Annotated in this window: 53 protein-coding genes, 2 pseudogenes and 1 riboswitch (1 of these 56 running past the window's edge); of the genes and pseudogenes, 31 read left to right on the top strand and 24 right to left on the bottom strand. The window is 62.6% G+C overall.

The genetic code is table 11. The features are described 5' to 3' along the window. Together AO692_RS03310 and AO692_RS03305 are read right to left on the bottom strand one after the other, a co-directional pair. Nucleotides 1-932, bottom strand: the 5' portion of a protein-coding gene (locus AO692_RS03310) for an HlyD family efflux transporter periplasmic adaptor subunit (RefSeq protein ID WP_161808036.1). Its footprint begins 271 nt before the window's first position; 932 of the gene's 1,203 nt are visible here — the first part of the coding sequence; the start codon lies at nt 930-932; the stop codon falls past the left edge of the window. A 47-nt stretch (nt 933-979) separates the two neighbouring features. After that, nucleotides 980-1,750, bottom strand: a complete 771-nt coding sequence (locus AO692_RS03305; protein ID WP_152979698.1) for a hypothetical protein — start codon at nt 1,748-1,750, stop codon at nt 980-982. A 379-nt stretch (nt 1,751-2,129) separates the two neighbouring features. On the opposite strand from AO692_RS03305, the gene AO692_RS03300 reads away from it, so the two are divergent. The 6 genes from AO692_RS03300 (at nt 2,130) to AO692_RS03275 (ending at nt 11,046) form a co-directional block, all read left to right on the top strand. Beyond that, a complete protein-coding gene (locus AO692_RS03300) occupies nt 2,130-2,732 on the top strand; it encodes an ANTAR domain-containing response regulator (RefSeq protein WP_054308615.1) in 603 nt (200 codons plus the stop codon). Continuing rightward, nucleotides 2,729-3,967, top strand: a complete 1,239-nt coding sequence (locus AO692_RS03295; protein WP_054308614.1) for a CmpA/NrtA family ABC transporter substrate-binding protein — start codon at nt 2,729-2,731, stop codon at nt 3,965-3,967. Before AO692_RS03300 ends, AO692_RS03295 begins: the two co-directional genes overlap by 4 nt. Before the next feature lie 332 nt (nt 3,968-4,299). Next, a complete protein-coding gene (locus AO692_RS03290; RefSeq protein ID WP_054308613.1) occupies nt 4,300-5,595 on the top strand; it encodes a nitrate/nitrite transporter in 1,296 nt (431 codons plus the stop codon). A 14-nt stretch (nt 5,596-5,609) separates the two neighbouring features. After that, entirely contained in the window at nt 5,610-8,060 is a 2,451-nt protein-coding gene (nirB, locus tag AO692_RS03285; protein ID WP_054308612.1) for a nitrite reductase large subunit NirB, read from the top strand. Nucleotides 8,061-8,065: 5 nt separating this feature from the next. Then, nucleotides 8,066-8,395 (top strand): nitrite reductase small subunit NirD, encoded by a 330-nt coding sequence (gene nirD / locus AO692_RS03280; protein ID WP_054308611.1) that lies wholly within the window; start codon nt 8,066-8,068, stop codon nt 8,393-8,395. A gap of 8 nt (nt 8,396-8,403) precedes the next feature. After that, nucleotides 8,404-11,046, top strand: coding sequence for a nitrate reductase (locus tag AO692_RS03275; protein WP_054308610.1), 2,643 nt, complete (start codon nt 8,404-8,406; stop codon nt 11,044-11,046). A 65-nt stretch (nt 11,047-11,111) separates the two neighbouring features. Here the strand turns inward: AO692_RS03275 and AO692_RS03270 are convergent, their stop codons facing one another. After that, nucleotides 11,112-11,315, bottom strand: a complete 204-nt coding sequence (locus AO692_RS03270) for a hypothetical protein (RefSeq protein ID WP_152979697.1) — start codon at nt 11,313-11,315, stop codon at nt 11,112-11,114. A gap of 227 nt (nt 11,316-11,542) precedes the next feature. After that, nucleotides 11,543-11,959, bottom strand: coding sequence for a hypothetical protein (locus AO692_RS03265; RefSeq protein ID WP_054308608.1), 417 nt, complete (start codon nt 11,957-11,959; stop codon nt 11,543-11,545). Nucleotides 11,960-12,215: 256 nt separating this feature from the next. On the opposite strand from AO692_RS03265, the gene AO692_RS03260 reads away from it, so the two are divergent. Further along, the gene (locus AO692_RS03260) at nt 12,216-12,662 is read left to right on the top strand and encodes a DMT family transporter (protein WP_054308607.1); all 447 of its coding nucleotides are present in this window, start codon (nt 12,216-12,218) and stop codon (nt 12,660-12,662) included. Nucleotides 12,663-12,715: 53 nt separating this feature from the next. On the opposite strand, the gene AO692_RS03255 is transcribed toward AO692_RS03260, so the two are convergent. Then, nucleotides 12,716-13,447, bottom strand: a complete 732-nt coding sequence (locus AO692_RS03255) for an alpha/beta fold hydrolase (RefSeq protein WP_054308606.1) — start codon at nt 13,445-13,447, stop codon at nt 12,716-12,718. Between the two features lie 97 nt (nt 13,448-13,544). Between AO692_RS03255 and AO692_RS03250 the strand changes: the two genes are divergently transcribed. Beyond that, nucleotides 13,545-13,757 (top strand): hypothetical protein, encoded by a 213-nt coding sequence (locus AO692_RS03250; protein ID WP_054308605.1) that lies wholly within the window; start codon nt 13,545-13,547, stop codon nt 13,755-13,757. 21 nt (nt 13,758-13,778) lie between these two features. Further along, nucleotides 13,779-15,110, top strand: coding sequence for a sorbosone dehydrogenase family protein (locus AO692_RS03245; RefSeq protein ID WP_054308604.1), 1,332 nt, complete (start codon nt 13,779-13,781; stop codon nt 15,108-15,110). Between the two features lie 15 nt (nt 15,111-15,125). On the opposite strand, the gene AO692_RS03240 is transcribed toward AO692_RS03245, so the two are convergent. From AO692_RS03240 to AO692_RS03225, 4 genes are all read right to left on the bottom strand, one after another. Further along, nucleotides 15,126-17,219 (bottom strand): ATP-dependent helicase, encoded by a 2,094-nt coding sequence (locus tag AO692_RS03240; protein WP_244483242.1) that lies wholly within the window; start codon nt 17,217-17,219, stop codon nt 15,126-15,128. Between the two features lie 62 nt (nt 17,220-17,281). Next, nucleotides 17,282-18,136, bottom strand: a complete 855-nt coding sequence (locus AO692_RS03235; RefSeq protein WP_054308602.1) for a LysR family transcriptional regulator — start codon at nt 18,134-18,136, stop codon at nt 17,282-17,284. Nucleotides 18,137-18,353: 217 nt separating this feature from the next. Beyond that, a complete protein-coding gene (locus tag AO692_RS03230) occupies nt 18,354-19,178 on the bottom strand; it encodes an ABC transporter permease (protein ID WP_054308696.1) in 825 nt (274 codons plus the stop codon). A gap of 120 nt (nt 19,179-19,298) precedes the next feature. Continuing rightward, complete coding sequence (locus AO692_RS03225) at nt 19,299-20,249, bottom strand: ABC transporter permease (RefSeq protein WP_054308601.1); 951 nt, start codon at nt 20,247-20,249, stop codon at nt 19,299-19,301. Nucleotides 20,250-20,450: 201 nt separating this feature from the next. On the opposite strand from AO692_RS03225, the gene AO692_RS03220 reads away from it, so the two are divergent. The 10 genes from AO692_RS03220 (at nt 20,451) to fhuB (ending at nt 33,495) form a co-directional block, all read left to right on the top strand. Beyond that, on the top strand, nt 20,451-21,428 hold the full coding sequence (locus AO692_RS03220; RefSeq protein ID WP_161808035.1) for an ABC transporter ATP-binding protein: 978 nt from the start codon (nt 20,451-20,453) through the stop codon (nt 21,426-21,428). Further along, a complete protein-coding gene (locus AO692_RS03215; protein WP_054308599.1) occupies nt 21,425-22,405 on the top strand; it encodes an oligopeptide/dipeptide ABC transporter ATP-binding protein in 981 nt (326 codons plus the stop codon). The genes AO692_RS03220 and AO692_RS03215 overlap by 4 nt, the downstream gene beginning before the upstream one ends. Next, nucleotides 22,402-23,952: an ABC transporter substrate-binding protein gene (locus tag AO692_RS03210; RefSeq protein ID WP_054308598.1), complete on the top strand. Its 1,551-nt coding sequence runs from the start codon at nt 22,402-22,404 to the stop codon at nt 23,950-23,952. The genes AO692_RS03215 and AO692_RS03210 overlap by 4 nt, the downstream gene beginning before the upstream one ends. A gap of 147 nt (nt 23,953-24,099) precedes the next feature. Continuing rightward, nucleotides 24,100-25,266, top strand: coding sequence for a mandelate racemase/muconate lactonizing enzyme family protein (locus AO692_RS03205; protein WP_054308597.1), 1,167 nt, complete (start codon nt 24,100-24,102; stop codon nt 25,264-25,266). Nucleotides 25,267-25,289: 23 nt separating this feature from the next. Next, a complete protein-coding gene (locus tag AO692_RS03200) occupies nt 25,290-26,375 on the top strand; it encodes a mandelate racemase/muconate lactonizing enzyme family protein (RefSeq protein ID WP_054308596.1) in 1,086 nt (361 codons plus the stop codon). A 187-nt stretch (nt 26,376-26,562) separates the two neighbouring features. Continuing rightward, nucleotides 26,563-27,447, top strand: coding sequence for an AraC family transcriptional regulator (locus tag AO692_RS03195; protein ID WP_244483241.1), 885 nt, complete (start codon nt 26,563-26,565; stop codon nt 27,445-27,447). A 149-nt stretch (nt 27,448-27,596) separates the two neighbouring features. Beyond that, on the top strand, nt 27,597-29,771 hold the full coding sequence (locus tag AO692_RS03190) for a TonB-dependent siderophore receptor (protein WP_054308595.1): 2,175 nt from the start codon (nt 27,597-27,599) through the stop codon (nt 29,769-29,771). A gap of 35 nt (nt 29,772-29,806) precedes the next feature. After that, nucleotides 29,807-30,604, top strand: a complete 798-nt coding sequence (locus tag AO692_RS03185; RefSeq protein ID WP_054308594.1) for an ATP-binding cassette domain-containing protein — start codon at nt 29,807-29,809, stop codon at nt 30,602-30,604. Between the two features lie 46 nt (nt 30,605-30,650). After that, nucleotides 30,651-31,526, top strand: coding sequence for an ABC transporter substrate-binding protein (locus AO692_RS03180; RefSeq protein WP_244483240.1), 876 nt, complete (start codon nt 30,651-30,653; stop codon nt 31,524-31,526). After that, entirely contained in the window at nt 31,519-33,495 is a 1,977-nt protein-coding gene (gene fhuB, locus AO692_RS03175) for a Fe(3+)-hydroxamate ABC transporter permease FhuB (protein ID WP_054308592.1), read from the top strand. Before AO692_RS03180 ends, fhuB begins: the two co-directional genes overlap by 8 nt. Nucleotides 33,496-33,513: 18 nt before the next feature. On the opposite strand, the pseudogene AO692_RS33610 reads toward fhuB, so the two are convergent. The 3 genes and pseudogenes from AO692_RS33610 to metH form a co-directional block, all read right to left on the bottom strand. After that, nucleotides 33,514-33,644: pseudogene (locus tag AO692_RS33610) on the bottom strand (hybrid-cluster NAD(P)-dependent oxidoreductase); the annotation flags it as partial. Between the two features lie 20 nt (nt 33,645-33,664). Further along, nucleotides 33,665-34,054, bottom strand: a complete 390-nt coding sequence (locus AO692_RS03170; protein WP_054308591.1) for a glyoxalase superfamily protein — start codon at nt 34,052-34,054, stop codon at nt 33,665-33,667. After that, on the bottom strand, nt 34,051-37,833 hold the full coding sequence (gene metH, locus AO692_RS03165) for a methionine synthase (protein ID WP_054308590.1): 3,783 nt from the start codon (nt 37,831-37,833) through the stop codon (nt 34,051-34,053). The genes AO692_RS03170 and metH overlap by 4 nt, the downstream gene beginning before the upstream one ends. Before the next feature lie 225 nt (nt 37,834-38,058). Here metH and AO692_RS03160 point away from each other — a divergent pair, with 225 nt between their 5' ends. Then, nucleotides 38,059-38,484 carry a Fur family transcriptional regulator gene (locus AO692_RS03160; protein ID WP_054308589.1) on the top strand — a complete coding sequence of 142 codons (426 nt, stop codon included), beginning with the start codon at nt 38,059-38,061 and terminating at the stop codon, nt 38,482-38,484. Nucleotides 38,485-38,505: 21 nt separating this feature from the next. Here the strand turns inward: AO692_RS03160 and AO692_RS03155 are convergent, their stop codons facing one another. From AO692_RS03155 to AO692_RS32640, 8 genes and pseudogenes are all read right to left on the bottom strand, one after another. After that, nucleotides 38,506-39,348: a metal ABC transporter permease gene (locus tag AO692_RS03155; protein WP_054308588.1), complete on the bottom strand. Its 843-nt coding sequence runs from the start codon at nt 39,346-39,348 to the stop codon at nt 38,506-38,508. Between the two features lies 1 nt (nt 39,349). After that, nucleotides 39,350-40,210: an iron/manganese ABC transporter permease subunit SitC gene (sitC, locus tag AO692_RS03150; protein ID WP_054308587.1), complete on the bottom strand. Its 861-nt coding sequence runs from the start codon at nt 40,208-40,210 to the stop codon at nt 39,350-39,352. Continuing rightward, nucleotides 40,207-41,106 (bottom strand): manganese/iron ABC transporter ATP-binding protein, encoded by a 900-nt coding sequence (locus tag AO692_RS03145; protein ID WP_054308586.1) that lies wholly within the window; start codon nt 41,104-41,106, stop codon nt 40,207-40,209. Before AO692_RS03145 ends, sitC begins: the two co-directional genes overlap by 4 nt. Beyond that, nucleotides 41,103-42,023 (bottom strand): metal ABC transporter substrate-binding protein, encoded by a 921-nt coding sequence (locus AO692_RS03140; RefSeq protein ID WP_054308585.1) that lies wholly within the window; start codon nt 42,021-42,023, stop codon nt 41,103-41,105. The genes AO692_RS03145 and AO692_RS03140 overlap by 4 nt, the downstream gene beginning before the upstream one ends. Before the next feature lie 120 nt (nt 42,024-42,143). After that, the gene (locus AO692_RS03135) at nt 42,144-42,545 is read right to left on the bottom strand and encodes a VOC family protein (protein ID WP_054308584.1); all 402 of its coding nucleotides are present in this window, start codon (nt 42,543-42,545) and stop codon (nt 42,144-42,146) included. 44 nt (nt 42,546-42,589) lie between these two features. Continuing rightward, nucleotides 42,590-43,333, bottom strand: coding sequence for an SAM-dependent methyltransferase (locus AO692_RS03130; RefSeq protein WP_280138572.1), 744 nt, complete (start codon nt 43,331-43,333; stop codon nt 42,590-42,592). A gap of 19 nt (nt 43,334-43,352) precedes the next feature. Further along, the gene (locus AO692_RS33605) at nt 43,353-43,595 is read right to left on the bottom strand and encodes a hypothetical protein (RefSeq protein ID WP_244483238.1); all 243 of its coding nucleotides are present in this window, start codon (nt 43,593-43,595) and stop codon (nt 43,353-43,355) included. After that, nucleotides 43,586-43,762: pseudogene (locus AO692_RS32640) on the bottom strand (ribonucleotide-diphosphate reductase subunit beta); the annotation flags it as partial. The gene AO692_RS33605 and the pseudogene AO692_RS32640, both read right to left, overlap by 10 nt. 223 nt (nt 43,763-43,985) lie before the next feature. Further along, nucleotides 43,986-44,186, bottom strand: a riboswitch (cobalamin riboswitch). Between the two features lie 129 nt (nt 44,187-44,315). Between AO692_RS32640 and AO692_RS03120 the strand changes: the two are divergent. Genes AO692_RS03120 through AO692_RS03110 form a run of 3 tightly spaced genes read left to right on the top strand, consistent with a single transcriptional unit; the run spans nt 44,316 to nt 46,047 of the window. Continuing rightward, complete coding sequence (locus AO692_RS03120) at nt 44,316-44,957, top strand: hypothetical protein (RefSeq protein ID WP_054308582.1); 642 nt, start codon at nt 44,316-44,318, stop codon at nt 44,955-44,957. Then, nucleotides 44,954-45,502, top strand: a complete 549-nt coding sequence (locus AO692_RS03115) for a hypothetical protein (protein ID WP_054308581.1) — start codon at nt 44,954-44,956, stop codon at nt 45,500-45,502. Before AO692_RS03120 ends, AO692_RS03115 begins: the two co-directional genes overlap by 4 nt. After that, on the top strand, nt 45,499-46,047 hold the full coding sequence (locus tag AO692_RS03110; protein ID WP_152979695.1) for a hypothetical protein: 549 nt from the start codon (nt 45,499-45,501) through the stop codon (nt 46,045-46,047). The genes AO692_RS03115 and AO692_RS03110 overlap by 4 nt, the downstream gene beginning before the upstream one ends. A gap of 8 nt (nt 46,048-46,055) precedes the next feature. Here AO692_RS03110 and AO692_RS03105 read toward each other — a convergent pair whose 3' ends face one another. Further along, on the bottom strand, nt 46,056-47,354 hold the full coding sequence (locus tag AO692_RS03105) for a hypothetical protein (protein WP_054308579.1): 1,299 nt from the start codon (nt 47,352-47,354) through the stop codon (nt 46,056-46,058). Between the two features lie 459 nt (nt 47,355-47,813). Between AO692_RS03105 and minC the strand changes: the two genes are divergently transcribed. The 4 genes from minC (at nt 47,814) to AO692_RS03085 (ending at nt 50,000) form a co-directional block, all read left to right on the top strand. After that, complete coding sequence (gene minC, locus AO692_RS03100) at nt 47,814-48,563, top strand: septum site-determining protein MinC (protein WP_054308694.1); 750 nt, start codon at nt 47,814-47,816, stop codon at nt 48,561-48,563. A gap of 29 nt (nt 48,564-48,592) precedes the next feature. Further along, on the top strand, nt 48,593-49,408 hold the full coding sequence (gene minD, locus AO692_RS03095; protein WP_054308578.1) for a septum site-determining protein MinD: 816 nt from the start codon (nt 48,593-48,595) through the stop codon (nt 49,406-49,408). After that, the gene (gene minE, locus AO692_RS03090) at nt 49,405-49,686 is read left to right on the top strand and encodes a cell division topological specificity factor MinE (RefSeq protein ID WP_054308577.1); all 282 of its coding nucleotides are present in this window, start codon (nt 49,405-49,407) and stop codon (nt 49,684-49,686) included. Before minD ends, minE begins: the two co-directional genes overlap by 4 nt. 131 nt (nt 49,687-49,817) lie before the next feature. Further along, nucleotides 49,818-50,000 (top strand): hypothetical protein, encoded by a 183-nt coding sequence (locus AO692_RS03085; protein ID WP_054308576.1) that lies wholly within the window; start codon nt 49,818-49,820, stop codon nt 49,998-50,000. 162 nt (nt 50,001-50,162) lie between these two features. Here AO692_RS03085 and AO692_RS03080 read toward each other — a convergent pair whose 3' ends face one another. After that, entirely contained in the window at nt 50,163-51,146 is a 984-nt protein-coding gene (locus tag AO692_RS03080; protein ID WP_054308575.1) for an ornithine cyclodeaminase family protein, read from the bottom strand. 143 nt (nt 51,147-51,289) lie between these two features. Here AO692_RS03080 and AO692_RS03075 point away from each other — a divergent pair, with 143 nt between their 5' ends. Further along, entirely contained in the window at nt 51,290-51,751 is a 462-nt protein-coding gene (locus tag AO692_RS03075) for an Lrp/AsnC ligand binding domain-containing protein (protein ID WP_054308574.1), read from the top strand. Nucleotides 51,752-51,942: 191 nt separating this feature from the next. Here the strand turns inward: AO692_RS03075 and AO692_RS03070 are convergent, their stop codons facing one another. Together AO692_RS03070 and AO692_RS03065 are read right to left on the bottom strand one after the other, a co-directional pair. Beyond that, a complete protein-coding gene (locus AO692_RS03070; RefSeq protein ID WP_054308573.1) occupies nt 51,943-52,923 on the bottom strand; it encodes a PDR/VanB family oxidoreductase in 981 nt (326 codons plus the stop codon). A gap of 74 nt (nt 52,924-52,997) precedes the next feature. Beyond that, nucleotides 52,998-53,681, bottom strand: a complete 684-nt coding sequence (locus AO692_RS03065) for a hypothetical protein (RefSeq protein WP_244483244.1) — start codon at nt 53,679-53,681, stop codon at nt 52,998-53,000. Between the two features lie 261 nt (nt 53,682-53,942). On the opposite strand from AO692_RS03065, the gene AO692_RS03060 reads away from it, so the two are divergent. From AO692_RS03060 to AO692_RS03050, 3 genes are all read left to right on the top strand, one after another. Then, nucleotides 53,943-54,911 (top strand): LysR family transcriptional regulator, encoded by a 969-nt coding sequence (locus AO692_RS03060; protein ID WP_152979705.1) that lies wholly within the window; start codon nt 53,943-53,945, stop codon nt 54,909-54,911. A 224-nt stretch (nt 54,912-55,135) separates the two neighbouring features. After that, entirely contained in the window at nt 55,136-56,482 is a 1,347-nt protein-coding gene (locus tag AO692_RS03055; protein WP_054308571.1) for an MFS transporter, read from the top strand. Nucleotides 56,483-56,577: 95 nt separating this feature from the next. Beyond that, nucleotides 56,578-57,671 (top strand): S-(hydroxymethyl)glutathione dehydrogenase/class III alcohol dehydrogenase (locus tag AO692_RS03050; RefSeq protein WP_054308570.1); only part of this gene is annotated, 1,094 nt, incomplete at its 3' end.

Raw genomic sequence — 57,671 nt, 5'->3', positions numbered from 1 at the left:
TAAGCTGTGACCTCTATCTTGGCGGAAAGCCCTTCTTTCAACTCGCCGATCTGGGGCGCGGGCACGTCGACTTCGAAGAGGTAGTCCTCCTTCTCGTCGGTGATGTCGAACAGAAGATCTCCGCTCTTGACGGTCTGGCCCGCCGCAAACCCGCGCGGCAGTATCGTTCCCGCCTTGGGCATCACCACATCGATGGTCTGCAGTTCGGGTTCGGCTGTCTGCGCCGATTTGATCTCCGAGAGCTGGTTTTCCAGGGCGAGCCTGTCGCGCTCGTAGGCGTCGGCGCGTTCGCCGCGCTTGACGCGCAATTCGGAAAGCTGGGTGATGATGCTGGCTTCTCTCAGCCGCGTTTCACGCGCCTGGATCGTGCGCTCGGTCAGCAGGTTCTGGATGACATCGATCTGCTCCTTGCGCACCAGCCCCTGGTCCATCAGGCGCCGCTTCTGGTCGAGTTCGGATGTCAGGCGCTTCAGGTCCTGGTCATAGACGGGCTGGAGTTCGTTCAAGCCGTTCGAAAGCGCTTGGAGGCTCTTCTCCATCTGCACGCTTTCCGCCGCCTGGGCGGCAAAGCTGCCGCGAAGATTTTCCAGGCTCGCTTCCGCGCGTTTTCGCCGCTCGGCCAGATCCGCCAGGCTGTATTGCAAATTCGGAGCGCGGCGCATTGTCACGAGATCGAGATTCCGGATGCTCGCTATGGTCTGCCCCGCGCTGGCGACGACCGGCTTCCGTTCCGAAGCCACGAAAGTGAGGACGCCGGCTCTTTCCGCCACGATCGGCGTGCTGGCCCCGGCCGGACGCAGGATTCCCTTGGCCGAGACCCCCAGGGAGATCTGGAAAAAACAGACGCAGACAAGAAGAGCCGAGAGAAAAACAGCCAGATAGACAGCCCGGTTTGGCCGCTGCAGGCGAGGGTCCTGTGTCGCCTGGGACATGGTTGTCTCCAGGGACTGCATGGCCTCGCTTCGGAAGATCGGCTTGTTCATTGTCGACCGTACTTGTCCAGGTGCTCCCACATGAACCAGTAGCCCGGGTTCTCGTGGACAAGGATTTCCAGGCTTCGGCTCAGCGCGCGCATGCACTCGCCGACAAAATGCTCCTGTGTCGAAGAGTTCCTCGGGTCTATGACATCGAGAATGAGGATATCCGGCCGCTGCAACGAGGCGGGACCGACGCTGACCACCACTGATTGGGCAAGGTAACACAGCTTTGCCCAGCCGATTGTGACGTGCAGTTCCGCGTCATAGAAACGGATCGGAGCAGTTTCTCCGTATTTCCTGAACAGATCAAAGAGCACGAACAGATGTGTGCCGTTGCGCATCTCCTTGACGATGCTTGCAAGGATGCGCCTTTGATCGGTGTGATAGATGGATACCTCCCTTCGGCTCAGCTGGTTCAGGTATTTCCAGAACAGCCCCTCGCTTTCTCCCCAGTCGTCCCCGCGAAATGCGATGAACCTGGATTCGTCGGGAAGCTGAAACGCGATGGACGTGAATGTCGCGACATAGTTCCCCCAGTGCGGGCAGACGAAGGTTGCGGAGCGTCCCGTGGCGGACAGAGGTTTCAGCGCTGCAACCAGCCGCCCCGTTTCGCTGCTTCGCCCGAGATCTCCAAGCGTCAATCGTGGGTTGCGAACGGTTTCATCGTTGGCCGCCAACTGCCGTTCCATGTCGCGCCTCGACCCGCCCAGGGTCAGGTTCGAGTTGGTCACGGAGCGGAGGTAATCCTGAAGACGTTTTTGGATCGCTTCCATCGAAGTCTGGAACAACCCCCCTGGATCTCGCGCTGGCAAGCGACAATAATCACGCTATGCTTTTTCGCGATTTTCTCGGGCCTGGCATAGTCACATATTTTCTCAGCCGGTAAGCGATGGCGAGTGGTGGCTATCGGGATTGATGAAAACCGTGCTGTCATGGCAGAGGGCAGGTTCGCCCGACTGATCGCGACTGAGTATTGATCGGCAGCAAGGATAATCGCTCCGCGCCGGCTCATGACTTGCAATTCGCGGTTGTTTTCGGCAGGCGACCCATGGTTGGGTTGGCCTGTGCCGGATGGCGTGAATCGCCAAAGCGCCTGTGAGCGCCTTCTTCTATTTTTGTTGCATTGCAGCAAATGCGCGGCAAAAGTGGCGCATGCTCGCCAGCGCGCTCCGCATCCTTGTCATCGATGAGAACCGCATCCGCGCGGCGATCATCGAGGCCGGGCTGCGCGAGGCCGGCCATGCCGAGGTCACGCTTGTCGACGACGTCACCGGCATCGCCGCCCGCATCGCGGCGCTTCAGCCGGACGTCATCGTCATCGATATCGAGAATCCCAACCGCGACATGCTGGAGAACATGTTCCAGCTGTCGCGCGCGGTGAAGCGGCCCATCGCCATGTTCGTCGATCGTTCCGACACCGCCTCGATCGAGGCGGCGGTGGATGCCGGCGTGTCCGCCTATGTCGTCGACGGGCTGAAGAAGGAGAGGGTGAAGCCGATCCTCGACATGGCGATCAGCCGCTTCAATGCGTTTTCGCGGATGGAACGCGAACTCGAGGAAGCGCGCACCGAACTGGAGAGCCGCAAGACCGTCGAGCGCGCCAAGGGCATCCTCATGAAATCGCGCGGGCTCTCCGAGCAGGAAGCCTACGCCCTGCTGCGAAAGACCGCGATGAACCAGAACCGCAAGATCGGTGACGTGGCGCAGAGCCTTGTCACCGCCGCGGGCCTGCTGGGCGCTGGAGACGATCAATGAGCCGGAGCCATCAGATATCCGCGGGTTTCCTGCCGCTGCTCGACAGCGCCGTGCTGGTTGTCGCACGCGAACTGGGCTTCGCGGCCGACGAAGGCATCGATCTTCATCTCACCCGGGAGAATTCCTGGGCAAGCATCCGCGACCGCCTGGCCGTCGGCCATTTCAACGTCGCGCATATGCTGGCGCCGATGCCGATCGCCTGCAATCTCGGCCTGACACCGCTCGCTGCGCGCACCATCGCGCCGATGGCGCTGGGCCTCGGCGGCAATGCGGTCACCGTCTCGCGTGCGCTCTGGGACGAGATGCTGGCCCAGGACGCTGCGTCGGATTTGGATCCCCGCTCCACCGGGGCATCGCTGGCTGCCGTCGTCGCGCGCCGAAAGGCCACCGACGGGGCGCCGCTGCGCTTCGGCGTCGTGCATCCGCATTCCGGCCATAACTACGAATTGCGTTACTGGTTTGCCGCCTGCGGCGTCGATCCCGAGCGCGATATCGAGATCGTCATCGTGCCGCCGTCCTTCATGGCCGATGCGCTCGGCGCCCGGCGCATTGACGGCTATTGCGTCGGCGAACCCTGGAACACGGCGGCGGTCGCCAAAGGCGTTGGCCGCATCGTCACCACCAAGGCCGGGATCTGGCGCTCCAGTCCGGAAAAGGTGCTGGGTGTTGCGGCTGAGTGGGCCGAGGAACAGCCCGAGGCATTGTCGGCGTTGTTACGGGCGCTCTACCGTGCCGCCGCCTGGTGTGGCGACAGCGGCAACCATGGCGAACTCGCGGAACTGATGGCGAGGCCGGCCTTTGTCGACTGCCCCGCCGAATGGCTGAAGCCGGCGCTCACCGGGCTGATCCGCACCGGCGACGGCGGCGAGGTCGCGACGCAGGATTTCTTCCTGCCGCACGCCAAGGCCGCCACCTTTCCGTGGAAGAGCCATGCGCTCTGGTTCTACAGCCAGATGGTCCGCTGGGGCCAGGTCGAGGCGGCCCCTGCCAACGAAGCCGCCGCGCGCGAATCCTATCGCCCTGATCTCTATCGGCAGGCCCTGCGTGATCTCGGCGTGGCGCTGCCTGGAGCCAATGCCAAGGTCGAAGGCGCGCTCGTGACGGAAACGCCTGTCGGTTCGGCAGGCGCCAGCCTGGTGCTCGGGCCTGATGGTTTCTTCGACGGACAGGTGTTCGATCCCGATCGCGTCGAGGCCTATATCCGCAGTCAGCTTCCTGTCGGGTTGAAAACGTAGGCAGTCTTTCGCGCTGCATCATTTTTGTGCATTGCGAGATGCCGTCTGCCGGAAGTTTTGCCAGTGCTGACAGATGATCATTTTGGCTGAAGCACGGATCGACATTGATTTTGTTGCATAAAACGCTGTCATCTGAAACTGGCACGCATCCTGCTTCGTAACAAGTGAGGCCCAGGGCTGGGCCACGAATTCTGCGTCCAATGACGGGCGCACCAGGCAAGGCTGCCGTTCAGGTCACCACGCGCTCCCGGATGTACGGACGCGGGCGGCCTGTTCGGCAGCCTTTTTTGTTTTCAACCGCACGGCGGCGATTGCCGAATACGGAGCGAAGAATGAGCGTATCTTTCCGACAGGGCCGGGACCCGGCAGCCACGCATGCACTGACCCTATCCACGCTGTCGTTCACGGTGTGCTTTGCCGTGTGGACGATCTTTTCCATCATCGGCATCCGCATCAAGCAGGAGCTCGGGCTTTCCGAGACCGAATTCGGCCTTCTCGTCGGCACGCCGATCCTCTCCGGTTCGCTTGTCCGGATCGTGCTTGGCGTGTGGACCGATCGTTTCGGCGGCCGCCTGGTCTATACGGCCACCATGCTGGCGGCCGCACTCGCAACGTTCCTGCTGGCTTTCGCCCAGACCTATCCGCAGATGCTGGTCGCGGCCCTCGGCGTTGGCCTGGCGGGCGGTTCCTTCGCCGTCGGCGTCGCCTATGTCTCGCGCTTCTTCCCGCCCGAGAGGCAGGGCACGGCGCTCGGCATCTTCGGCGTCGGCAATGTCGGTGCCGCGGTCACGAAGTTCCTGGCGCCCTTCGTCATGCTGGCGCTTGGCTGGCAGGACGTGGCGATCATCTGGGCCTGCATGCTCGGCTTCATGGCATGCATCTTCTGGTTCGCGACCGAGGATGATCCGGTGATCCGCCAGCGCCGCATCACCGGCGCCGGCCAGCCACGCAGCTTCCTTTCCGAATTCCAGCCGTTGAAGGATGTCCGTGTCTGGCGCTTCGCGCTCTATTATTTCTTCGTCTTCGGCGGTTTCGTCGCGCTGGCGCTCTGGCTGCCGCGCTACCTGATCGGCGTCTACGGCTTCGACATCGCCACGGCCGGCATGGTCGGCGCGGCCTACTCGATCCCGGCTTCGATCTTCCGCGCCTATGGCGGCGTGCTGTCGGACAGGATCGGCGCGCGTATGGTGCTCTACTGGACCTTTGTCGTCTCGGCGGTGTGCTGCGCGGTGCTGGCTTTGCCTGCGGCCGATTTCACGGTGCGTGGCATCAGCGATCCGGTTTCCTTCCATTTCGAGATCGGCTGGGTCGCCTTCATCGCCGTGGCCTTCGTGCTCGGCTTCTTCATGGCCGTCGGCAAGGCAGCGGTCTACAAGCACATCCCAGTCTACTATCCCGGCAATGTCGGCGCCGTCGGCGGCCTCGTCGGTATGATCGGCGGGCTCGGCGGCTTTTTCCTGCCCATTGCCTTCGGCGCGCTCAACGACCTGACCGATGTCTGGTCGAGCTGCTTCATGCTGCTTTTCGTCATCGTGGCCGCCTGCCTTGCATGGATGCACCTCGCCATCCTGCGCATGGAGCAGGCCCGCGCGCTGGCCGAACAGGCCGCCGTCTCGCCAGCCGAATAGCGGAGCCAGAAACCATGACAGAGAAACTCGTCATAATCGGCAACGGCATGGCCCCGGGACGCATGCTGGAACACCTGCTCGAAGCCGCACCCGATCGCTACCGGATCACCATCTTCAACGCCGAACCGCGCGTGAATTACGACCGCATCATGCTGTCGCCGGTCCTGTCGGGCGAGAAGGCGTACGAGGAGATCGTCATCCACGGCGACGGCTGGTACATCAAGCACGGCATAATGCTCTACAAGGGCCACAGGATCGTCGCCATCGATCGGGAAGCCCGGACCGTCACCTCCGACAAGGGTGTGACCGAGCCCTACGACAAACTTGTCATCGCCACCGGCTCCGTGCCTTTCATCATTCCGGTGCCCGGCAAGGATCTGCCCGGCGTGCTCTCCTACCGCGACCTCGACGATGTCGGCGCCATGCTTTTGGCCGCCCAGTCGCGCGACAAAGCGGTGGTGATCGGCGGCGGCCTGCTCGGGCTGGAAGCGGCGGCCGGCCTGAAGGAACGCGGCATGGATGTCACCGTGCTGCACGTCATGCCCACTTTGATGGAGCGCCAGCTCGACCCGGCCGCCGGCTATCTGCTGCAGAAGCAGCTGGAGGCGCGCGGCATCACGGTCAGGACCAAGGCGAACACCAGGCAGATCGTCGGCGACGGCAAGGTGCAGGGTGTCGAGCTCGACACCGGCGAGATCATCCCGGCCACGCTGGTGGTGATGGCCGTCGGCATAAGGCCGAATGTCGGCCTCGCCAGGGAAGCCGGGCTCGAGGTCAATCGCGGCATCGTCACCGACGACTGCATGCGGACCTCCGACCCGGACATCTTCGCGCTCGGTGAGTGCGTCGAGGTCGATGGCCGTGTCTACGGCCTTGTGGCGCCGCTCTACGAAATGGCCAAGGTCATGGCGGCCAAGCTTGCCGGTGCCGACCACCGGCGTTTCGTGCATTCCGACACGCCGACCAAGCTCAAGGTCACCGGCATCGACCTCTATTCGATCGGCGATTTCGCCGATGGCGAGGACCGCGAGGAGATCATCCTGCGCGATGCCGCGGCCGGCATCTACAAGCGCGTGATCCTGCAGGACAACAGGATCATCGGCACGGTGCTGTTCGGCGAGACCGCCGACGGCGCCTGGTTCAACGACCTCAAGAAGAAGGAAGTCGACATCTCCGAGATGCGCGACACGCTGATCTTCGGACAGGCCTTCCAGGGGGACGCTTCCGCGGACCCTTTGGCGGCCGTTGCGGCTCTGGCGGATGATGCGGAAATCTGCGGCTGCAACGGCGTCTGCAAGGGAAAGATCGTTTCCACGATCACCGAAAAGGGTCTGACGTCGCTGGACGACGTGCGTGCCCATACCAAGGCCTCGGCCTCGTGCGGGTCGTGCACGGGCCTGGTCGAGAAGGTCATGGCGCTGACGCTGGGCGATTCCTACAACCCGGCCGCCGTGCAGCCGATGTGCACCTGCACCGAGCTCGGCCATGACGAGGTGCGCCGGCTGATCAAGGCCAAGCGCCTGAAGACCATTCCGGCGGTGATGCAGGAGCTGGAGTGGAAGACCTCCTGCGGCTGCGCCAAATGCCGGCCGGCGCTCAACTACTATCTCGTCGCTGACTGGCCGGGCGACTATGCCGACGATTACCAGTCGCGCTTCATCAACGAGCGCGTCCACGCCAACATCCAGAAGGACGGCACCTATTCGGTGGTGCCGCGCATGTGGGGCGGTGTCACGTCGGCGGCGGAGCTGCGCGCCATCGCCGACGTCGTCGACAAGTTCGCGATTCCGACGGTGAAGGTCACAGGCGGCCAGCGCATCGACATGCTGGGCATCAGGAAGGAAGACCTGCCTGCGGTATGGGCCGATCTCGGTCAGGCCGGCTTCGTCTCCGGTCATGCCTATGCCAAGGGACTGCGCACGGTGAAGACCTGTGTCGGCACCGACTGGTGCCGTTTCGGCACGCAGGATTCGACCGGCCTCGGTATCCGCATCGAAAAGTTCATGTGGGGTTCGTGGACGCCGGCCAAGGTCAAGATGGCGGTCTCCGGCTGCCCGCGCAACTGCGCGGAGGCGACCTGCAAGGATGTCGGCGTGATCTGCGTCGACTCCGGCTACGAGATCCATTTCGCCGGTGCCGCCGGCCTCGACATCAAGGGCACGGAAGTGCTCGGCCTGGTTCGCACCGAGGATGAGGCGATGGAGGCAATCGTCGCGCTTGTACAGATGTATCGCGAACAGGCGCGGTATCTCGAACGCATCTACAAATGGGCAAAACGCATCGGCCTCGACGAGATCCGCCGCCAGATCATGGCCGATCCCGACAGGCGCAAGGCATATTTCGAACGCTTCGTCTTCAGCCAGAAATTCGCGCAGGTCGATCCGTGGTCGGAGCGTGTCTCGGGCAAGGACAAGCATGAGTTTCGGCCGATGGCAGAGACCGATTTCCAGCAGGCGGCGGAGTGAGCGGGATGAGCTGGCTGGACATCGGCACCATCGACGATATCCCGTTGCGCGGCGCGCGCTGCGTGAAGACGCCGAACGGCAGGATCGGTGTCTTCCGCACCCATGACGATCGCGTCTTCGCCATCGAGGATCACTGCCCGCACAAGGGCGGACCGCTCAGTCAGGGCATCGTGCACGGCGCCGCCGTGACGTGTCCGCTGCACAACTGGGTGTTTTCGCTCGAAACCGGCAAGGCGCTCGGCGCGGACGAGGGGGCGGTGAAGATCATCCCGGTGCGGGTCGAGGATGGGCGCATTTCGATCGCGCTCGGCGCAATGCTGCAGGCGGCGGAGTGACCATAGGTATGGGCGCTGAGGTGAACACGACCTGTCCCTATTGCGGGGTGGGTTGCGGCGTGCTGGCCAAGGCTGGCGAAACTTCCGTTCGCGGTGATCCCGACCATCCTGCCAATCGTGGCAAGCTGTGCTCTAAGGGTTCGGCGCTTGGTGAAACCATCGGTCTGGACGGACGGCTGCTTCATCCGGAAATCGCCGGCAGGCGGACAGATTGGGATATGGCACTCGACCGCGTCGCTCGGCAGTTCCAGGACACAATCGCCGAGCATGGGCCGGATTCGGTTGCCTTCTACATTTCCGGGCAATTGCTGACCGAGGACTATTACGTCGCCAATAAGCTGATGAAGGGTTTCATCGGTTCTGCCAACATCGACACCAACTCCCGGCTGTGCATGGCTTCGTCGGTCGCCGGCCACCGCCGCGCCTTCGGCGAGGACATCGTGCCCGGGATCTATGAGGATTTCGACGAAGCCGACCTAGTCGTGCTCACCGGGTCGAATACCGCCTGGTGCCACCCGATCCTCTACCAGCGCCTGTTGGCCGCGCGAAAAGTCCGCGGCACGCGTATCGTGGTGATCGATCCGCGACGTACCGCCACGGCCGATGAATGCGACCTGCATCTGGCGCTCGATCCCGGCACCGACGTGCTTCTGTTCAATGGGCTGCTCGCGCATCTGGCGCACGTCGGCGCACTGGACAGGGACTATATCGCCGCGAGCACGACAGGATTCGATCAGGCCGTGGCGTTGGCCGCCGCCGATGCACCCAGCGTGGAGCATGTGGCGAGGGGCTGCGGCCTGGCGCCGGCCGATGTCCGCTTTTTCTACGAGCTTTTCTCGGTCACGGAGCGGGTGGTCACCGTCTACAGCCAGGGCGTCAACCAGTCGGCGCATGGCACCGACAAGGTCAATGTCATCATCAATTGCCATCTGGCGACCGGGCGGATCGGCAGGCCCGGCGTGGGGCCTTTCTCCGTGACCGGCCAGCCGAACGCGATGGGTGGGCGCGAGGTGGGAGGCCTCGCCAACCAGCTTGCCGCCCACATGAATTTCGACAATGGGGCCGACGTCGACCGTGTCGCGCGCTTCTGGAATGCGCCGGAGATAGCGACCAGGCCCGGGCTGAAGGCGGTCGATATGTTCCGCGCGGTTGGGGATGGCCGGGTCAAGGCGCTCTGGATCATGGGCACCAACCCGGCTGTCTCCATGCCGGATGCCGGCCGCGTGCGCGCTGCGCTGAAGGCCTGCGATTTTGTCGTCGTCTCCGATGTGGCACGCACCGACACCACCCGCTTCGCCGACGTGCTTTTGCCTGCCGCCGCCTGGGGCGAGAAAGACGGCATGGTCACCAATTCCGAAAGGAGGCTTTCGCGTCAGCGGCCATTCCTGGCCATGCCGGGCGAGGCGCGGCCCGACTGGCGCATCGTCTGCGACATCGCTTCTCGCATGGGCTTCGGCGCAGCCTTCGATTTCGCCAATCCCGCCGCGATCTTCCGCGAGCACGCCGCACTTTCCGCTTTCGAGAACCAAGGCGAGCGGCTGTTCGACCTTGGCGCGCTGGCCGATATTGCCGACGCGGACTACGAGACGTTCGAGCCGCGTCACTGGCCGGTTGCGGGAAAGCCGGCCGGCCGGTTGCTGGCCGGCGGCCGGTTTCCGACCCCTGACGGACGCGCTCGTTTCGTCGCTGTGCGGCAGGAAGGCGTGGCGCTTGCCGTCACTGCCGAGCGTCCGCTCGCGCTCAATACCGGCCGGCTGCGTGACCAGTGGCACACCATGACGCGAACCGGCGCAGTGCCGCGCCTGATGGCGAACACGCCGGAGCCGATGCTCGACCTCAACCCGCGCGACGCGACAGCCAACGGGCTCGCCGATGGCGATCTCGCGCATCTGTCGACGCGTTATGGCTTTGCCCGTGCCAAGGTTCGCGTGACCGAGGCGCAGCGTCCGGGCCAGGCTTTCCTGCCCATGCACTGGAGCGGCCATTTCGCGGCCAATTCAGGGGCAGGGGCGCTGGCGACGCCGATCACCGATCCGCATTCCGGACAGCCGGAATTGAAGAACGTGCCGGTGCGCATCATGCGTGAAGAGGTCGCCTGGGCGGGCGCGCTGATGACGCGCCGCGACCTGAAGCCGACCGGTTTCGTGCACTGGAGCCGGCAGGCCGTTGCGGGCGGCTGGGTCTACGAACTCGGCGGCACCGAGACCCCGGACCAGGGCATTCTGCTGGCGCGCGGGCTGCTGGTCAGCCCCGACCATCTGGTCGAATACCGCGACCGCAAGGGCCTGACCTATCGGGCGGCGGCCGTCGATGAAAACGGCGCGATGGCCGAGGCGCTGCTGGTCGCCCCGAAGGGACAGTTGCCGGCGCGTGACTGGCTGGTTTCGCTGCTCGGCAGCCGGGCGCAACTCACCCTGGCCGACCGCCATGCGCTGCTGTCCGGTCGTTCGCCCGCCGCCACGCCGTCGGCTGGCCGCATCGTCTGCTCCTGCTTCAATGTCGGCGTGAACCAGTTGGCCAATGCCGTGGCCTCCGGCTGTCACAGCCTGGAGGCCGTCGGCAGGGAACTCGGCGCCGGAACCAGCTGCGGCTCCTGCCGTTCCGAGATCAGGGCGATCATCGATGCAGGTCGGATTCAGGCAGCCGAGTGATCCTCCGCTTTGCGCATTAGTTCACTGGGATTTGCTGGAAAGCAACTCGGGGAATTGCATCACGGTCAGAGCGAATTGGCCTCTTTCCTGATCAGCCCTGCAACGACCTGTTCGGCTTCCTGCAGGAGCGAGCGCAATTGGAATGGGCTGACAGTTTCGACCTGGTCCTGCATATCCAGGATGTTCAGATACAGTTCGACGGTACGCTCGTAGAGATGTGGAACGGCGTTCAACGGCCGCGCTTTGCTCACCAAGGTCAAATCAGACATTTCGATCATCCAGCCTTTGCTGCTGGCTCCAACGACGCAACTCTTTCGATACGTCCGATCGCCGAGCAAACGGCGTTAACTCATCCAAGATGGGAGAATCGGACCTGCCCAGGATAACCAAGGCAAACTGACATCATTCTGTCAGGAGGGTGCCGCCGTCGGTCCGGTCCATGACAAGAACAGCCCGCCCGATCATCGGGCGGGCTGTATCCCGAAGACCATCTGGATCAGCGGTTGGGGAAGTTCGAATCGTATCCCGCCGGATAGTAGCCGCCGTCACCGCCGCCACCGATGCGCCAGCCTTGCCCGGTGGCGACGCGCAGGCTCTGCGAAACGTCGCTCAACCTTGCCAGCAGTTCCCGCGAGCCGTCGCCGCGTGCAGCCTGGCCGCGGATGGAGCGGGCCTCGGAAGCCAGCGAGCCCGCCTTGGCCGCGTCGATCAGGTTGAGCTGGGCGGCATAGCGTATGCCCTGTTCCACGCCTTCGGCCTGGTTGAAGATCGCCCGGGCCATGCTGTTGTCGGGCAAGGCAATCGCATGGGCCGCTTTGCGCGCATGGCGTTCAGCGGCCAGTGCACCGTCGGCAACCGGAACCAGCGCGACAACGGAGGCAAGAATAAGTAGCCTGGAAGAAATGTGAGACATCTTTGTTCCTCGACAGATTTTGAACAAGCAACGTCCACTCCGCAGCCCGTTCAGCTGCAGGATCGTCTGGTTCCTCCTGTCGCGATTTTCCCTCCTCGCCGAAAGTTCCCGATCCACGGAAGGAATGCGGCTAAAAAGTGCGGGTTCCCCGCTACACGGAAATGTTACTGCCCGGTAACACAAGGCAGGAACCGGGTGGTCAGCCCCGCAGGATTTTTACAAAGTGATCGTGATTGCCCGACGATGGGAGAGCGACGTGACCCTTTTTTATCTGATTGCCGCATTCGGTCTGGGGGCATTGATCTCGATGCAGCCGCCGATCAACGCCCAGGCTGCCGCCATATTGGGAAGCCCTTTGCTGGCCGCCATCTGCTCGATCACGATCAGCCTGGTGCTCGTCTGCGTTGCCAGGGTCCTCCTGGATCAGACTTCGATCAGCTGGTCGCGCTTTGCAGAGCTACCCTGGTGGGTGCTGATCGGCGGGGCTGTCGGAGCGCTGTTCGTGATCGGCGCGCTTATGGTCGCGCCGAAGGTCGGTGTTGCGGCATTCTTTGTCTTTGTCGTGCTCGGCCAATTGACCGGGGCGGCCATCATCGACCAGGTCGCCGGCTTCGGCGTTCCGTCCAACCCGATCACCTGGCAGAGGGCGGCAGGCATCCTGCTTGTCTTCGCGGGAGCTGCCATGACGCAACTGCGCTTCTGATAGCGGCGCGGTGGCTGTTGTGAACCGCCTACCAGCCGCTTTTGCAGCGGTGGTTATTTCGGAGCGCTCTCCAGCCGCTGTTTCAGGAGCCAATCCCACAGCCCGGTATCGTTCAGCGCGGCTGCCTCGATGCCGGAATGATCCACGCCTTCGAGCACGCTCAATCGCACGTTGCGCTTGAGACCCTTGAGCCGTTCATAGAGCACAACGGAATCGGATAGCGGAATGACATCGTCATCCGTGCCGTGGAATACCCAGAAGGCGGCCTTTTCGTTCGTCCGGTTCAAATAATGGCGATTGCCGCCACCCGCTATGGGGACGATGGCCGCAAACCGGTCCGGGAACTGCTCGGCCAGCGCCCAGGCACCGAAGCCGCCGCGGCTATAGCCGATCACGTAGATCCGGCTGCGATCGACGCGGTGTTTTGCAATGACGTCCTCAAGCGCGGCATCCACTTTTTCGATCGGATAGAGCAGTTCCTCGCTTGGGTTCTGTGGGGAGAAAACCAGAAACGGAAACTCCTTTCCGCCCTCGATCAGTTTCGGCAGCCCGCTCCTTTTGACCTTTTCGATATCGCTGCCGCCCTGGTCCCCGCCATGAAGCCAGACCACGAGTGGATATGTCTTGTCGGAGCTGTCGTAGTCCGAAGGCTTGTAGAGCAGGTAGTTGAGGTCGTTCTTGATGCTTGCGTTCGACGTGAGCGCAGTCTGACCCGCGAACGCCGGCATCGGGCTCCACAGAGCAATCGACGCGAGCGCGACAACTGACAACAACGATCGAAACATGATCCATCCTTTGCATGCTAAACGACGACCGCATCCAGGCTGGCCGCCATCGGGACACTGATTCCCCTGCCCAAGGCATCGATAACATGCCGCGCTGATGGTTGAGGATAAAGCGCGTTTCGAAGCGAGCCGCCGCACGCTGGAGGCGCAACTCCATCTGTTCCGCACCGGTCAGCGCGGCGGCTGCGATCGCGCCCATCTGATGACCAAGGCAGCAAGGGGATTGAGCGACCGGAACATCGAAGCGTTGGCGACATTCTTCTCGAACTTGCCGCATGACAACGCAACCTCGACAGCGGAGCGGCGTTGATCCCGAACTGGGAGGTCGACCGTGAAGAAACTCATCATCACGCTTGCCATACTCGTCGTCGCGATCGCCGGCGGCGGTTTCGCGCTCGTCTATGCGTCACGCCACCAGGCCACGGTCCCCATCGAGCAGACTTATGGCGCGAGCCCGACGCTTGCCGAGCCGCACCCCGAATGGCTGCCGAACGTCAATGTGGCCGAAGCCATGCCGTGGCCTGACGGCGGCAAGCCGACGGCCGCGCAAGGGCTGACAGTGAACGAGTTTGCCGGCGGCCTGGACCATCCGCGCTGGCTGCACGTGCTGCCGAACGGCGATGTGCTGGTGGCGGAAAGCAACGCGTCGCCGAAGCCGGAGACCGGCTTCAGCATTCGCGGTTTCTTCACAGACCTCTTCCAGAGTCAGGCTGGAGCGCAAACCCACAGCGCCAATCGCATCAGCTTGCTCCGCGATGCCGACGGCGATGGTATCGCCGAATTGAAAACGCCCTTCCTGGAAGGCCTCTCGTCGCCTTTCGGCATGACCTTGCTAAACGGCAAGCTCTATGTCGCCAATGCCGACGCGATCGTCGCCTTTCCCTATCAGGAAGGGGCGACCAGGATCGACGCGCCGGCGGAAAAGATCGTCGACCTGCCTGCCGGCCGCAACCACCACTGGACGAAGGACGTCATCGCAAGCCGGGACGGCACCAAGCTCTACGCCACCGTCGGCTCCAACTCCAATGTCGGCGAGAACGGCATGGACGAGGAAGAAGGCCGCGCGGCGGTGCATGAGATCGACCTCGCGACCGGCAGGATGCGCCTGTTCGCTTCCGGGCTGCGCAACCCTAACGGCCTGTCGTGGAATCCCGAGAACGGCGCACTCTGGGTGGTGGTGAACGAACGCGACGAGATCGGCAGCGACCTGGTTCCGGATTACATGACCTCGGTCCAGGGCGGTGGCTTCTACGGCTGGCCCTACAGCTATTACGGCCAGCATGTCGACGACCGCATCCAGCCGCAAAAGCCGGATCTTGTCGCACGTGCGCTCAAGCCCGACTATGCGCTCGGCCCCCACACCGCCTCGTTGGGACTCACCTTCAATCCAGGCGACCGGTTCGGGAGCGAGATGAGGAATGGTGCTTTTGTCGGGCAGCATGGTTCCTGGAATCGCGTGCCGCGCAGTGGCTACAAGGTGATCTTCGTGCCGTTCATGGGCGGGAAGCCATCCGGTCCGCCGAAGGACATCCTGACCGGCTTTCTCGACCAGGACGACAAGGCCCGCGGCCGGCCGGTCGGCGTGGCAATCGACAAAAGCGGTGCTCTTCTTGTCGCGGACGATGTCGGCAATAAGGTCTGGCGGGTGGTGCCTGCGCAATAATGGATTATCGCTCGATCACTTCCACATCGACCGCATCTTGCCCTTGAGGTCGACATTGGTGCGCGGCCGCGCGGACTGCTCGTCGCGAAGCGCCTGGCTTGTCCACGACGTCAGATGGAAATGCTGCAGGATATGGGCCGGGATGAAGCGCGTTTTCGAGGCATAGACATGCCGGTCGCCGCGCGCCGCCTGGCCGGAGGTGTAGAAACGCTGCGGCGTGATCAGGTGCAGCGAATCCTTCGCCCGCGTCATCGCGACATAGAGCAGGCGGCGCTCTTCCTCCAGTTCCTTGCGTTCGCCGGCGCTCAGATCGATCGGGATGCAGCCGTCGACGGCATTGAGGAGAAATACTTTGGTCCATTCCTGGCCCTTGGCCGAGTGGATCGTCGACAGGATCAGATAGTCCTCATCGAGGAGCGGCGGCCCCGCCTCATCGCTGGTTGCGCTCGGCGGGTCCAACGTCAGATCAGTCAGGAAGCGTTCGCGGGATGGATAGCCCGAAGCGATTTGCTCCAGTTGCAGCAGGTCCGCCCGACGCGCCGTCGCGTCCTCGTGCTTGCGTTCCAGGTGCGGCTCGTACCAGAGCCTGGCCCGCTCCATCTCCGACGGCCAGGCGGGGCCACGGCGCAGGTCCGAGAAGAGATCGACGAATTGCGGCCAGTCCTTGGCCGCGCGCGCCGGCGGCGCGAAACGCGCCAGACCCATCTCCAGGTCGAGCGACTGCTCCATGCTGTCGATGGCCTGGGTCGCGGCGGCAGGCCCGATGCCTGGCAAAAGCTGCATCACACGGAAGCCGGCGATGCGGTCGCGCGGGTTCTGCACGAAGCGCAGCACGGCCAGCACGTCCTTGACGTGGGCCGCGTCGAGGAACTTCAGCCCGCCGAACTTGACGAAGGGGATGTTGCGCCGGGTCAGTTCGACCTCGAGCGGCCCCGAATGATGCGATGCTCGGAACAGCACCGCCTGCTGCTTGAGCAGGGTTCCGGTCTCACGTTCCTTCAGCACCTCGTCGCAGATGTAGCTCGCCTGCTCGGCCTCGTCGCGAACGGTGACGATCGCCGGCTTTTCACGCGACGAGCGATCGGTCCACAGGTTCTTGGTGAAGCGTTCGGCCGCTTCGCCGATGACGGCGTTCGCGGCGTTCAGGATCGCATCGGTCGAACGATAGTTGCGATCGAGCGTGACGATTTCGGCGGGCGAGGGGAACAGGGTCGGGAAGTCCAGGATGTTGCGGACTTCCGCGGCGCGGAAGGAATAGATGGACTGGGCATCGTCGCCCACCACCGTCAGGCCGGCTCCGTCCGGCTTGATCGCGGTCAGGATCGACGCCTGCAACCGGTTGGTGTCCTGATATTCGTCGACCAGGATGTGGTCGAAGCGCGAGGCCAGATGCGCCGCGATTTCCGGTTCCGCCGCCATCTGCGCCCAGTAAAGCAGCAGGTCGTCGTAATCGAGGATGTTCTGCCGCTGCTTTGCCTCGACATAGGCACCGAACAGCCGCTTCAGCTCTTCAGTCCAGCCGACGCACCAGGGGAAACAGTCGCCGACGACCTGTTCGAGCGCGTCCTGCGAATTGACGACACGCGAATAGATCGAAAGGCATGTCGCCTTGGTCGGGAAACGGTTCTCTGTCGCGGAGAAGCCGAGCTCGTGCCGGACCAGGTTCATCAGGTCGGCGGAGTCCTCGCGATCATGGATCGTGAAGCTCGGCTCCAGCCCGATCTCCAGCGCATAGTCCCTTAACAGCCGCGCGCCGATCGAATGGAACGTGCCGGCCCATGTCAGCCCTTCCATCAGGCTCGCGGCGCGCTCCTTCATCACTTCGGCCGCGATACGTTCGACGCGCTTCGCCATCTCGGTCGCGGCCCGGCGGGAGAACGTCATCAGCAGGATGCGCCGGGGATCGGCGCCGCGCACGATCAGATGCGCGACGCGGTGGGCGAGCGTGTTCGTCTTGCCCGATCCCGCGCCTGCGATGATCAGAAGCGGTCCGCAAGCGGCGCCTTCTCCGTGCAGGACCGCCGCCCTCTGGCCGTCGTTCAGCTTCGACAGATAGGCGGGGTCCTCGATCGAATCACGGATGGCGATGTTCATGGGGGCATGAAGCATCGTTTCCGTTTCGTTCGCAATGGTTGCGAAGCCGGCGTGAGGTTTTCGGGCCGCCGAAAGGCTCAGCTTATGGCGACCGCCTTCAGGCGCTCTGCCAGATCACGGGCGGGGGAGTAGTCCGACAGCCTGCCCGTCACCAGGCACGCATGTGCAATCGGTGCTGGCGGCAGATGTTCGTCGGCGAGCCCGGCGCCACAGACCTTGCACACCTCAGGCGTTACCAAGGATACACCCATGCCACCGCGGAGCGATCTTTCGAAGGCGCTCCAGGATGCGCTTTCAGCAATCAGCGTGTGCGGCACATTGCGCGCCCGCAGCGCTTCCAACGCGTAACGCCGATAAACGCAAGGGTCGGGAAAGAAGATCAGCGGCAACGGGCCGTCGTCATGTTTGTAGGCGGGCCCTCCAGCCCACAGAAGCTGCTCCGACCAAAGCACATCGCCGATCACCGGAGACGCCGCCAGATCGCGCACGATCGCCATCTGGACTTCCCCTTCCTGGACCTGCCTGGTCAGCTTGACGGAAGAGCCGGTCTTCAGCTCGATCCTGACATCGGGAAAGGTCTTGTTGAAGGCGTTCAGGATATCGACGACGCCGGGCCGGACGCAGTCGTTGACAATGCCGATCGAAATGCTCTCCACGTCCCGTTTCGGCCGGAAATAGAGATCGATGTGGTCGAGCGTGTCGATGATCTTGTCTGCCTGACGGTGGAAGAATTCGCCATCGATGGTCTTTTCCATGACGTTGTTCTTGCGATGGAAAAGCTTGCGTCCGAGCTCGTTCTCAAGCTTGCGGATCTGATGGCTCAATGTCGACTGCGTGGAATTGAGACGGTCGGCAGCACGGGTCACATTGCCTTCATTGGCAATCTCCAGAAAGCTGCGCACCATGGTGGTTGAGATGTTCAAGCGCCTCATCAGGGCCTTCCCGACATCGTCTTGCAAACCTTGTGTCCACTCGTTCCGGACGTTTGTGCTTCTTGGCCTGGCGTCCGACGAGATCCATCGAAGAGATTGCAAAAAATGCACCGGTCCAGCGACAAACGCAACCAGCCACCCAGTGGCCTGGCGGGCAGGGCGAACATGGTAACCGCCTGCCTCGCCTTGCGCCTGCCAGATCTCTCGATGTGGCGGTCTATGCGCGACGGGATCGGGGATCGATGGCGTCGCGCAATGCTTCGCCGCACAGGGTAAAGCCGAGCGTGGCGATGGCCAGGACGAGACAGGCTATGATTGCCGGGGCGTATCCTTTGGAGAGGTTCTGATAGCCGTCCTGCAGCAGGCTGCCCCAGCTCGCGAGTGGCGGCTGGATACCCAGGCCGAGGAAGGAGAGGCTCGCTTCCAGCGCGATGACCACCGGTATTTCCATTGCCGCAAGAACGACGACGGGCGCCAGTACGTTCGGGATGACGTGAAAGAACACGATCCTTGGCTTTGAGGCTCCGATGATCTGTTCGGCCTCGATGAAGGGCGCGTTGATGACCGACAGGGTCTGTGCCAGCGTGACGCGACCGAATTGCGGAACCAATGTGAGTGCGACGACCAGCACCACCATCGGCAGCGAAGGGCCCACCACCGCCACCAATGCCAGCGCCAGTATGATGCTGGGAAACGAAGACACGGCGTCGAACAGGATAGTGATCGTGCGTTCGATGGCCGGTGTCGTATAGGCGCCGGCCACGCCGAGCACGATGCCGAGCGACAGCCCGATCAGGATGGCCGAGAGGGCGACGCCCATCGCCACCCGCGTGCCATGGACCTGGCGGCTGAACAGATCGCGGCCAAGCTGGTCCGTGCCGAAAAGGTGATCGGCCGAAGGTGGCGCGAAGCGGTGCATGATGTCGAGTGCGTTCGGATCTTGCGTCGCGATGTGCGGCGCGAGTGCCGCACAAAAGAGGATGAGCGTGACAATGGTCAGGCCGATGAACCCGCCTGGCCTGGAAGCGATCTGCCGAAGCACCCCCGCGACGCTTCCGGCGACTGTCAGACCACGAGCGTTCGCGGTTTCGTGGAGACGGGGACGCGGAGGCATGCTTCGCGCCGCGACGATTGCGGTCGGTTCGGTATCGTGCACCATCGCCTAGCGCTCCTGCCTGCCGGCGCGGATGCGGGGGTCGACGAGCGAATAGCTCAATTCCACCGCAAGCTGCACGAGCACGAAGATGACTACGACCACGAAGACCACGCCCTGGATGACAGGAAAGTTGCGGCTGACGATGGCATCGTAAAGCGTGCTTCCCAGACCCTTGCGCGCGAAGAGGATCTCGATCAGCACGGCGCCGCCGAGCAGGCGGCCGACAATGATGCCGAGGGTCGCCAGCGTCGGCAAAAGCGCGTTGCGCAGCGCATAGGTGTAGGTGATGCGCCAGTTCGAAATACCGAAGGCGCGCGATGTCCTGATGTAGTTTTCGCCGAGAACCTCGATCAGAGAGGTGCGCAGAAGCCTGGCGAGCAGTCCGATATAGCCCAGGGACAGCACAAAGGCGGGAAGGATCAACCTTTGCAGCTGGTCGAGCCAACCGGTCCCGGTCCCCAGGATGGGCAGCCAGTCGAGCCAGACGGAGAAAACCACCAGGAAGACAATCCCCAGTATGAAGCTCGGCATCGAAACGAACACGATCGAGGCGACGGCAAGGACTGCATCCGAGCGGGAACCTCTGTGCGTCGCGGCGAATATGCCAAGCGGCAATCCCACCGTGACGGCAATCAGGACCGATGCCAGGGCGAGGGCAATCGTGTTTGGCAAGACATCCAGCACGATCGTGCTGACGGGGCGGCCCGTGATGACGTCCACGCCGAGATTGCCCGTCGCAACATTGGCGAAGAAGAAGAGCACACGCTCATACAAGGGCTTGTCCAGACCCATCTCGGTGATGAACTGGCGCGAGAATTCGGCGCTGGCCTGTGGGCCGAGCAGCACGGACGCCGGATCGCCCGGGATAAAAGCGGTAAGGCAGAACAACAGCGTCATGGCGCTGACGATCGACAACACCGCCGTTGCGACGCGACGCAGAACAAAAGAGCCTGCCACTTGTCTCCTCCTCGGGCGTTTCCCTGGAACGCTTTTTTCAGACACGATATCACCCACATGCCGCATCCGGTCATGGTGAATCCCCATAGCGGGTATGGTGTTTCTCCATTTGCCGGCGCGCTGTTTTTTTGTCAGGTCTGCCCCCAGGCGAAGTGGCGCCCAACGTCAACCTGCCACTTTATCGAGCCGTGGATGATGCCGGTGGATGGACCGCTTCTCGCCATACGCGATCTTGACCTCAGGGCGACGACGCCTCGTGGCGAGGCGCATATCCTCAAGAACATCGATCTCGATATACCGAGCGACGGCATTGTCGGTGTCGTGGGCGAGTCGGGGTCGGGAAAATCCAGCCTCGCCAGTGCATTGATCGGGCTGCTGCCGGCCAACATCACCCATATCAGCGGGCAGATCCTGCTTGGCGACACCGATCTGCTGGCGCTGGGTGAAAGGGAAAAGCAGGCGCTGCGCGGCACGCGCCTGGCGATGATCTTCCAGGATCCGATGACCGCCCTGAACCCGCTGTTCTCGATCGAGCGGCATCTCGTCGATGTGGTGCTGAGACGCTGGCCCGGCCTTTCCCATGCTGAAGCGGTCAAGCGCGCCGAGGCGGCCATCGCGGCTGTGGGCATTGCCGATGCGAGGCTGCGGCTCAAGAGCTATCCGTCCAATCTGTCGGGAGGCATGCGTCAACGCGTGATGATCGCCATGGCATTGCTCGCCGAGCCCGATCTTCTCATCGCCGATGAGCCGACCACCGCGCTCGATGCCACGATCGAGGCACAGATCATCACCCTGCTGAAGGAGCTGCGGACAAGGTTGTCCGGCTCCATCCTTTTCATCTCGCATCATCTGGGCCTCGTCGCGCAATTGTGCGAGCGCATTTGCGTCATGTACGGGGGCACGGTCGTGGAGGTCGGCACTTCGGCTGCGATCATGCGCAGCCCGGCCCATCCTTATACGCGCGCACTGCTTGCCTGCATGATCGACGAGGCCGAGGCGGATCAGCCCTTGGCCTTCATTCCCGGTGAGGTGCCGGACCCGGTCATCCCCGTGGCGGGCTGCATCTTTGCCCCACGCTGCGCGAACACGGTCGATACATGCCGGCAAACGCGGCCGGCGCTGCGAGACTATGGCAAGGATCGCAAGGCGGCCTGCCATCGGCTGGAGGAGATCGCGTGAGCGCCGTCTCTCTGAGCGATGTGTCGGTCCGCTACGGCCGTGTGCGCGGCCTGGACGGCGTCTCCTTTGCCATCGAGGCGGGAGAGCGGGTCGGCCTGGTCGGGGAATCCGGATCCGGCAAGTCGACGCTTTGCCGGCTGCTCGTCGGTCTGCGTGCCGCGACGGGGGGAGAGGTCCGGATACTCGACCGTTCTATTCCGGATCACCTGAAAGCCGATCCGTCCGGATTCCGTCGCACCGTTCAACTCGTCATGCAGGATGCGCTCGCCTCCTTGTCTCCGCGCATGCGTATCCGGGATCTGTTGGCAGAAGCGATCAAGATCCATGCACTGCCACTGGAAGAGGCCTGGGACTGGATCGAGACCCTGCTCGGCCGTCTCGGCCTTTCGCCCGCAATCCTCGATCGCTATCCCCACGAAATCTCGGGCGGCCAGGCGCGCCGCCTGGCGATCCTGCGCGCTCTTTTGCTGAAGCCGCGCATCCTCGTGGCTGACGAGCCGACCGCCGGCCTCGACGTTTCGGTTCAGGGCGGACTTCTCAATCTTCTGATCGACATCCAGCAAGAACTGTCGCTGACCTGGCTTTTGATCAGCCACGACCTTCGCGTCATCCGCCGCGTCACCAGCCGCGTGATCGTCATGTATCTCGGACAGGTCGTCGAAGAGAGCGACACCGAAGCGCTTTTTCGAAGGCCCGCCCATCCCTATTCGACGGCACTGCTGTCGGTCGATGCCTCGAACGCCGCCGAACGCGGGGCGCGCCCGATCGTCCTGCAGGGCGAAATCCCCAGCCCCGTCAATCCGCCGTCGGGCTGCCGCTTTCACACGCGCTGTCCGGTGGCGAAGGCGCAATGCCGAGACAAGATGCCTGAGCTCCAGCCGCTGGATGGCGGCCGCAGGGTTCGCTGTCATTACCCCTATTCACTGCAATTCGATCAAGCTTCGACGTCAACTTTCGCCAGGGAGGCAAGCTCGTGACCCATCATCCTGTCCTCACCAGAAGAAGCCTGCTTTCAGCGTCGGCCGCGGCCGCAGCTCTGCTGATGGCCGGTGCGCGACCGACAACCGCGCAAGGAAGGACCAGCCTTGTCGTGCGTGTCTCCAAGAGTGCGGAAGCGCTCGATCCCGTCTCCCGCACCGGCCAGGTCGACGGGAACGTCATTCGCTCGATCTTCCAGAAATTGATCTCCTTCAAGCCGAACATCTACGAATGGGAGCTCGACGCGGCCGAGAGCATCGAGCAGGTTTCGCCAAAGGAAATCCGTTTCAAGCTGAAACCCGGCCAGATGTTCACCGATGGTTATGGGGAGATGACGGCCGAGGACGTCAAATTCAGTTTCGAGCGCTACGGCCAGCCCGATGCCGACGGAAAGATCTCGGCCTACAAGGACGATTGGGAAAGCCTGGTCGAGGTCAGGGTCGACGACAAATATTCAGGCCGCCTTATCCTGTCGGAGCCCTCGCCGGCTCTCTGGAAGGTCGCCCTGGCCGGTGGATCCGGTTGCATCGTTTCGCGCAAGGCCGTCGAAGAGCGCGGCGTGAAATATCGCCAGCAGCCTGTCGGTTCCGGCCCCTACAGGGTGGCGTCGTTCGAGCCGGGGCAGCGTGTCGTGCTGGAGGAAAACCCCGACTACAGCCGGCGCCACCCGGACTTCAAGCAATGCGTCGCGCAGTTGATTGCCAACGCCAAGACGGCCGAACTCGCACTGCGCTCCGGCGAGATCGACTTTACCGAACTGCCGATCGGGGCCGATCCTGAACTCGCGAAACTGCCGAATGTGAAAGTGTCCACGATGCCCGGCCAGCGCTTCGTCTGGCTCGGCATGAATGTCGAGCACGGCGCGCTCGCCGACCTCAAAGTGCGGCAGGCTCTTCGCTACGGGGTCGATGTCGATCAGATCGTCGAGGCAGGTTACGAGGGCCTTGCAAAACGCCTCAACGCGATGTTGCCCGAAAGCGTCGACGGCAACTGGCCCGACGCTCCTGTCTATCAACGCGATGTCGAGAAGGCCAGGAAGCTGCTGGCCGAAGCCGGACAGTCAAATCTGGCCCTCACCATCACCATCCTCAACGAACCGGCTTTCCAGAACATGGCGCTGGTTGCGCAGGCCCAACTGCAGGAGATCGGCGTCCAGTTGAAAGTCGACCAGCGCGAAAGCGCCACCTACTGGTCGGCCGGGAAAGGCGATGGCGGCAAAACGCTGGAACTGTTCATTCTGCGCTTCAACGCCCATGTCGATCCCAATTTCAACACCCGCTTCTTCCAGAGCGAACAGATCGGACAGTGGAACTGGCAGCGCTGGTCCAGCCCCGAGTTCGACGCCCTGCACAAGGCAAGTTCCACCAACATGGACCCCGAGGCGCGCTATGCTCAGGTCCGGCAGATGCAAAAGCTCATGGATGACTCGGCCGCGTTCATCTGGCTGACCAACGAAGCCATCAGCTACGGATATTCCAGCCGCATCGCGCCAGCCATCATGCCGAACGGCAACGACTGGAATTTCCATTATTTCGCACACGCCTGACAAAGGCGGCCGCGTCGGCGTCACGGACGCCGGGATCAGGATCGCATCGGCGCCGGAGCGCCGATGAATGGCGGAGCTCTGCTCTCGGCTCCGCGAACAGAAAGACGGCGCGACAGAACGTCCGTCCCATCAGATGAAAAGGTAGCTATGCCCACGTCCACGATTAGTCGCGTCGAGCCCTTGCTGATCGACAAATACCTGCTGGTGGAAATTGAAACGCAGGATGGCCTCGTCGGTCTTGGCGAGGCCGGAGCCTGGGCACATTTTGAAGCGACAGCAGCCACGATCGAAAAGTTCGCGCGCTACCTAGTCGGTAGGGACGCCGACCAGATCGCCCGCCATTGGGACACGCTGCATCGTTTCGGAAACTATGACGGCGCCGTCACCATGGCTGCCATCTCGGCGATCGACATCGCCCTGTGGGACCTGAAGGGCAAACGCCTGGAAAGGCCTGTCTACGACCTGCTCGGCGGCCCTGTGCGAGAAAGGATCCGGGTCTACGGGCAGGCGCGCGGCGAAACGGCCGAAAGCCTCATCCGATCCTGCACGGACCTGGCCGATAGCGGCTATACCGCGATCGGCCACATCAATCCTTTCCTCGACGGCGCCGGCGCCACCCTGTCGTGCAATTTCGCGCGTTCGATGGACGATGCGATCAAACTCGCCTTCGAGATCAGGGCAGCCGTCGGGCCTGATGTCGATCTCTGCTTCGATCTGCATCGCCGTCTCAACCCGGCGCAGGCGATTGCCGTCGGCCACGGCATCCGCAAGGTCTATCCGCTTTTCTACGAAGATCCGATAAGGCCGGATTCGACCGATGCTATGGCGCGTGTGCAGGCAAGCCTGCCAATTCCCATTGCGACGGGCGAACGCATCTACAGCCTTGACGATTTCAAGCAGCTTTGCCTGTCGCGCGGTGCCGCCTATCTACGGCCGTCGATTGGTCTTTGTGGCGGCTTCACCGGGGCGATGCGCCTCGCCGCTCTCGCGCAGGCCTTCGACATAAGCCTGGTTCCCCACAACACATTCTCCCCCGTCGCCACGCTCGCCAGCCTGCATTTGAGCGCCGCGATCCCAAACCTCCTGATCTGCGAATATCCGACCTCGCTCTACCTCGATGGGATCGCCTCGACGCAGCTTGTCGGCAGCGCGCTGGTCACGAACATTCCCACTTTGGAAAACGGCTACGTCGCCTTGCCCCAGGGACCCGGGCTCGGCACCGGCCTCTCCGTCGCCGCACGCCGCGACTTCCCGATGCAGGCCATCGAGATCGCCATGCACCGCAACGGCGACGGATCGAACGCGGAGCACTAGGGGATGTCGAACGGAAACTTGCCATGAAGATAATCGCTGCTGACGCCACATATTATCGATGGCCGCGCAAGGCGCCGGTGAGCAACGGCATGCACACCTGGACCGACATTTCCATGTGTCTGGTGACGATCAGGACCGACGGAGGACCGGTCGGAATTGGCGTCGGCAGCGCTTCGCCCGGCGAACGGCAGTTGCGGGACGAATTCTGCTCGCTCATTGTCGGCATGGATCCGACAATGACCGAACTGATTTCGAGCAAGCTGTCGGACACCAAGATGTATGGCCGACGCGGTTTCGAGACGGCCGCCTTGTCGCCGATCGACATGGCGCTCTGGGACATCAAGGCAAAGCTCGCCGGCCTGCCGCTGCATCGTCTTGTCGGCGGCTTCAGGGATCGCGTGCCGATCTATATCGCCGGCGGCTACTACGGACATGACAAGAGCCTGAAGGATCTCCAGAAGGAGATGGTCGGCTACGTCAAGAAAGGCGCCAGGGCCGTCAAGATGAAGGTGGGCCGGCTGTCGCAGATCGATGATGCGAAGCGCGTCGAGGCTGTACGGTCCGCCGTCGGCTACGATATCCGGCTGATGCTGGATGCCAACTGCGCCTACCGTTCCCACGAGGCGGTACAGTTTGCCAAAAGGGTGGAAGCTTGCGACATCGCCTGGTTCGAGGAGCCCGTCGGGCCCGAGGACTATGCAGGTTTTGCCAGGATCGGCCGCCGCACATCGATCCCTTTGGCCGCTGGCGAGCAGGAATACCGCATCGCAGGTTTCCGAGACCTGATGGCGACGGATGCGGTCTCCATCATCCAGCCGGACGCGCGTTGGATGGGCGGCATCACCGAATTCATGAAGGTCGCAGCCCTTGCCCAGGCCCAGGGCCTCGACATTGCCGCGCATGGTCCGCAGCATGTGCATCTGCCGCTGGTCGGTGCGATCCCGAACGGGATTTACGCCGAATATTACGACGACGATTTCGAGACGCCTTCCGGCCCCGCCTTCGCGGAGGAGTTCGCTGTCGACCCGGATGGCAGGATTGCGCTGTCGATGCGGCCGGGAGCGGGGTTCACGCCGAACGACGAGGTCTTGTCGCGATATGAGCAGTGACGGGCGCACCGCCCTGAACTGCTTGGGATAATCGATGATCGGACGCGAGATCGTGGTTGCCTGGCCTGGATCCGATCGATCGGACCTCGCAGTGAGCCGAAGGGCTTGCTGTGAAAACATGAGTGTTGTACTCATGAATCTTCAATGATCTCATCCCTGACGAAGTGACCAAAGGATGGGGGCAGGTTTGAACTTCCGCCCGAAGATGCATGCCATGGTCCACGGCTTTGCCGTGGTCGACAACCTCAAATGGCGCGCGTGGGACGACGTGGTCGCCGATGTCTGGCGCGCCCAATGTGCCCAGGACGCACAGGGCGACTATGTCTCGCCGGACCCGCGCCTGTTCGTGATGCTCGATCTCAACCCGGGCGGGGTCTTCGTGCTGGACCAAAAGGGTGCGGGAACCGCCGGTCGGCACGACGCTGCCGAAACCATGAGCTACGTGCCGGCAGGCATGCCTGTCAGCGGCCACGGCGAGAGGCTGAAGCGGATCCAGCACCTCGATCTGCATTTTTCGGAGGCAGCCGTGACGCGGCGTTTTGGGCGAACCGTGGATCAGGCGCGCCTGTCGGTGCCGCGTTTCCAGTTCCGCGATGCCAAGATCGCAATGCTGGCCCGCGCCATCGCCGATGAATGCACGAACCCTGTCGCAATGCATGGCCTGTATGGGTCTGGGTTGGTCAATGCGCTGCTGGCACTGCTTTTCGACATCCGGCACGAGCAGAGACAACGCAAGTCCCGCCTTTCGCGCGGCCAGCTGCGTCTGGTGACCGAATTCATGGAAGCCAACTGCTTCAGGCCGATCCGGCTTGGAGAGCTGGCCGAGCTGGTCGATTTGTCGGAGACCCATCTCAGCCACGCGTTCAAAGCCTCGACCGGGTTGCCGCCACATCGTTGGCAGATGAGGGCCCGGATCCGCAAGGTGCAGGAGAAACTGCGCCGAGAGACTTTGACCCTGAGCGAGGTTGCGCTCGCAGCCGGTTTTTCCGACCAGGCGCATTTCACGCGCGTGTTCAAGGCCGTGGTGGGGCTGACGCCGGCCGAGTGGCGCCGCAATGCCGTGGATCGATGACCGGCTTCGATGCGGGACCGGCGTTTTCAGTCAAGAACCGACAATTCACAGCAAGAAGGTCCAAGCCACTGTCAAATAAGATGAGTTAATAGCTCAACTTATTGAACGGCCTTTCGGATGCGAAAGGCCAAGTGGCTCGGGGATGTTGCATGGCAAGTGTTCCGTTCAGGTTGCTTGGGGTTTCAGGCGTCGCGATCGTCGCTGCGCTGGGCTCCGCTCACGCTCAGCAATCCACCGTGCTGGACAGGATCGTCATCCAGGGCGAGGGCGGCGAGCAGACAGGCGACCGCGCGGCCGCCACCGGCAAGGTGAAGGGCGTCGTGGCCAAGGCCACCACGACCGGTTCCAAGACAGCCACCGATATCAAGGAGATCCCCCAGTCGGTGTCCGTCATCGGCCGCGAGGAGATCGACGAGCAGGGCGCGCAGAAGGCAGACGAGGCGCTGCGCTATACCGCCGGCGTGTTTACCCAGCCCTTCGGGCCCGACAGCGACACCAACTGGATGTTCATCCGCGGTTTCCAGGCCACGGCGACCGGAACCTACATGGATGGCCTGCAGCTCTTCAGCCACGGCTTCGGCGGGTTCTACGTCGACCAATTCGGCCTGGAGCGCATCGAGGTGCTGAAAGGTCCGGCATCGGTGCTTTACGGTGGCTCCAACCCGGGCGGCGTCATCAACTATGTCAGCAAACGTCCTGATTTCGAAACGCGGCGCTATGTCGAGACCGGCATCAACGATGCCGGCAACGCTTATCTCGGCGTCGATCTCGGCGGCGTTTCGAACAATGCCGTCAGCTACCGGGTGCTCGGCAAGATTGCCGGCGGCAACACCTATTCCGATCTCCAAGATGGTTGGCGCGGCTTCATTTCGCCAAGCGTGACCTGGAAGCCGGACGAACAGACCAGCCTGACCATCCTGGCGAACTACAGTCATATTGATGAAAACCACAATGGTGGCAGTTTCCTGCCCTATGAGGGTACCGTCGTCGACCGTATCGTCGGCGGGATCAACTACGGGCGCATCCCGCGCGATGCGAACTACATGGAGCCGGATGTCGATCTCTACAGGCGCGAGCAGGGCGCCCTGGGCTACGAGTTCGAACACACCTTCGACAGCGACTGGACGATCCGTTCCAACGCCCGCTTCAACGCGGCCAACGTCAAGGAGGTCAGTGTCTATCCCAATGGATGGTCAGGGCCGACCACGCTCGACCGGATCAATTTCGGCCATGACACGGATGTCACTTCCTTCCTGTTCGACAACCAGGTCGAGGGCAAGTTCGACACCGGCGGCATCGAACACAGGCTTCTGGCGGGCATCGACTACAAATATTTCAACATCGACCAGGTGCAGTCGTCGGCGCTGTTCGGCACGACGCCGCCCATCGACGCGTTCAATCCCGTCTATGGGGCGGCGCTGACGCCGCGCGTCAGCTACCTCGATCAGGATCTGAGCCAGCAGCAGCTCGGCCTCTATGTCCAGGACCAGTTGCGTTTCGGTGGCGGCTGGATCGCCACCCTGAACGGCCGCTACGATCGCGGCTGGCTGAGCGCGCACGATCGGCCGAACTTCTACGCGCCGACACAGGACACCACCCAGAAACGCAGCGATGGCTCGTTCTCGGGACGCGCGGGCCTCGCCTATGAATTCGACAACGGCGTGACGCCCTATGCCAGCGTCGCCACTTTCTTCAATCCCATCATCGGCACCAATGCCGCGGGCGAGCTGTTCGAACCGGAAGACGGCGTCCAGTACGAGGTCGGTGTCAAATATGCGCCGACCTTCGTCGATGGCCTCATCACGCTCTCGGTGTTCGACCTCACCCGGCGCAACGTGCAGTCCAACCTCACGCCCTTTACTTATGTCCAGACCGGCGAGGTGCGATCGCGCGGCGTCGAGCTGGAAGGGAAGGTCAACGTCACCGACGATTTCAAGGTCACCGGCGCGTTCACGGCCTACAATATCGAGATCACCAGGGACGAGGATCCGACGATTGTCGGCAAGCGACCCTTCATCGTGCCGGAGGTGATGGCATCGGCAAAGGCCGATTACACCTTCCGTGGCGACTGGTATGACGGTATTTCGGTCGGCGGCGGTCTGCGTTATGTCGGCTCGTCCTGGGCCGACAACCAGAACACGCTGAAGGTTCCGGGAGCGACCCTTGTCGATCTCAAGCTTGGTTATGAGAAGGACAATTGGGGTGTCGATCTCAACGTGACCAACGTGTTCGACAAGGCCTATGTCGCAAGCTGCCAGACCGCGCTGACCTGCAGCTACGGCGAGGGGCGCGCCTTCAAGCTGAAGGCCTATGCCACCTGGTAGCAGCCGCTATCTCGTGATGTTTGAGGACCGACTTTATGGATGCAGCAAAGAACCCGGACCTGCATCTCTATGACATCGACGCCGCCTCTTTCGCGGCCGGCGGGCGCACCATCCTGTCCCCACTCACCATGACGCTGGCGCCTGGCCGTTTCTACGGTCTGGTCGGCCCGAACGGTTCTGGCAAGAGCACATTGCTGAAGCTCCTGGCGCGGCAGCAGGATCCCGCCCAAGGCTCGATCCGGTTTTCAGGCAGGCCGCTCGAAACCTTCGGTACGCGCGACTTCGCCCGCAGCGTTGCCTATATGCCGCAATTCACGCCACCCGCCGAAGGCATGAACGTGCGCGAACTGGCGAGCCTCGGCCGCTTTCCCTGGCACGGCGCGCTCGGCCGTTTCAGCGCCGACGACGAGGACAAGGTGACCCGGGCGCTGAAGCAGACGTCGCTGACGGCGCTCGCCGACCGCATGGTCGACAGCCTGTCGGGTGGAGAGAGGCAGCGCGCCTGGCTTGCGATGATGCTCGCGCAGGATGCGCGTTGCCTGCTTCTCGACGAGCCGACCTCCGCGCTCGATCTCGCGCATCAGGTCGAGATCCTGGCGCTGGTCAGGCAGCTCAGCCGCGAGCGGGGCATCGCCGTGATCGCCGTGCTGCACGACATCAACATGGCTGCATCCTTCTGCGACGAATTGATCGCGCTGCGCCAAGGCAGGATCGTCGCGCGCGGTACTCCCGATCGGATCCTCGACCCCGCCGTTCTGGACAGCATCTATGGCCTGGCCATGGGCATTACCAGGCATCCGCAAACCGGTGCGCCGATCAGCTATGTCCTTTAAGCCTTCGAGCTATGGCCGGCCGGCGCAAGGCTCGGCGGATCGGACCTTGCGCCGTCTCGATCGGCGCGCGTTCCTCGGCATCGCCGCCTCGGCCTTCCTGCCTGCGCTCGTGTCCGCCGGTCCGCAGCGCCTCGCCATCATCGACTGGGGCGTGCTCGAAACAGCCCTGGCGATCGGCGCGGTGCCGCTTGCTGCGACGGAACTCAGGCAGTTCGCGCGCATCGCGGTGGAGCCGGCTGTTCCCGCCAGCGTCGTCGATCTTGGCCTCAGGGGCTCGCCGAACTATGAGCTCCTTCGCAGCGTCGCCCCCGATCTGATCCTGATTTCCGGCTTCTACGAATATCAGCTTCCCTCGCTGGAGCGGATTGGCCCGGTCCTCACATTGCCGATCTATGAAGCCGGCAAATCGCCTTACCCGCTGGCGTTGTCGTCGATGCTGGCCTTGGGCGAGCGCGTCGGGCTGAGCGGTGAGGCTGAACACTATGTCGCCGACACGGCTGCCGAGTTGCAGCAGCTGCGCACGGCCCTGCGTTCCTTCGCATCACGGCCCGCCTTCCTGATCAGCCTTGGCGATGCTCGCCATTTTCGCGCTTTCGGTGCGGACTCCATGCCGGGCGATATGCTGACCCGGCTGGGTATCGCCAACGCGTGGCGCGACGACACCAGCTACAGCGCGGCAGCACCCGTCGGCATCGAAGCGCTCGCCCGCGTGCCCGAAGCCTCGATCATCGTCATCGGACCATTGCCGGCGGAGGTCAGTCGCGGCCTGCCCGACAATGCGCTGTGGAACGCCTTGCCCGCCGTGCGCGAGGGGCGTGTCGCGGTGCTCGAGCCGGTCAATCACTTCGGCGGGTTGCCGTCCGCGCGCCGTTTCGCGCGCCTGCTCGCCGAAGCGGTCGCCGCGAAAGCCGCGCATGACTAGGCGCCTTCCCTTGCCCATGCTTTTCTGGGGTGCCATGGCGCTGCTGGCCGCCCTGCTTTTTGGCCAGAGAGTGGGACAGCAATGGTCGGCAACACACCCCGGCCAAACGCTGGATATCGACCGCGTCATCCTGGTCTACGGCCTGTTGCCGAGAGCGGCGGTTGCCCTGCTTGCCGGTGCCGCGCTCGGACTTTCGGGCCTGCTTTTGCAGCGCATATTGCGCAATCCGCTGGCCGAACCCTCGACCCTGGGCATTTCCGCCGGCGCGCAGCTGGCGCTGGCTTTGGCAACGCTCTACGCGCCGGCTCTGGTTGAGCATTCCTCCGCCGGGGTAGCCTTCGCAGGCGGTACGGCCGCCGTCGCACTGATCCTTGCCCTGACCTGGCGTCGCGGCCTGGAGCCTGTCTCTGTCGTGCTCGCCGGCATGATGGTGGCGCTGACCGCCAATGCCGCCGGTGCCGCCCTGATCCTGGCCAATGGCGACTATCTGTTTTCGCTGTTCATCTGGGGCGGCGGTTCTCTCGTCCAGCAGGGCTGGGATTCTGCCATCGCGATCGGCTGGCGGCTTGCGATCGGTTTCTGTGCCGCCATCGTGCTTCTGCGGCCTCTCGCCATCCTCGGCCTGGATGACGTTTCGGCGCGCGGTCTCGGTCTCTCGTTGAACGCGAGCCGTTTCCTGCTGATCGCACTCGCCGTGTGGCTGGCGACCACGGTCGTGGCCGAGGTGGGCATCATCGGCTTTGTCGGCCTCGCTGCTCCCGTGCTGGCGACGCTGTCCGGAGCCCGTTCGTTGAAGCAGAAGCTGATTGCTGCTCCCTTGATCGGTGCGGTGCTGCTGTGGTTGACGGACGGGCTGGTGCAGCTTGTCGCCGGGGAAGGCGGCGAGCGGGTGCCCACGGGGGCCGCGACCGCATTGCTGGGCGGTCCGCTCCTGTTGTGGCTGCTGCCGCGTCTGCGCCTGTTCGAATGGCCCTCGCTTCAGGAGAGCAGGAGCGCACCACGCCGCGCCGCACACCCGTGGCGGCGGATCGCCCTGCTCGGCCTGTTGGGTATCCTTGCCTCGGTCGTTGCCCTGTCGCTCGGCCAAGGATTGGACGGATGGTCGTTTGCCTCCGGTGACCTGCTGGCCGATCTGGTAGCATGGCGTTTGCCGCGCGTTGTCGTTGCCGCGGCCTGTGGCGGCATGCTTGCGGCTGCCGGCGTGGTCATCCAGCGCGTGACGTCCAATCCCCTGGCGAGCCCGGAAGTGCTGGGCATCGGCGCCGGTGCCGGCGCTGGTCTGGCGGCCGTTCTGCTTTTGGCGGGAATCGCCGGGCTGGGCTGGCAACTGGCTGGGTCGAGCCTCGGGGCCCTGCTTGCGCTCATCGTGATCCTGGCGATCGGCGCACGCGGCAATCTCGGTCCCGAACGTCTTCTGTTCGCCGGCATTGCCATGAACGCGCTGTGCAGCGCGATCCTTGCCGCGGTCATCTCCCTGGGAAATGCGCAATCCTACAGGCTGCTGGGCTGGCTCACCGGCTCCACGATCCAGGCGACCGGCCTGGAGGCGTCGATCGCCGTGATCGGCCTTGTCGTGATCACCGTGCCGCTGCTGCTCGCCGCCCGCTGGCTGGAGATCCTGTCCTTCGGTCCGAGCACGGCGCTTGCCCTAGGGCTTCCTGTCCGCCCGGTGCGCAACACGCTGATCCTTATCGCCGCGCTCGCCAGCGCTCTCGCTTCGCAGTTCGTCGGCCCGCTCAGCTTTGTCGGGCTGATCGCGCCGCATCTCGCCCGTATGATTGGGCTCGATCGTGCCCGGGCACAACTGGCCGGCGCCATCATCCTCGGCACACTTTTGATGGTGATCTCCGACTGGCTGTCACGGATGATCGTCTTTCCCTATCAGCTTCCTGTCGGATTGTTCGCCTCGCTGCTGGGTGGGGTCTATCTGACCTTCCTGCTTGGCAGGGGCGTTCACCGTCATGGCTGAAGGGTTTTCGCACCAATCTCATGCCTCGATCTCCAGAGCCGTGAGCGACTTCGAACAGTAGGCAAGGATGAACCCCTGGTCGACCTCCTGATCGAGGAGGCGCCATTGTGGTTCATCTCCACTTCTCCGGAGACCTTGCTGATGCGACACTCGTAAAAGCGACGTTCAATCAGGCCGCATCCGGGCCGATCGAAATCGAGCCGAAGGAAATCTCGTTGCCGTCCGGATCAGCGATCCTGCAGTCGCGCATTCCGTAGGCGCGGTCTTCGAGAGGAAACAGGACGCGTGCGCCCGCAGCAGCAATGCGATCGTAGTAGGCATCGACATTGTCGACATAGACATAGGCCCGGCTGCGCTGGAACGCGTCGCCGGTCTCGGACAGATTGAACTCGACCTTGTCTCTGCAGACAGCCGCCAGTGTGACAGGGGTGCCAAAAGTCCATGAGACCTCGAAGCCGAGCACGGACCGATAGAATTCCAAGGCGCGTTGAAGATCGCGGACCCCCAGGATCGGAACGACTCCAGTGAGCGAGGGCGCGTGTGTCGTGGGTTCGGTCATTCGGCGGCTTCGGCAAGAGACGACGGCACGTAGTTGAGGATCGGTCCGAGCCAGCGCTCGACATCCGCCACGGCCATGCCCTTGCGCGTTGCGTAGTCCCCGACCTGATCGCGTTCGACCTTCGCGACGCCGAAATAGTAGCTTTCGGGCTGCGCGAGGTAGAGGCCGGAAACCGACGAGCCGGGCCACATCGCCATGCTCTCGGTCAGGCGCACGCCAATCCGCTCCTCCGCCTCCAGGAGGTTGAACAAGGTCACCTTTTCTGTGTGATCGGGCTGGGCTGGATAGCCGGGGGCAGGGCGGATACCGCGATAGGGCTCGCCGATCAGATCGTCGGGCGCGAGGTTCTCGTCGGCGGCATAACCCCAGTACTCCTTGCGCACCTTTTCGTGCATGCGCTCGGCGAAGGCTTCCGCGAAACGATCCGACAAGGCTTTCACGAGGATTGAATTGTAGTCGTCATTGGCACGCTCGAAACGCTCGGCGATGGCGATTTCCTCGATGCCGGCCGTGACGACGAAACCGCCGATGTAATCAGGCTTGCCGCTGTCCAGGGGGGCTACGAAATCGGAAAGCGCGACATTCGGCTTGCCGTCCCGTTTGGTCAGTTGCTGGCGCAACGTGAAGAAGGTGGCAAGATCCTTGTCCCTGGCCTCGTTCGCAAACAGCCGGATGTCGTCGCCTATCGTATTGGCGGGCCAGAAGCCGATGACGGCTTTCGGTGCGAACCACTTTTCGTCGATGATCTTCTTCAGCATCGCCTGCGCGTCGTCGAACAGCTGCCGCGCCGCTGCGCCCTGCTTTTCGTCTTCGAGGATCTTGGGATAGCGCCCCTTCAGCTCCCAGGTCTGGAAAAAGGGCGTCCAGTCGATATAGCGGGCGAGTTCGGCCAGGTCCCAGTTTTCGAATACCCTGGTTCCCAGGAAAGACGGCTTCGGTGGCTGGTAGTCGGCCCAATCGATCCGGTGCGCATTGGCGCGCGCCTTCGCCAGCGGCAGTCGCTGTTTTTCGCGCTCCGAGCGCTCATGCGCTTCGGTCACCTTGCGATATTCGGCCTGGATCGTGTCGACATAACCCGCCTTCATGTCAGGCGACAGCAGGCTGGAGACGACACCGACAGCGCGGCTGGCATCGGTCACGTAGACAGCCTGCCCCTGTTGGTAACGCGGATGGACCTTGACCGCGGTGTGGACACGGCTGGTCGTGGCGCCGCCGATCAGCAGGGGGATGTCGAAACCCTCGCGCTCCATCTCCGAGGCCACATGCACCATCTCGTCGAGCGAAGGGGTGATGAGACCGGAAAGTCCGATCACATCGACCTTTTCATTGCGCGCCGTTTCCAGGATCTTGGTCGCCGGCACCATCACGCCGAGATCGATGATCTCGTAATTGTTGCAGGCGAGCACGACGCCGACGATGTTCTTGCCGATGTCGTGGACGTCGCCCTTGACGGTGGCCATCAGGATCTTGCCGGCGCTTTGGCGTTCGCCGCCGCCATTGGCCGCCTTCTCCGCTTCCATGTAGGGCAGCAGCACCGCCACGGCCTGCTTCATGACCCGTGCCGATTTCACCACCTGCGGCAGGAACATCTTGCCGGCGCCGAACAGGTCGCCGACGACATTCATGCCGGCCATCAGCGGCCCCTCGATCACATGCAGCGGCCGCTCCGCCACCTGGCGGGCGGCTTCGGTGTCCTCGACGATGAATTCGGTGATGCCGTTGACGAGCGCATGTTCAAGCCGTTTTTCGACAGGCCATTCGCGCCAGGCGAGATCCTTCTCCCTGGCTTCCATGCCGCCGTGGCCTTTGAAGCGTTCGGCGATCTCGAGCATGCGTTCGGTCGCGGTGCCGCCCGTCTTGGGCTGGCGGTTGAGCACGACATCCTCGCAGGCCTCGCGCAGCTCCGGATCGATCGATTCATAGACGGCCAGCTGCCCGGCATTGACGATGCCCATGTCCATGCCGCGCTGGATGGCGTGGTATAGGAACACGGCATGCATGGCCTCCCGCACCGGCTCGTTGCCGCGGAACGAGAAGGAAAGGTTCGAGACGCCGCCGGAGATGTGGACATGCGGCAGTGTCTTGACGATCTCCCCGGTCGCCTCAATGAAGTCGACGCCGTAATTGTCATGCTCCTCGATGCCGGTGGCGATCGCAAAGACGTTCGGATCGAAGATGATGTCTTCCGGCGCGAAGCCGGCCTGCTCGGTGAGCAGCTTGTAGGCTCTTGTGCAGATCTCGACCTTGCGGGTTTGGGTGTCCGCCTGGCCGACTTCGTCGAAGGCCATCACCACCACGGCTGCGCCATACATGCGGCACAGCCTGGCGTGATGCAGGAAGGCCGCTTCGCCTTCCTTCATCGAGATCGAATTGACGATCGGTTTGCCCTGCACGCATTTCAGGCCGGCCTCAATGACGTCCCATTTCGAGGAATCGATCATCACGGGCACGCGCGCGATATCGGGTTCAGCGGCGATCAGGCTGAGATACTCGACCATCGCCTTCTGCGAATCGATAAGGCCTTCGTCCATGTTGATGTCGATGATCTGCGCGCCGTTGGCGACCTGGTCGCGGGCGACGTCGAGGGCAGCCGCGTAGTCGCCGGCGGTGATCAGCTTCCGGAACTTGGCCGAACCGGTGACATTGGTGCGTTCGCCGACATTGACGAAGGGAATGTCCTTGGTGAGCGTAAACGGCTCCAGGCCGGAGAGGCGCATCAGCGGCGAGCGTTTCGGCAGGCTGCGCGGCTCGTGCCGGGAAACCGCCTCGGCGATCGCCGCGATATGCTCCGGCGTCGAGCCGCAGCAGCCGCCGACCACATTGACCAGCCCTTCGCGCGCGAACTCTTCGACCTGGCCGGCCATGAAGTCCGGGCTTTCGTCATACTGGCCGAAAGCATTCGGCAGGCCGGCATTCGGATAGGCGCAGGTGAATGTGTCCGCGATGGACGACAGTTCGGCCAGATGCGGGCGCATCGCGGCCGCACCCAGCGCGCAGTTCAGGCCGATGGTGAAGGGCTGGGCATGCCGGATGGAATGCCAGAAAGCAGTTGGCGTCTGGCCGGAAAGCGTGCGGCCGGAAAGGTCCGTGATCGTGCCGGAGATCATGATCGGCAGCCGGACGCCCTTCTCCGCATAGATCTCCTCGCAGGCGAAGATCGCCGCCTTGGCGTTGAGGGTGTCGAAGATAGTCTCGATCAGGATGATGTCGGCGCCACCGTCGATCAGCCCGCGCAACTGCTCGCCATAGGCAAGGCGCAGATCGTCGAAGCTGACGGCGCGATAGCCGGGATTGTTGACGTCCGGCGAGATCGACGCGGTGCGGTTGGTCGGCCCAAGCGCGCCGGCGACGAAACGGCGCCTGCCGTCTTCTTGTTCCGCCCTGCGGATCGCGCGCCGCACCAGCCGTGCACCGTCGCGGTTGAGGTCGTAGACCATGTCCTCCATGCCGTAATCGGCCTGCGCGATCGAGGTGGAGGAGAAGGTGTTGGTCTCGATGATGTCGGCGCCGGCCTTGGCATAGGCGTAGTGGATATCTTCGATGGCCTTCGGCTGGGAAAGGATCAACAGGTCGTTGTTGCCCTGCTGATGGCAAGCGCAGCCGCCGAAGCGGTCGCCGCGGAAATGATCCTCGCCGAAACCGAGTCCCTGGATCTGCGTGCCCATCGCGCCGTCGAGCACAAGGATGCGCTCCCGCGCAGCAGCCTTGAGGGCGGTGAGGATTTCCGAGCCGTCGGGACGCGACGACAACGGGCCGAAGAGTTCATCGACCGAAGACATATTGCGACACTCTTCATTCCAGGAACGACGTCCCTGAAACTAATCACATAAAGACATCTTTATGTCAACATGCGGATTTCGCATTGTGGACATGTTAGCGGCAGCGAATCCGAGATCAGGATGAAGGTGTCCTCTTGCGCGGCAGGAACCTTTTTTGCGAATGCGACGCATCTGAGATAGGACTGCGAAGACCTTCAAGGCCGGAGCAAGCGGGAGAGTCGCAGGTTGGAACAAAGCATTACAGATCTCTGCAAGGAATTCGGACTGAGGCTTACAGGCCCCCGTCGCATCATCATGCAGGTTCTGTTCGATTCAAGCGATCACCCGGATGTCGTCGAACTCCACCGCCGCGTCACCGCGATCGAACCGACGATTTCGCTGGCGACTGTCTATCGCACGGTCAATCTGCTGCGCGAGAAGGGCGTGCTGGAGCGCCATACTTTCGGCGACGGCCGCGCGCGCTACGAGACCACGCCGCGCGAACATCATGATCATCTCATCAATGTGGAAACGGGCAGCGTGATCGAGTTCCAGTCGGAGGAAATCGAGCGATTACAGGAAGAGATCGCCCGCAAGCACGGTTTCGCCATCGTCAGCCACAAGCTCGAGATCTATGTGCGGCCCCTGAAGCGGGGTCGAGGTCGAACATAGCCCGACGCAGTCGCGGCTCCTTCAGCCGGCTGGATGGCTGGCTGCCGCTCGCGCCGCCTTCAACGTGGTGACGAGGAAGGCGGCAATGAAGAGCACGGTCAGCAGCAGAACGATGGTCGGCGCCGGTGCGCTGTCGATGAAGAATGACAGGTAGACACCCAGCAGCGACGCGCCGACAGCGATCACGACCGACAGCCAGAGCATGACGCTGAAACGCGTCGTCAGCAGGAAGGCGATGGCGCCGGGTGCGATCAGCATGGCGATGGCAAGGATGATGCCGACCGCCTTCAACGCGCCGACGATGGTCAGCGAGATCAGGCACAGCAGGCCGTAATGCAGCAGGTTGACGCGCAAGCCGACGGCCCTTGCTTGCGCCGGGTCGAACGCGTGCAGCAGGAAATCCCGCCACTTGAAAGCGATGATGCCCGCCGTGATCGCCGCGATCACGGCCGTTTCGGCGATATCGCGCAGGCCGATCCCCAATATGTCGCCGAACAGGATATGGTCGAGATGAACCTCGGACTGGATCTTGACGTAGAGCACCAGGCCGAGCCCGAACATGCCGGAAAACACGATGCCCATCACCGTGTCCTGCTTGATGCGGCTGTTGTCCTTGAGGAAGCCGGTGGCGAGCGCGCAGATCATGCCGGCGGCGAAGGCGCCCACCGCGTAGGGCAGACCGACGATGTAGGCGAACACCACGCCGGGAAAGACGGCGTGGCTGATGGCGTCGCCCATCAGCGACCATCCCTTGAGCACGAGGAAGCAGGAGAGCAGCGCGGTCGGGATCGCAATCAGCGCCGCGATTATCATCGCGTTGATCATGAAGTCGAACTGGAAGGGCGCAAGCAAGGCATCGAACATATCAGGCTGTCCTTTCCAGCGCTTTTGCGGCGCGGCGGCGTGCGGCCAGCATGCCGTGCTTGGGCGCGAAGAAGAATGCGACAAGGAAGATCAGCGTCTGCAGCACCACGATGATGCCGCCGGTGGCCCCGTCGAGGAAGTAGCTGGCATAGGCGCCGACGAAGCTGGTGGCCGCCCCGATGACGACAGCGATGAGAAGCAGGCGCGGGAAGCGGTCGGTCAAAAGATAGGCCGTGGCGCCCGGTGTCACCACCATGCAGATCACCAGGAAGGCGCCGACGGTCTGCAGCGCGGCGACCGTGGATGCCGACAGCAGCGTGAAGAACATGATCTTGAGCGCCGCCGGATTGAGGCCGATCGAGCGTGCATGGCTCTCGTCGAAGAAGACGACCATCAGGTCCTTCCACTTCAGCAGCAGGATGGCGAGCGAGACGAAGCCGATGATGGCGAGCTGCAGGGTGTCTTCGGGCGTGATGGCAAGGATATTGCCGAGCACGATGGTCTGGATGTTCACGGAGGTCGGCGACAGCGACACCATGAAGAGGCCGAGGCCGAAGAAGGAGGAGAAGATCAGGCCGATGATGGCATCCTCCTTCAGCTTGGTGCGCTGGTTGAGGAACAGCATCGCGGCGGCGGCAAGGCCGCCGGAGAAGAAGGCGCCGATGGAGAACGGAAGCCCCAGCATATAGGCGCCGGCAACGCCCGGCACGATCGAGTGCGAAAGCGCGTCGCCGATCAGCGACCAGCCCTTCAGCATGAGATAGCACGACAGGAAGGCGCACACGCCGCCGACCAGCGCCGACACCCACATGGCGTTCAGCATGTACTGATAGCCGAAGGGCTCCAGGAGCAGCCCGCTCATTCCTTGTCCTCCCGGAGCTTCTGCTGCATCGATCCGCTTTCGCCGTAGAAGACCAGTGGCCGCTCGTCGTCGGTGATGACGGCGAGGCGGCGGCGATCGTCGTCCTGATGCAGCCCCGCGCCGCCGAGCACGAAATGGCGCAGCACGCCGCCGAAGGCTTTTTCCAGATTGGCCTGGGTGAAGGTTTCCGCCGTCGGACCGGAAGCAAGCACGGTGTTTTTCAAGAGCACGGTGCGGTCGCAGAATTCCGGCACGCTGCCGAGATTGTGCGTGGACACCAGCATGACGCGGCCTTCGTCGCGCAGCGCGCGCAACAATTCGATGATGGCGTCCTCGGTCTTGACGTCCACCCCGGTGAACGGCTCGTCGAGCAGGATGACGCGGCCGTCCTGCGCCAGCGCGCGGGCCAGGAACACCCGCTTCTTCTGGCCGCCCGACAGTTCGCCGATCTGGCGTTTTCGGTACTCCGTCATGCCGACGCGGGTAAGGGCAGCCGAAACAGCCTCGCGGTCGGCCGCCTTGGGTATCCGCATCAGGTTCATATGGCCGTAGCGCCCCATCATGACGACGTCCTCGACCAGCACGGGAAAGTTCCAGTCGACTTCTTCGGCCTGCGGCACATAGGCGACCAGATTCTTGCGCAGCGCCTCGGCGACAGGCATGCCCAGAACCTGGATGCTGCCTTTGGCGAGATGCACAAAGCCCATGATGGCCTTGAACAGGGTCGATTTGCCCGAGCCGTTGACGCCGACCAGCGCCGTGATCGTGCCCGTCGGAATCTCGAAGCTGGCATCGTGCATCGCGGTGAGGCCGTTGCGATAGGTGACGGTCGCATCCTTGACCGAGATGCCCGTCTCGGAAGCCGCCGGGACGAAGCTCTTGAAAGGAGCCGTCATTGCGAGATGCCTTCGGCGAGACCTTGCTGTATCGTATCGGAAGTGACGCGCAGCAGGTCGATGTAGGTGGGCACCGGACCGTCCGCCTCGCTCAGTGAATCGACATAGAGGACGCCGCCGTAATGGGCACCCGTCTCGCGGGCGACCTGCCGCGCGGGCTTGTCCGAAACGGTGCTTTCGCTGAACACCGCCACGATGCCGTTGGCCCTGACGGCATCGATCACCTTACGGACTTGCTGGGGCGTGCCCTGCTGGTCGGCATTGATTGGCCACAGATAGAGTTCCTGCATGCCGAAATCGCGCGCCAGATAGCTGAAGGCGCCTTCGCTTGACACCAGCCAACGCTTGTCTTGCGGGATTTCCTCGAGCTTTTGCCGGATCGGCGCGATCGTCGCCTCGATCTTCTGTTTGTAGGCTTCGGCGTTCGCCCGGTAGATGTCGGCATTCGCCGGATCGTATTTGATGAAGGCGTCGCGGATATTGTCGACATAGATCAGTGCGTTTTTCGGCGACATCCAGGCATGCGGATTGGGCTTGCCGGTGTAGGGTCCTTCGGCGATGCCCATCGGCTCGACGCCTTCGGAAACGACAGCACCCGGCACGTCGTGCAGGTTCTGGAAGAACTTCTCGAACCACAGTTCGAGATTGAGGCCGTTCCACAGGATGAGTTTCGCGCCTTGCGCGCGCTGGATGTCGCCCGGAGTGGGCGCATAATTGTGGATCTCGGCGCCCGGCTTGGTGATCGATTCCACGATCGCGGCATCGCCCGCAACATTCTTTGCCATGTCGGCGATCACCGTGAAGGTGGTCACGACCTTGAATTTCTCCTGCGCGGAAGTGGGTCCGGCCGCGAAGAGTGCCGTGATGGCTAATCCTATCGCTGCGGCCAGGATCGATCGTCTCATCCTATCGGGCATAACGGCTCCTTGTTGCGAACAATTCTCATTTGCAATTTGACCTTTGATGCAAATGAGAATTGTTTGCAATAAGAATCTGCGATTGACCCACCATGCAAAGATGGGAAGGGGCGCGGTGCGCTAATCCGTTTTGGGAGCCGCGACGAACTCGACCTTGATCCGATCCGGGTCCTCGATGAAGAGCGCGTAGTAGTCGCTGCCGCCATTGGCGAACGGGTATCGGTCGTCGTAGAGGCAGGGAACGTTGTTCTCCCGGCAAAAGTCCCTGAGCCTGTCGACGGTCTCTCTGTCCTCGACGCGAAATGCCAGGTGATTGAGGCCGACCCCGCCGCGGTGATAGGCCCGGTGGGCGTGTCTTTCCGCGACCTGCACGAATGTCAGATAGGCATCATGCTTTGAGGCGAGCGTGAAGCCATCGTTCCAGCGATCGCTTTCCTCATATCCGACCTGCGCGAGAAGGGAGGTCCAGAAGGCACGCGAGACATCGAGGTTGGAGACGTAGATCTCGACATGATGGAGCATAGGCTTGTCTCTCGGAAGGCAATCTGCTCGTCGCCGATAGACCCTTACAGTGTCCTATCCCCGTTCGCCATCCCGCCTGTCCTGCTCAGGGGCTTGTCCATCGGGCCGCCTTTCTTCCGAAGCAATCCCTCGATGAACCAGCCTCTGCCCCGTAGCGCCCCATCCCGAACGCGTTCGAGTTCGTCGACGATTTCGCGCAACTTGCCCGAGACGAGCAATTCGTCGGGCATGCCGGCATAGAGCGTCCAGTGCATGTCGGGCCGATCCGACCTGTTGGCGGCATCCAGCATGAACACGATGCTGTCGGCGTTGTTGGGAAAACTTCCCGTCATGCAGCGTCCTGTCGCCGTCAGGATCGATCGGCCGATATTGCAGAGCGCGACTTTGTGCGCTGTCGTCAAGGCCTGGATGTCGCTGTTGCCGGAGATCACCTCATAGTCGAGTTCGAAGCCGCCCATCGACCGGAGCTGTCGCAGGATGCGCTGTGCGGGTTCGTAAAGCGGTCGATCACTCCACACAAGGAACGCGCCGGCTTCGGAAGCATCCACTGCCTCGATGGACAGTCCACCCAGTCGAAGGCCGGCTGCCGCTGTGTCGTCGTTTCGAGCCGGTTCTCGAAACGGCGCAGTGCGGAACGGCCGGCCCCGCACATAACACTCGATGATCTCCGCGCGAACACGGGCGAGTTCATCCTTCTTCGTCCCCTTGTTGGGGATGAAGAACAAGGTCACATGGCCCTTGGCGTCGATCGCCTGCACCGTCGTGAAGTCCGGATTGCCGGCACCGATACCGAGGATGCTTTGCGCCTCATTGCGGAGGCGGGATCGTCGATCCCGGAGCGGCCGACCCTCGCAAGCCTTCGAACAGTTCGAGAAGCTTTTGCGGTCCGGGATGGTTCCCCTGGTATCGCTGCAGTTTACGGATCTCGATTTCCGCAGCCTCGGCGAGATCTGCGCCGCCGGGTTGGGCCAGCAGCCAGGACAGGAACACGTCTTCCGGCTGCGGCGAAGCGAACCCGCCGGCATATCTTCCCTGCATGTTCAGTCCCATGCCAGCGCTCCGCCGTTCTGGTATTCGATGACGCGTGTCTCGAAGATGTTCTTCTCCTTTTTCAGCCCCATCGCCTCCGACATCCATGGGAAAGGGTTTTCGGTTTCCGCGAACACCGGCGGAAGACCGAGTTGCGCGCAGCGGCGGCTGGCAATGAAATGCATATATGGCGTCGCCGAGCCGTTGCGTCGGATCGCCTTGTAGGCGGCGTGTAGCGAGTCGTGGCTTTCGGCAAGGCGTGGAACTTTGGGAGCTCCCTTCGTGGAGAGTGCAGTCGTGGCCATGTCATCCCCGTGGCGTTGTGGACGGGGGAGTTTGGGGGAACGCATTGGCGATTTCGGACGCAGCGACGCCCAGCCAAGCGCACCGCCGGGACACCCCGCCCGAGGGTCGTTTCTCGTCTGTCGCGGCAGGTCTCCTGGCTTGCAGGTCATTGCCCTTGTCGGCCTTCCCGGTGCGTTGCGGCACCAGTGGCATTCTTCGACGCGGGCTCACTGCTTACAGTTGCGGGGGCAGCACCGGCTTTGCACCGGCTTCCCTCTTAGCTCCCGAACCGAACGACTCGGGAGAACCTCGACGTCGATATCTAGTATATGACATCGACTTGATGTCAACTTTTGGTGTGGGTGGCTGTCGATCCGAGGATCTCGGGAATGGACAGCACACGGCTCCTCGGCTGTGTGAGCCATCTCGTCGACGCGCGAGGCTTCAAGGCGGCCCATGCGTGGCGACACGGTCAAAGTGGTTGAAGAAGCGCCAGGCATCCGCTTCTATATGTTCATGGTTCGACATTCGCTGAGATCGACAGTCCGTCAAATCTGGGTCCGTCTGCTCGCCGCGCTCGGCATTTTCGCCGCCATTGCCGTCGCCTGGTGGATGAAGGTGGAAGACGCGCGTGTTCCGGACGCTCCGCCGCAGATCGCCTTTGGCGAGCCCGTCAATGTCGGGCGGGCTATCCTTGTCCCATACAAGCTTACCATCGAGAATGCCGCGCCCTCAGCGACCGGCTCGCAGCGGAAGCTCGTACTCACGGGGCAGCTCGAGAGTGTGACCGGTTCGAGCCAGGTCGCGGTTTTCGGAGCACCGGAAAAGTTGCCCACTCTTTCCTCTGGCGGAGCGGCCTTCCCTGCGCCCCAGGTCTATCTCATCCGCGACAAGGAACCGCTGAAGCAGCTTCACCCGCGCATCCGCGAACTCGTCTCGATCGTCTGGGACATTCCGGAGGGCTGGACTGAACAGGATGTCACGATCGGATTCAGCACGCAGCAATTCAAGCTCAAGGACAATCTCTATGCGAAGGCGAGCTGGCTGCAGTTCCGTCCAAGCGGCACCTTGAGCACACGACCGGAGCGCGGGGCATGAACCATCTCGTCAACCTCGTGGTCGTCGTGCTCGGCGGCGGATTCCTGGGCATGATGATGAATACGCTGCCGGGCTACGACAGCAGTCTCCAGCCCTTCAGCGTTCACGCCGGTGAAAACGACGTCGGGCAGGGGCGGCTCTTTACCGCCGAACTGACTGGCTTGAGGTCGAGCGGCACTATTTCCTACGCGCAGTTCGGCAAGGAGGTCGTTCGCGACACGTCCGCGACTTTCCTGGTCGCCGAGCTTGCGATTTCCGCGCGAGAAATGTCGCAGGAGGTCGAGGCGATCTGGCTCGGCGCAACCGGCCGCCAGTATTCCCAATCCGCCCGTCTCGAAAACATCCCGCGCGGCCTGTCATCGGCCCGGTTCGAGCCGGGGCTGAAGGATCGAGCGTTTGCCGTGTTCGAACTGCCCGACGACGAGATCGCTGGAGGGCAGCTGGTGCTGATGGCGCGCGGCAGCATGCTCATGGACAGCGCTGTGCACCTTCCCGCGCCGAAAGTGCTGCCGGGCAGGCAGGCCTCGCTGAGGCTCGAGCCATGAGACGGGTCATCTGGCTCGGGGCTACGCTCGTTTTATTGGCGACTACGCTTGGCGTGACCGCATGGTCCGATTTCAAGGATCTTGGCCATCAACGGGAATGGGATGTCGTTGCAGCCCAGGCTGCCGAAGCAGAATTGGCGGGCATTCGTGTCGGTGTGCGGGAAGCGCGTGCCGCGGTTGTCGACGCCAAGCCGGATCGCGCATTCCTTTTCGTGCGTTTCAATCTGCAGGGCTCGCCTGAAGCCGCGAAGTCATGGATCGATTGCAGCGCCAGCCTGCAAGGAGCGGGTGGAGAAACCTGGCTGCCCCTATACGACTATCGGATACGCGGCGCGGTCAAGATCCTGGCATCGGACGGAAAGGACAACGGCAATTGCAATCCGGGCGCTGTCTCGGGCACTGGGCCGGTGACGTTTGACCAGATCTACCGCCTGCCGACAGCGGCACTCGACAATCTGACCTTGCACGTCTCGGGTTACGGAACACGCCCGTCTGCCCTCGCATTCAAACTCAAGCCGACCATTCGCACCTTCAAATCCGAATAGGTCGCCGCTCAGCCCTGCGGCGCGGATGCGATGGCTTGCCTCTGGGCGCGGCCGGCAAGTTCCAGGCCAGCCGCGAGGACGCAGAACTGCACGACCACGACAATGAGGCCGTCCTGTGGTTGGCCGGGAACGCCAAAGAGGATGTTCAAAGGGCGTTCGGCGAGACGCCAGACCCATTGGTCCTGGGGACCAACGAGCTGGGACGCCCCGATCCAGGCCCATCGTCCCAGCCAGTCGACGAGACGCCAAAACACGATGACGGAGACGGTGAGCGCGACGCCGGCCGAGGCTGCCAGCACCACCCCGTTGACGACCGCGTGCCACCTCTTGACCGCTCCGCCCCAGAAATAGCCGATGAAATCGGTGACCGGTTTCGGCAGGCTGGTCCAGCGTTTCAGCGCGCTGCTCGTCACGCGTTCGGTCGTGCTGGTCATCATGTTCAGATCATGGCCATAGATGATGGCGCCGAGGTTGAACCAGATCAGCGGCAAGGCCGAATACCAGAACAGCAATGTCAGCCACTCGGAGAGCTTGAATTCAGCGGGCCAGTCCATCGGATGGGCTCCGGGCGTGACGACCTCGGCGCGGGCCGCCGGGACCAGCGATCGCAGAAGCTCCTGCGGCGATGGCCAGTGCGCAAGCCATTTGACGAACTGATCCTGCCAGCCGGCGATCAGATAGAGGCCGAGCAGCGCCCACGCCGTTTCGCAGGCGACGATGAACAGCGGCCACAGGCGGTTGCCGGTGCGCCTGTGGAGTTCCTTTGCGATCCGACGCAGCCCCCATATGATGACGACCGCTACGACGATCCACAACGAACTCTCCACCTCCAAGGCGGTGGGACCGAAACTGTCCGGCTTCAGGAAATCGATCCGGCTCATCTGGGTGTCGAGGAACAGTTTCGAATAGTCGCGCAAGGTGTTCGACAGGAAACCCCAGCCTGCATAATAGCCGTAGAACGGGATGAGGACGGCGAGCAGGGCGCCGGCGAAGAAGCCGCCGTCGCGGGCCTCAGCTTCGGTGGTTTCCGTCTCGGCAATCTGATGCCGTCTTCGCAGCAGCGGCAGTCCGTCACGCAGGACGATGAACATCGCGGCGAAGACCAGGAGCTGCAGCAGGATGATGGGCGCGAGTGCGATCAGACCCGCAAACCGGCTATGGAGGCCGACTTCGACAGCACCGTGCAGCAGCAGGATGTTGAGGAGGTAGCTTCCCATCCAGATGGTGCTGAGAGGCGCACCGAAGCGCCAGAGAAGGTTGGTGGTCAGCGCGATGTGGCTGCCGACGGTGCGCAAGGCTTCAGGCATGTATCGTCGCGGGCCCCTGACGATTGCTGTCTGGTTGTCGAGGCCCCCACCCGTCCGCGGGCATTCTAGACTGCTCACATTCGATGTCGCAAGAAGCCGGCTGTGGGTGCCGGATCGAGTGGATCGGCCGCGTGCGAGACGAGACTGCGCGGCGGAGCTTGTGCTGGCCAGTCCGAATCAGTGCCTTGTCGCCTCCGAACCGGCTTGATCGTTGGCCGGCTTTTCACAGCCGAAGGTCAATCTTGATGCGGCATCGACGTGGTTTTGCGTTCGGAACCGCGCACCCCCGTCTGATCGTACCCGGGTCGTGCAAAACGGCGCAGCCCCTGCGTTTCGGCCCGCAGATCCGCTGTCGTTGGTGGCATGTGATCAGGCGTGTCGGACCTCTTTCGGGAACATGCCGTTAACCTTTTGTTAACCATTTCGCCCATACATCTTGGCAATCAAAAATTAACCAAGATCACCATCGTGTTAACGAAACCCCGGCCCATCCGCCTCAAGGGGCGGTCCTTCCTTGCCCTGTCGCTCGCCCCGGAGCTCCCTCTAGAGGATTGGCTGGCCGGGCTCGACGATCTCGCCGACCGCTCCGCCGGCTTCTTCCTGCGGCGGCCCGTGGTGCTCGATGTAGACGGCCTCGACATCAACAAGGCGGAACTGCGCAAGCTGGTCGACGATCTTGGCCAGCGCAAGGTCCGCGTCATGGGCATCGAAGGCGCGCGGCATTCGCTGCTCGGACCGGACATGCCACCGGCCATGAACGACGGGCGCCCGGCCTCGGATTTCGAGCCGCCGGCCGAAGGCGAGACCGATGAAGCGACCGAAGCGCAGGATGCTCCTGCCGTCGAAACGGTCGTGGCAGCCGGGCCGCCCATACAGGCCACTGGCTCGCTGGTCGTTACCGAACCGGTCCGCTCCGGCCAGTCGGTGTTCTTCCCGGAGGGAGACGTCACCATCGTGGGTTCGGTCGCATCGGGCGCGGAAGTCGTCGCCGGCGGCTCGATCCACGTCTACGGCACGCTGAGAGGGCGAGCGCTCGCCGGCACCACGGGCAACGGTTCGGCGCGCATCTTCTGCCGCAAGCTGGAAGCCGAGATGATGGCGATCGACGGCTTCTACCTGACCGCAGAGGACATGGAGCCGGATCTGCGGGGACGGGCGGTGCAGGTCTGGCTGGAAGGCCATGCACTCAAGACGGCAATTCTAGGCTGACCTTAACGAGGTCCATAAAGGAGAGGTCAATGGGCAAGGTTATCGTGGTGACATCCGGCAAGGGCGGCGTGGGCAAGACCACGTCCTCGGCCGCGCTGGGCGCCGCACTGGCGCAGAACGGCGAAAAGGTCGTGGTCGTCGATTTCGACGTCGGCCTGCGCAATCTCGACCTGGTCATGGGGGCGGAACGGCGCGTCGTCTACGACCTCGTCAACGTCATCCAGGGCGAAGCGAAACTCCCCCAGGCGCTGATCCGCGACAAGCGCGTCGAGACGCTCTATCTGCTGCCGGCCTCGCAGACGCGCGACAAGGACAACCTTACGCCCGAAGGTGTGGAGAAGGTCATCGCGGCGCTGAAAAAGGCGTTCGACTGGGTGATCTGCGACAGCCCCGCTGGCATTGAACGGGGTGCCACGCTTGCCATGCGCCATGCCGATATAGCGATCGTCGTAACCAATCCGGAAGTCTCCTCGGTACGCGATTCGGACCGCATCATCGGCCTGCTCGATTCCAAGACGCTGAAGGCCGAGAATGGCGAGCGTATGGAAAAGCATCTGCTTTTGACCCGCTACGACCCGGCGCGTGCCGAGCGTGGCGACATGCTGAAAGTGGACGACGTGCTGGAGATCCTGTCGATTCCGCTGCTTGGCATCATTCCCGAAAGCATGGACGTGCTGCGCGCCTCCAACCTCGGCTCGCCGGTCACGCTGGCGGATGAAGGCAGCGCGCCGTCGCGGGCCTATTTCGATGCGGTGCGCAGGCTGAAGGGCGAAGCCCTGCCGGTCACGGTTCCTGGCGAGAGGCGGAGCTTCTTCGGCAAGCTCTTCGGGAGGAAAGCGGCATGAATCTGTTTCGGTTCTTTTCCAAGACCCAGTCGGCGCCGGCGGCGCGCGAGCGTCTGCAGGTGCTGCTTGCGCATGAGCGCGCCAGCGCCGGCGGCTCGGATCTGGTGGCCAAGCTGAAAGACGAGATCCTGCGCGTCATCTCCAGGCATATGCAGATCGACCAGGACAAGGTGAGCGTGAAGATGGAACGCGGCGAGCAGGTCTCGACGCTCGCCGTTGACGTCGAAATTCCGTTCAATGCGGCCAAGGCGGCTGCCGGCAGGAAGAAGGCGGCCTGATAGGCCGCTTTCGACGCATTATCGGGGGCATGGGAGGCAATGAACCTCGGCGCCAGGGAATGATCAGCGGATGCGACGGCATCCGCCGGTACGGCTGCCGAGCATACCGTCATCAGCAAAGGAGCAACGCCATGACCCGTATTTCACTTCTGGAACGGCTGAAGGAAATCCAGAAGATGCCGCGCTATCAGGGCCGCGACATCACCACGATCAGCGCGGTGCTGACGAACCAGGCACTGGCGAAGCACATCGAGGTCTGCGAGCAGGCCGCCGGTCTCGCGCCGCGTCCGGAAGGCCAGGCCAACGCAGCGTAGCAAGGGAGCCGCCCGAGCGGTTCCGTCGCATGGACAATCCGGCATCTGAGCGATCCCGGGAAAGTTGCTCAAGCGGCCACACCGGCGAGGCCAATGGATGCCTCGCCGCCGGATCGATCAAAGGACATTGGCGCTGTCGCGCCCAATTTGGACATCGCTTCTTCAGAGCGCAACCATGCGCCCCGACCCGCAGCTTATGGCTTCGCGATAGGCGAGGTCGGCGGCAACCATATCCTCCATGGCGACACCCATCGCCTTGTAGACAGTGACTTGTTCGCTGTTCACCCGTCCCGGCCGCAGCCCGAGCAGCATTTCGCCCAACTCCGTTCCGGTTTGTGGGTTGAGCCCCGCAAGTTCGCAGGAGCCGACAGGTGTGGGGGCGAAAGCTTCGGTGGTCTCGACGAAGAGGCTGGACCGTTTGATAAGGTCGACCGGCATTTCGCCGCCGGGCGGGGCGACGCCAACCGACGAGACATGGGTGCCGGGCTTCACCCATTCCGCCGAGATCACCGGTTGGTAGGAATGGGTAGCCAGGCAGACGACGTCGGAAGATCGCACCGCGGCCTCGATATCGCTCACGGCGACGACGCCGGGATGCTGCGCTGCCAGCGCCTCTGCGTCCGCGAATTCCTTGGAAACGACACGGATCTCGGCGAAATCGCGTACCAGCGGCAGAAGATGCAGGTGCTGATCGGCCTGCACCCCGGCGCCGACCACGGTGACGACCTTTGCGTCACGTCTGGCAAGTTCGCGAACGGACAGCACGGCCGAGCCGGAGGTGCGCACCGCGGTGATGTAGGTGCCGTCCATGACGCAGACCGGCATGCCCGTTTCCGGATCGAAGAGATGGATGGTGGCAAGATGGCTGGGAATGCCCTTGGCGATGTTACCTTCGAAGACGTTGACGATCTTCACGGTCAGATGCATGCCCGCCATCCAGGCCGGCATCGCCAGCGAATAGCCGGTGTTGGGGACGTCGAGTTGCGGTCGCGCCGGACAGACGATCTTGTGTCCCGATAGCGCCCTGAACCCCTCGGCCAGTGCGTCGAGAAGCTTCCGCAAGTCCATGCAGGTTTTCACTTCGGCCTCACTCAGGATGAGGACTGGAATGTCGCCCTTGGCGTGGGCGTCTTGGAGACGCGTCATAGGTGAGGTCACGTGTCGTTCCTTGACTGGAATGAAAGTTGCCAATCAAGTTATTGCCACTGATGTGCGTGACGAAATATAGTATTTTCTCGAAATTTGCGTGACTATCACGCATTGAGGCGCAAAAAAGTGTGAGTGCTGAAATGAGCGACCTGGACCAGATCGACCGATCCCTGCTCCGCCTTTTGCAGGAAGATGGGCGCCGCACGAACCTCGAATTGGCGCAGCGCGTCGGCTTGTCGCCGACCGGCACGGCGCAGCGCATCAAGCGACTTTTCACCGAGGGCTTCATCAGGGCAGTGCGCGCCGTGCTCGATCCTGTCAAAGTCGGACAGGCGCAGCTTGTCTTCATCGAAGTAAGGCTCGACCACACGGCGCCGCAAGTCTTCGACCGGTTCGCCGAAGCGGTCCTGCAGGCGCCCGAGATCATCGAGTGCCATATGGTGGTCGGCGGCTTCGACTATCTCGTAAAGGCGCGCATGGCCGACATGGCAATGTTCCAGGACTTTCTGCAGCGCGTCATCCTGCCGCTCCCCGGGGTTCGGGAAACACACACATACGCTTCGATCGCCAATGTGAAACCGGATGCCCTGTTGCGGATCTAGCCGTTTCTTTTTCTTCCCCGAACGTGCCGCGGGCCGCGATGGCATGATTCAAATTCCGATGCTGTGATGAACGGAAATCCGCGTCGCTTCCTCGCGATTGTTCGTCATTATTATATACGTCCCTTTTTCCCTTCCCTGGCATCCGGGTCTCCGCGGCGTCCGAAAGGTGGCAAGCCTCCCGACATGCAGGATCAGAGATCGAGCACGAGGCGGTCGCTCTTGGCACGGGACACGCAAACCAGCATCACCTCTCCCGCCTCCTGATCGGCGCGGCTGAGGACGTCATCATTGTGTTCGGGGACACCGGAAAGCACCCGCACGAGGCAGGTGCCGCAGATCCCGGCGCGGCAGGAATTGGTTACCTGGCAACCATTTTCCTCCAATATGTCGAGCAGGCTGCGATAGGGCGGGACGACAATATGGCGACCGGATCGGGCCAGTTCGACTTCGAAACTGCCCGTCTCTCTGGTGGCCACTTTTTCGCTTGGGGCAAAGCGTTCCAGATGGAGGGCTCCAGCCTGCCATGTCTGGCATTTCTTCTCGACGGCGTTGAGCAGCGGTGAGGGGCCGCAACAATAGACAGCCGTCGCCGGGTCGTACCTGCCGAGAAACCGGTCGAGATCAAGCAGCCCGAATTCATCCTGTGGGACGATATGGGTCTCGCCTCCGGAAATCAGCGCAATATCATCCAGGAAGGCCATCGAGCGCCGGCTGCGCCCACCATACAAAAGGGTCCACGGCTTTCTCTGTCCGGCGACGGCGCGGATCATCGGAATGATCGGCGTTATTCCGATGCCTCCGGCGATGAACAGATAGCGCGTCGAATCGACCAGGCCGAAATTGTTGCGCGGCCCGGCGACCGTCAGCCCACCGCCTATTTTCAACTCTTCATGGACGTAGATGGAACCGCCTCTGCTGCAGGGATCGCGCAGCACGCCGATGCGCCAGTGATCCGTCCGATCGGGGTCTCCGCACAGGGAGTATTGCCGGACGATCCCCCCTGGCAACAGCACATCGATGTGTGCACCAGCTTGCCAGCTCGGCAAAGGCTCCCCGTTAGGTGCCGCAAGTTCAATGCTGAGCACGTTTTCGGCAACGCGATCCAGTCGTGTGATCACCAGATCGAGCAATTTGCTCGCTTGTTCGAGCGAACAGGAGTCAAATGTTGTCATAACTCAGCCAATCTCGGTTACGCTGCCAGTTCGACCGGACGGGGACGCGGCTGCTTACGGCATCCCTGTTGGGTTCAAGCCTGACGGGCCTGGGCAACGGATTCCGGCGTAAAGGTCTTCCATGCGATGTCACGCATGCCGCGCATGGCCCTCAGGATCTCCTCACGGTCCCTGTCGGTCTTGGCGTAGGCGGCCAGCACCTGCCGGCCCAGGCCGACATGAAACTTCTCGTCGTTCTCGATTTGCTTGTAGATCCTGACCACCTCATCGAAGCCATGGCGTTCTCCGGCCTTGAAGGTCGGCTCGAAGCTGCCCGATGCGGATGTCTCCGAGCAATTCCACGCGGCAATCGCGGCCAGCGGATGACGCTCCAGGCAATCCCATAGGAAGTCGCTCCATGGCTTGGCCTGGGGAGGTGCGGAAACCGGAACCTCGCCACCCAGGGACTCGATGGCCCTGCCCACCATTTCGTAGTGTTCGGCTTCCTGAAACGACTGCTTCGCCAGCAGCGTGATGTGACGCCGCTCGAAGGCCAGCCCATAGCGCCGAATCTGTTCGTTCAGCAGAAAGACATAGTCGATTTCACGCCAGGCCCGTGGCTGCAGCCATGCCGCAAGGATCTTGGGATCAGGATTTTCATCATAGGCCGCGAAGAACGCTTCCGTGGCCTGGCGCGTATTTTCGACAACGGAGTCCAGGATTTCGTCGAGTTCGTCGTTGATGTCGTCCAGGCCTTCTCCGCCCCTGATCTTGCGCACGTCAACCAATGTCCGTTCCTCCTTCCAAAAAAAGCCGCAGCCAGCCATCCGCACGGCCGCGTCGTCGGGTGAGCCGATGCGACCCGACCGTGTGCAGGATTGTGAATTGCTCTGTGTCCGGGCTTCGAAACATGCTCGCCCGGTCCTCGCGAGCTGCCCTTTCGACGCTGGATGATAGCCGCGGGCCCTTTCGGACCAAAATGATTGCAATTGCGTTCTGATTTAGTTTTACTAAACAAAAACACTGTAGGGGGAACGAACGTGAAAAAACTCCCGCCATTGCGGGCTGTGCAGGCATTTGAAGCCTTTGGCCGCCATGGAAGTGTCAGGGCGACTGCCAACGAGCTTGGTGTGACGAGTGGAGCGGTAAGTCAGCAGATCCGGCGGATTGAGGAGACGCTCGGAGTGCGGCTGCTCGAGCGGCACGGCAAGAACATCTCGCTGACACCGTGGGGGCAAATCTACCATGTCCGGGTCAGCCAGGCGTTCGACCATCTGCGGGAGGCGCAGGCCGAACTGCAAGCCTTGCGGGCGGAAAGCAATCTGGTCGTCAGTTGCCTGCCTTCATTGGCCAGCAAATGGCTTGGGCCCCAGCTTTTCGACTGGCAGATGAAAACCGGTGCTCATGTTCGCCTCGTTGGAACCGGCGCCGAACCGCAGGGTGGGGACGAGCCCGTCGATTTTCGTATCTCCTACGGTGATCGGGTGAAGGCGTTCGAACACTTTGCCGAACTGTTCACTGACTGGGTTGTGCCGGCGTGTTCGCCGGCATTCCTTGCCGCAAACCCCGTGGGGCAGCCTTCCGACATTCTGCGCAGGACGCTGTTGGGCATCGAATGGGATTCCGGCTACCAGCAGCCGCCGAGCTGGAAGGACTGGGCGGAAAGTATCAACGAGCCGCCGCCGAACGCTCCCAGGGATTTGAGGTTTTCGATTTCCAGCGCTGCCATCGATGCCGCCGTCAACGGGCGCGGGTTTGTCTTGGCCCAGCTGTCGATGGTTCGTGATGACCTGATGGCTGGCCGTCTCGTCGCCCCTTACGATCTGCGCCTCAAACTGGCGCAAACCTATTTCCTGGCATGGGAACTCTCGGCCCTGGACAAGCCGTTGGGCGCGGAGCTGCGTGCCTGGATCGTCAAAATCTCCCGGCGCCAGGCTGCACTGGATAGCGAACCGCTGCCCGTCGGGCCGCCTACCGCGTCCTTCGGCAGCGACCGCAGGATCATCTGAAAAAAATTTGGCGTAAACAGCGACGCTGCCAGATTTTGCTCGCATATGCGCGCGCTCGCGTAACATGGAACTTCATCGTTGCATACAAAGTAATCGATATTGCATGCGATGAACTTTTGAGTATCGTTTGCCCAAGTCCGCGTGGAGGCGTGCCCGCAAAACCGAGCTGCAGAGCTTGGCCGGGCCGGGCGGACCAATGCATCTACACACGACGGGAGGGAGTTATGGTGGAAGCCCCAAAAGCGATGCAAAGGCGCGTAGCCATTGCAAGCTTGATAGGAACAACTATCGAATTCTATGATTTCTACATATACGGCATCGCCGCAGCCCTTGTTTTCGGAAAGATATTCTTTCCAAGTCTTGATCCTGTTGTCGGGACGATCGCGGCGTTCGCCACTTTTGCGGTGGGTTTCGTTTCGCGCCCGCTCGGGGCCGTCGTGTTCGGTCATTTCGGTGATCGCATCGGGCGCAAGGCCATGCTGGTCGCCTCGCTGCTGACCATGGGCGTCGCCACCGTCCTGATTGGCCTTTTGCCGACTTATCAATCCATCGGCATTGCCGCGCCGGTTCTCCTGTGCCTGCTGCGTTTTCTCCAGGGTATCGGCCTGGGCGGCGAATGGGGCGGGGCAGCTCTGGTCGCAACCGAATTCGCTCCCAAGGGCCGGCGAGGACTGTTCGGCGCGTTGCCGCAGCTTGGCAGTGCCCCCGGTTTCCTGCTCTCCAACGGTATCTTCCTGGGTCTCAGCCTTTTCCTCAGCGACGAGCAGTTCATGGATTGGGGGTGGAGGATCCCATTCGTGCTCAGCACGGTTCTGATCCTCTTCGGCTTGTATATCCGGCTCAGCATAGCGGAGACGCCGATCTTCCAACACGTGCTCGACAAGGAGGCCCAGTCGTCCGCGCCGATCGTCAGCGTCCTGAAGAGCAATTCGCCCGAGGTTTTGCTGGGGGGAATGTCGACGGCAATCACCTATGTGCTGTTCTTCACCACGGGAACCTTCGGCCTCTCCTACGGCGTGCAGACACTTGGCCTCGAACGCTCCCATATGCTGAGCCTGACGATGATTGCGGTCTTCGCGATGGCCACATCGACCCTTGTTTGCGGCATGCTGGGCGATCGTTACGGGCGCCCGCGCGTCATCACGATCTCGGCTTTCATCGCGATCGTCTGGTCGTTCTTCTTTTTCCCGATGCTGGACACGGGCAGTTCCTGGCTTATCGCATTGGCAATGTCGACCACACTGGCCGTCATGGGCGGCATCTATGGCCCCATGGGTGCTTTCTTGCCGGAATTGTTCAAACCCAGCCTGCGTTATACGGGAGCAGCGCTCGCCTATAGCCTGGGTGGCATTTTCGGTGGAGCTTTGGCGCCCATCATCGCCACGAACCTTGCAGCCACCTACGGCTCGCACTCCATCGGCTACTATCTCGCAGCAATGGCTGTCCTCAGCATCGTATGCGTCGCAATTCTGCGCCGTCGCATGCCGAAGCACTTTGACGAAGAGGTGGATTCGATCGAAGCATCGCCGGCTTCCAAAGGAACCGTGGGGTCGGCCTTGTCCACCAACTGACCGGCCGCGAATGAAGCGGGCGGCTGATTTTGACCGCCCGCCCCAGTATAAATCGAACATTTCTATTCATATCGAAGAATACCAGGAGCGTTTTTATGAAAACCCGCGCCGCAGTAGCTGTTGGAGCCGGCAAGCCGCTTGAGATCCTGGAAGTTGATCTCGAGGGTCCCCGCGAGGGCGAGGTGCTGGTTGAGGTGAAGGCGACCGGCATCTGCCACACCGACGAGTTCACGCTGTCGGGCGCCGATCCGGAAGGCATCTTCCCGGCGATCCTCGGCCATGAAGGTGCCGGCGTCGTCGTCGATGTCGGCAAGGGGGTGACCAGCCTGAAGAAGGGCGACCATGTCATCCCGCTCTATACGCCCGAATGCCGCTCGTGCCCGTCATGCCTGTCGCGCAAGACCAACCTGTGCACGGCGATCCGCGCCACCCAGGGCCAGGGCCTGATGCCGGACGGCAGCTCGCGCTTCTCGATCGGTGGGGAAAAGATCTTCCACTATATGGGCTGCTCGACCTTCTCGAATTTCACGGTGCTGCCCGAGATCGCGCTGGCCAAGGTCAACCCGGACGCACCGTTCGACAAGATCTGCTACATCGGCTGCGGCGTCACCACCGGCATCGGCGCCGTCATCAACACCGCCAAGGTGGAGGAGGGCGCGACCGCTGTGGTGTTCGGGCTCGGCGGCATTGGCCTGAACGTCATCCAGGGGCTGAGGCTTGCCGGTGCCGACATGATCATCGGTGTCGATCTCAACAACGACAAGAAGGCCTGGGGCGAGCGCTTCGGCATGACGCATTTCGTCAACCCGAAGGAGGTCGATGGCGACATCGTGCCTTACCTGGTCAACCTGACCAAGCGTGGCGCCGACCAGATCGGCGGTGCCGACTACACCTTCGACTGCACGGGCAACACCAAGGTGATGCGCCAGGCGCTGGAGGCGGCGCATCGCGGCTGGGGCAAGTCGATCGTCATCGGTGTTGCCGGTGCCGGCCAGGAGATCTCGACGCGCCCGTTCCAACTGGTGACGGGCCGTACCTGGATGGGCACGGCGTTCGGCGGCGCGCGCGGCCGCACCGATGTGCCGAAGATCGTCGACTGGTACATGGACGGCAAGATCGAGATCGATCCGATGATCACCCACACGCTGAAGCTCGACGAGATCAACAAGGGCTTCGATCTCATGCATGA

Source organism: Mesorhizobium sp. 1M-11, from assembly GCF_001303895.1.
GTDB lineage: Bacteria > Pseudomonadota > Alphaproteobacteria > Rhizobiales > Rhizobiaceae > Mesorhizobium.
This window is presented reverse-complemented; position numbering and strand designations above follow the sequence as displayed.

Coding starts and splice junctions, on each gene's coding strand:
- AO692_RS03305 (WP_152979698.1), bottom strand. CDS start 1,750: ATGGAAGCGATCCAAAAACGTCTTCAGGATTACCTCCGCTCCGTGACC.
- AO692_RS03300 (WP_054308615.1), top strand. CDS start 2,130: ATGCTCGCCAGCGCGCTCCGCATCCTTGTCATCGATGAGAACCGCATC.
- AO692_RS03295 (WP_054308614.1), top strand. CDS start 2,729: ATGAGCCGGAGCCATCAGATATCCGCGGGTTTCCTGCCGCTGCTCGAC.
- AO692_RS03290 (WP_054308613.1), top strand. CDS start 4,300: ATGAGCGTATCTTTCCGACAGGGCCGGGACCCGGCAGCCACGCATGCA.
- nirB (WP_054308612.1), top strand. CDS start 5,610: ATGACAGAGAAACTCGTCATAATCGGCAACGGCATGGCCCCGGGACGC.
- nirD (WP_054308611.1), top strand. CDS start 8,066: ATGAGCTGGCTGGACATCGGCACCATCGACGATATCCCGTTGCGCGGC.
- AO692_RS03275 (WP_054308610.1), top strand. CDS start 8,404: ATGGGCGCTGAGGTGAACACGACCTGTCCCTATTGCGGGGTGGGTTGC.
- AO692_RS03270 (WP_152979697.1), bottom strand. CDS start 11,315: ATGTCTGATTTGACCTTGGTGAGCAAAGCGCGGCCGTTGAACGCCGTT.
- AO692_RS03265 (WP_054308608.1), bottom strand. CDS start 11,959: ATGTCTCACATTTCTTCCAGGCTACTTATTCTTGCCTCCGTTGTCGCG.
- AO692_RS03255 (WP_054308606.1), bottom strand. CDS start 13,447: ATGTTTCGATCGTTGTTGTCAGTTGTCGCGCTCGCGTCGATTGCTCTG.
- AO692_RS03250 (WP_054308605.1), top strand. CDS start 13,545: ATGGTTGAGGATAAAGCGCGTTTCGAAGCGAGCCGCCGCACGCTGGAG.
- AO692_RS03240 (WP_244483242.1), bottom strand. CDS start 17,219: ATGCTTCATGCCCCCATGAACATCGCCATCCGTGATTCGATCGAGGAC.
- AO692_RS03235 (WP_054308602.1), bottom strand. CDS start 18,136: ATGAGGCGCTTGAACATCTCAACCACCATGGTGCGCAGCTTTCTGGAG.
- AO692_RS03205 (WP_054308597.1), top strand. CDS start 24,100: ATGCCCACGTCCACGATTAGTCGCGTCGAGCCCTTGCTGATCGACAAA.
- AO692_RS03200 (WP_054308596.1), top strand. CDS start 25,290: ATGAAGATAATCGCTGCTGACGCCACATATTATCGATGGCCGCGCAAG.
- AO692_RS03190 (WP_054308595.1), top strand. CDS start 27,597: ATGGCAAGTGTTCCGTTCAGGTTGCTTGGGGTTTCAGGCGTCGCGATC.
- AO692_RS03185 (WP_054308594.1), top strand. CDS start 29,807: ATGGATGCAGCAAAGAACCCGGACCTGCATCTCTATGACATCGACGCC.
- fhuB (WP_054308592.1), top strand. CDS start 31,519: ATGACTAGGCGCCTTCCCTTGCCCATGCTTTTCTGGGGTGCCATGGCG.
- AO692_RS03170 (WP_054308591.1), bottom strand. CDS start 34,054: ATGACCGAACCCACGACACACGCGCCCTCGCTCACTGGAGTCGTTCCG.
- metH (WP_054308590.1), bottom strand. CDS start 37,833: ATGTCTTCGGTCGATGAACTCTTCGGCCCGTTGTCGTCGCGTCCCGAC.
- AO692_RS03155 (WP_054308588.1), bottom strand. CDS start 39,348: ATGTTCGATGCCTTGCTTGCGCCCTTCCAGTTCGACTTCATGATCAAC.
- sitC (WP_054308587.1), bottom strand. CDS start 40,210: ATGAGCGGGCTGCTCCTGGAGCCCTTCGGCTATCAGTACATGCTGAAC.
- AO692_RS03145 (WP_054308586.1), bottom strand. CDS start 41,106: ATGACGGCTCCTTTCAAGAGCTTCGTCCCGGCGGCTTCCGAGACGGGC.
- AO692_RS03140 (WP_054308585.1), bottom strand. CDS start 42,023: ATGCCCGATAGGATGAGACGATCGATCCTGGCCGCAGCGATAGGATTA.
- AO692_RS03135 (WP_054308584.1), bottom strand. CDS start 42,545: ATGCTCCATCATGTCGAGATCTACGTCTCCAACCTCGATGTCTCGCGT.
- AO692_RS33605 (WP_244483238.1), bottom strand. CDS start 43,595: ATGGGACTGAACATGCAGGGAAGATATGCCGGCGGGTTCGCTTCGCCG.
- AO692_RS03120 (WP_054308582.1), top strand. CDS start 44,316: ATGCGTGGCGACACGGTCAAAGTGGTTGAAGAAGCGCCAGGCATCCGC.
- AO692_RS03115 (WP_054308581.1), top strand. CDS start 44,954: ATGAACCATCTCGTCAACCTCGTGGTCGTCGTGCTCGGCGGCGGATTC.
- AO692_RS03110 (WP_152979695.1), top strand. CDS start 45,499: ATGAGACGGGTCATCTGGCTCGGGGCTACGCTCGTTTTATTGGCGACT.
- AO692_RS03105 (WP_054308579.1), bottom strand. CDS start 47,354: ATGCCTGAAGCCTTGCGCACCGTCGGCAGCCACATCGCGCTGACCACC.
- minD (WP_054308578.1), top strand. CDS start 48,593: ATGGGCAAGGTTATCGTGGTGACATCCGGCAAGGGCGGCGTGGGCAAG.
- minE (WP_054308577.1), top strand. CDS start 49,405: ATGAATCTGTTTCGGTTCTTTTCCAAGACCCAGTCGGCGCCGGCGGCG.
- AO692_RS03085 (WP_054308576.1), top strand. CDS start 49,818: ATGACCCGTATTTCACTTCTGGAACGGCTGAAGGAAATCCAGAAGATG.
- AO692_RS03080 (WP_054308575.1), bottom strand. CDS start 51,146: ATGACGCGTCTCCAAGACGCCCACGCCAAGGGCGACATTCCAGTCCTC.
- AO692_RS03075 (WP_054308574.1), top strand. CDS start 51,290: ATGAGCGACCTGGACCAGATCGACCGATCCCTGCTCCGCCTTTTGCAG.
- AO692_RS03070 (WP_054308573.1), bottom strand. CDS start 52,923: ATGACAACATTTGACTCCTGTTCGCTCGAACAAGCGAGCAAATTGCTC.
- AO692_RS03055 (WP_054308571.1), top strand. CDS start 55,136: ATGGTGGAAGCCCCAAAAGCGATGCAAAGGCGCGTAGCCATTGCAAGC.